Here is a 55,710-nt window from a genome sequence, read left to right as displayed (position 1 = left end):
AGCGCAGGGGCATGACCGTGGAGCAGAGTGTTGCAAAGGCCGGCATACTCCCGCCTCACGAAAATCATGATTCGCGGTGTGTGCCGCGTTTGCCCATTGAAATCATGACCATGTCTGTTGAAGCCAGCTTCCAGTTGCCTGTCGGGGACGGGCATTGCCTGTGGGTGCAGACCCTCGGCCAGCCCGGCGGTGAGCCGGTGCTGGTGGTGCACGGAGGCCCCGGCAGTGGGTGCAGCCCCCGTTTTGCCGAGCTCTACGACCCGGCCTTGCAGTACGTGGTGCTGCCCGATCAGCGCGGGGCAGGGCGGTCGACGCCGGTGGGTGGGCTCGGCGCCAACACCACGGTCCACCTTGTCGCCGATCTGGAAACCCTGCGCCGCCATCTGGGCATCGCCCGCTGGCGGGTGACTGGCGGCTCCTGGGGGGCGACTCTGGCCATCGCTTATGCGGCGGCCCACCCGGGGGCGGTCATCGATGTGCTGCTGCGCAGCGTGTTCATCCCGTCACGGGCGCGGGTGGAGGCCTTCTTTGCCGGCGGGCCGTCCCTTGATGCGCTGGCGGCTGGCCTTGATCAGCCCGATCCGGCCGCTGCGCGGGCGACTGCCCTGGCCTGGTGGCAGCACGAGGCGGCGATGAGCGGTGCATCGATCCCCCCTTCGCCCGACACGCCGGCGCTGGATCGGCTGGTGCTCAAGTACCGTCTCCAGGCCCACTACCTGCGGGCCGGCTGTTTTCTGGGCGATGGTGGTTTTGACGCGGCCTGTGCCCGCCTGGCCGAGGCGCGACTTCCCGTCACCCTGATCCACGGCCGCGACGACCGGGTGTGCCCGCCCGACAACGCCCTGACGGTGCATGCCCGCCTGCCCGGTAGCCGGCTGGTATGGGCCGAGGGCTGTGGCCATGACCCCTTTCACCCCGCCATGCAGGCCGCCTGGCGGGCGGCCTTGCGGCCCTGCGATTGAAGCCATGCCCCGACACCTGCTCTACCTGATCGTCTTCATCGAAGGCTTCTGCTCCCTGGGGGCCGAGGTCATCGCCCTGCGCCGGCTGGTGCCCCATGTGGGCAGCTCCATCGTCATCACCGCGCCTACCATCGGCCTGTTTCTGCTGGCCCTCGCCCTGGGTTATGCCTCGGGGGCGAAGGTGAGCGAACGTTTCACCGCCGTTGTGGCGCGCAACTTTCTGCTGTCGGCCTTGCTGGTGGGTCTGGGCCTGGCCCGGGTGATGGTGGACGGCCTGTTTGCCCACCTGCAGCCGGCGGGGGTGGCTTATGTGCTGTTCATCGGCGGTGTGCTGTGCCCGGTGGCCTGGCTGCTGGGGCAGACCGTGCCGGTGCTCACCAACCTCATGAAGCACATGCGCACCGGTGAGGCCAGCGGCTACGCCCTGTACTGGTCCACCCTCGGCTCCTTCCTGGGGTCGGTGAGCCTGTCGCTGCTGGTGATGCAGTGGCTGGGTGTGTCGGTGGCGGTGCTGGCGTGTGCGCTGCTGCTGGCGGTGGGCAGCCTGCTGCTGGCCGAGGCCGGCTGGCGGCGCTGGGGCACGGCCGTGGCCGTCGGGCTGGTGGCCACGGCGATCAACCTGTTTGCCCCGAGCGCGGTGGTGGACACCGCCTACGCCGATTACGCGGTGGAGGGGGTAAGCCTGCCGGAGCACGCCGACCCCCGCGCCTTCTTCGTCAATAACTCGCTTGCGTCGTTGGTGGACGACAGCACGCCACCGCGCTACGCCCGCTACGTGCAGCATCTGCGCAAGCTGCTGCTGGAGGACCTGGCCTTCAAGGGGCGCTCGGTGCTGGTGCTGGGCGCGGGGGGCTTCACCCTCTCCCACCAGGAGCCCGTCAACCGCTACACCTACGTGGACATCGACCCGAAGATCCGCGAGATCGCCGAGACGCGCTTTCTCAGGGCGCCGATCCGCGGTGAGTTCGTGGTGGATGACGCCCGCCGCTACGTGCGTGCCACGGCCGAACGCTACGATGCGGTGGTGGTGGATGTGTTCAGCAGCCACACCTCCATCCCCGGCCATCTGGTGACTCGGGAGTTCTGGCAGGACACCCGCCGGGCCCTGGCGCCCGATGGCGTGCTGCTGGCCAATCTAATCCTCGACGGCAAGCTGGAAACGCCCTACGCCCGCAACCTGCTGGCCACCATCGAGAGCGTGTTCGGGCGTTGCGGGGTGGATGTGCTTCACCGGGGCAAGCCCCTCTCCAACGTGGTCGTGAGCTGCTACGCCAGCAGCCAGCCGGGTGCGATCACACCCTATTCGGACGAGCGCAACGGGGCCGATCTGGACTTGGCGCGCTCGCGCTGAATGGTGATGCGGGGCAATTGATTCGGGTCAATGAGGCGGCGGGGCCAGGCGGCATACGATCCGTTCCACAACCCGCCTGGCGGGTTTCCCCATACCCAACATCCAATCAAAGAGAGCCCCATGCTGACCTCCCGACTCCTCCCCCTGATCCTCGTTGGCCTGCTGGCCGCCTGCGGCAAGTCCGAAGCGCCGCCCGCTGCGGCCCCCGCCGCTGCGCCTGCGCCGGTGGCTGCCGCCCCGGCTCCTGCCCCCGCTGCGGCCGATGGCGGCAAGGGTGCCGACATCTTCAAGAAGACCTGCGCCATGTGCCACCAGACCGGTGTGGCCGGCGCACCCAAGCTCGGCGACAAGGCCGACTGGGGCCCGCGCATCGCCCAGGGCAATGACACCCTCTACAAGCACGCCATCGAGGGCTTCAACGGCAGCAAGGGCGCCATGCCGCCGAAGGGTGGCAGCCCGTCCCTGAGCGACGACGAAATCAAGGAAGTGGTGAACTTCATGGTCGCCAAAGCCCAGTAAGAGGCTTTGCACCCCACGATTAGATCTTTGTCTCCTTCTCACCTCAGCGCGTAACCCCCCACGCGCCAAGGCCCGGTCGTCACCATGCGGCCGGGTTTTTTTTGCCTGTTGTCACCGGGCAACGATGACAGCCGTTTTCCGGCGACTATCCTGAGAGTCAGAGCCCGCAACATTCTCAGACGACAGGGGAGGGAGAGATGGAGATCCGTGCGGCCGTAGGCGCCTGGGAACAGGGCGCGCGCAACGAGCGCCAGGACGTTGAAACCGTACAGTCGGCCCTGACCCGGCTGGCGCGCCAGCCCGGCTGGGAGGGCGCGGATCCGGAGGGGGTGGATGGGAGCATTGCCCGCCCACCGCGCAAGTCGGCCACGGTAAAGGCCATCCGGGCCTTTCAGGTGGTAGCGGGGCTGGAGCCCGGCGGCGTGCTCACGCCGGCTGGCGACGGCTGGCGGCGGCTGGTGCAATTGCTGGCGGACACCCCCCGGCCACCGGGCGGGGATGCGGTCTTCCCCTTTGCCCGGCCGGCGGTGGCTGACTGGACCCATCCACCCCGTTCCTTTGGCTCCCGGCGCAGTGGTGGGCGGCGTGCCCATGCGGGCTGCGATCTGTATGCCCCGGTGGGGCGCGCCATCCACGCCGTGCGCGATGGGGTGGTGATCCGCGACCCCTATGCCTTCTATGCCCAGACCGACGCCCTGGAGATCGACCATGGGGATTTCGTGATCCGCTATGGTGAGATCAAGCCCGACTGCACCCTGCGCAAGGGCGAGCACGTCAAGGCCGGGCAGGTGATCGCCCGGGTGGGGCTGCTGGTGGGCATCCAGGTACCCAGTGCCATGCTGCACCTGGAGATGTACGACGGCAGTGGCACGGGCAGCCTGACGGTGCCCGAGAACCTGTCAGCGCGGACGGCCGACGGGGTGCCCTTTCTGCGTCGTGCCGATCTGCTCGACCCGACCCCGTTTCTCAATGAATGGCGCAAATGGCTGGCGGGTGCATGAGGCGGGTACTGGCGCTGGTTGGCTGGCTGCTGGCCGGCCCGCTGCTGGCCGCGTCGCCCTGTGAGTCGGGGCCGCCGGCCGGGGCCGGGCAGGGGGTGGTCCTGCAACTGGATTTTGATGGTGACGGGCGGCAGGACCGGGCGTGGTTTCTGCCGGCGGGCGCCCTGCCGGACGTTCGCGGGCGGGCCACCGACCCGTGGCGGCGTGTGCAGCGCCCCCTCGATGCACAGCTGGCCGCGCTGGTGGTGGACCGGGGGCGGGGCGCTTCCGCCTGCGTGCTGATCCAGAACCGGCGCTTTTTTGCCACCCCGATCTGGGAGGACGGGCCGCCGCCTGTCGGGGTTCTCCAGCGCAGTTCGGCCCAGGCCCGCGCCTGGCGCGGGATGACCCGGGGCTGGCGGGGAGAAGGCGTGCTGCTGGGTACCGAGGCGGGGGTCGATCTGCTGCTTTACTGGGACGGTCGCCAGCCCCGTATCGCCCAGGGGCGCGACCTGCCCTGAGGCCCCATTTGAGGGAGGAAAGAGCCATGCCTGCGCGATTCAAGTATGCCCGGGACTTCATCATCGGCGGGCCGGGAGCGGCCCAGCTGACACCCAGCTTCCAGCTGCGCGAGTACGCCCGCCACGACGGCACCATCTACATCCACCGGGAGCTGGCGGGTTCCATCCAGGTGTTGCGGGACGCCGTGGGCATGCCCCTGCAGATTGACTCGGTGCTGCCGGCCGAGGGGCTGGGGGTGGGGCTGGAAGGGCGCTTCGTGTGGGTGACGGCGGCGCGTCTGGCGGAGGTGCACAAGTCGGCCAGCCGGCTGGCCCAGGAAGGGCATTTCCGGCAGGTGGAGCTGCGGGGCGAGCGGCTCTACCTGGAGATGCCCGACCCGGCAGCGTTGCCAGCCCTGCGCCCGGAGCTGGCGATTGCCAACGCCCTGCGGGTTACGGCAGCCTTCGAGACCAGCGGCGACCCGTTTCAGCAGGTGACGGGCAACTTCGATGGGGCGGGGCTGTCCTTCGGGCCCCTGCAGGTCAATCTCAAGACCGGCACCCTGCAGGAGCTGTTCCGGCGCTTCGAGGCCCGCAACGGCCCAGCGCTGCAGGCCTGCTTTGGCGCCCTGTGGCCCGATTGGCAGGCCGTGCTGCGCTTGCCCAGCCGGGCCCGGCAGATCGCCTGGGCCGACGCCCTGAGCCGGGGCGGGCGCAAGACCGACTTCGACCCGGCCTGGAAGGCGGCCCTGCAGGCGGTGGGGCGCACCCCGGATTTCTATGCCGAGACTCTGGCTTACGCCTATGACGTGTATGGGCGCAAGCTGATCGCCGCCCTGTCGTGGCTGCACGGGCTCAAACCGATCCGCATCGACAACCTGCGCTGTCTGGCGTCGCTCTATGACCTGTGCGTGCAGCAGGGCAGCCTGGACAAGGCCCGGGACGCCATCAGGGCGCGGGTGGAGCGGGAGGGCCCCGCCGACCAGTTTGCCCTGACCCGGATCGCGGTGGAGGAGCGCGGCAAGACGGCACTGCCCGAGTGGCGCGCCGACTGCGTCAGCCGGCGCCTGTGCGTCCTGGAGCGGGAGCCGGTGCCCGTGAGCCTGAATGGCAAGTCGGCCGAACGGGACAATCCCCAGCTCTACCTGCTGCGCAATGCCCCCGTGAGCCGCATCGAGCAGTACCTTCTTTAAAGAGGGGACGCGCGCCGGGCGGCGCAGGTCAGTGGTGCTGGTGCCCGCCGCTCAGGCTCTTGATCAGGTCCCGGGTGATGTCCGGGTACTGCAGCAGCTTGCCGCCCTGGGCCTTGATGTGGGCGTCGGCGGCTTCGCGGGTGGCGAAGGCCGGGAGGTTGGGATCGTTCATGGGGCCGAGGGCCTTCGAGCCGGTGACGTAGAAGGCCTTTTTCGCATCCACCCAGGCTTTGGTGCCGTAGTCGGCCACCCAGATGGCGCCCACGTCGGCCGGCTTGTGCTGCTTGTCGAAGACGATCATGTTGTTGAGAAAACGGAACATGTCCACCGGCGAGTCGAAGGTGCTGGCGGTCTGGTCGTTGAAGACGATCTGGCCCATCCACTGGGGCGTGCGGTAGGGATACATGCCGCACACCGGGCAGCGGGTGGAGCGCTGCACGTACTGGGGTGACAGGTCGGCCGCCGCCGCGGGGGCGGCTGGTGCCAGGCCCAGGAAGGTGGTGGCGAGCAGGGTGCAGAGGAGGCGGGGCATCATGTTTGGCGGGCTCCGGTGGAAGACGTGACGCTGCCGAGCAGCGGGTCGGCCAGGATGGCGGTGATGAGGCGCTGGAGGTTGTCCCAGGGGGCGGCGCCCGCCACGGTGAGCGGGTCGTGGTGCAGCACGCCGTCGGCGGCGTGGAGGTGATTGGGGTAGGTGGCCAGATCGGCGTGGAGGGGCGCGGTGTCGATGCGCAACTCGGCCTCGCCCCATACCCAGGTGAAGGCGTAGGCGTGGGGGTCGGCGACCCGGGCTTCCAGGCTGACGCCATTGGCGAGGTGGACGATGAGGGCGTCGAGCTTGAGCTCCACGGCCCGCTCCAGGTGCTCGCCAAAGTGCTCTTCAAGGCGCGCGGCCAGATCGATATGCATGCTCATCGCCCCTGGCTCTCCTCGATGCGGGCGGCCAGATCGGCGCGCACCTGGGTGCCCAGGTCGGTAAGGATGCGGGCTGACAGGTAGTGCTCGTAGGACGGATGCTCGGGCAGTTCGCCCCGGCGGATGCAGTCGAGGGCCTGGGGGGCGTCGGCGGCACCGAGGCGGGCGAGCATCTCGTCGCGGGCGGCGCGGACCTCGTACATGAGCCGGGCGATCTGCTCGATCTCCATGGCGTCTTCGGGGGGGATGGTGCTGTAGATCGGGTCCATCGGCTTACATTCTCTGGTCGTGGAGGGCACCGCCGTCGAGGCGGGCCATGTCGGGGGTGATCTCGGCGAAGGGGTGCACCTTGCCGCCCTCGGCGTCGGCAAACTTCTGGGCGCCTTCGCGTGTGCCGAAAGATGGGATGGTGGGCCCCATGGCGCCGCGCTTCTTCGAGCCGACCACGTAAAAGGCGACCTTGACGTCGATCCAGGCGCCCTTGGGAGCGGCCCAGTCGGCCTTGTCCATGTCCTGCACGTAGGCGGCGGCCACCTTGCGGGCCTGCTCGGGCTTGAGCAGCAGGGAGAACATTTCGGTGGTGTCGCAGAAGAACTCGGGTTCGGGCTGGCCGGCGTAGTGGATCTGGGCCTTGGGCCCGGGGTAGTCGGCGAGGAGCATGCCGTCCAGGGCGCAGTAGGTGTCCTGGGCGATCTCCCTGGGGGTGACGGTGCTGGTGCTGTTCTGGCCGCAGGCGGCGAGCAGGCTGGCGGCCACCAGCAGCACGGCAGTGTGGGCGAGGAGGGGCGGAATCTTCATCGTTCGAATCTCCAGATGGCGACGGCCAGGGGGCCGACGATCCAGGCGAGCATGACGCCGCCAAGGGTGGCGGGGTTGCTCAGGGCTTCGGGAAAGACGGTGGCAAGGCCGTAGAGGGTGCGTACCTCGTCCAGGCTGAAGACGTTGAGGATGCGGAAAACGTCGGCCGGGTTGAGGAGCAGCAGGTAGGGAAACACCGCGCCGCCGTATTCGCCGGCGGTGACGACGAGGGCGCCGAGGATCAGCAGGTCGAACACCAGCACGAAGAAGAACCAAGTGCCGATGGCCAGGCCCGAAGCCCGGGTGCGGTCGGTGGCGAAGACCGACAGCATCACCGCGAGGCTCAGGAAGGCGAAGCCCAGCAGGATGGCCGACAGCATGAAGCCGGCGTAGTGGAAGAGGGCGCTCAGGCTGAGGCTGGGGGACAGGATGACGCCCACCGCGCCAAAGCCGGCCACGGTGGAGAAGGCCAGGGCCCCGGCCAGGCCGGTGTACTTGCCGAGGATCAGCTCCTTGCGGGTGATGGGCAGGGTCAGCAGCAGGTCGAGGGAGCCCCGTTCGCGCTCGCCGACGATGGCATCGAAGCCGAGGATCAGGGCGATCAGGGGGATGAGGTAGATCACCAGGCTGACCAGGGAGGCGATGGTCACGTCGATGGAGCGAAAGCCCACCGCGCCCTGCTGGGCGGCGCCGAAGTAGGCGATGACCAGGGCGAACACGGTGAACACGATGGACACGGCCAGCACCCAGCGGTTGCGGATGCGGTCCCAGAATTCCTTGCCGGCGACGATGCCGATCTGTCTGAAGTCGATGGAAAGCATGGGCTCAGTTCCGGTAGCCGAAGAACACGTCCTCGAGGGACGGTTCGCGGACGTGGAGGTCGCGCAGGGTGTCGCCCAGGGTGGCCAGGCGGGTCAGGGCGGGCATCTTGGCGTCCCGGGCGAGGCGGATGTGGAGCACGCTGCCGGCTTCGTCTATGCCCTCGATGGCGAGGCCTTCCAGGGCCCGGGCGACCTGCTCGCGCAGGCCGGCGCCGCCGGCGATCTCCAGGGTCAGGGGCAGGTTCATGGCCTCGCGCAGGGCCTGGACGCTGCCGGTGGCGCGGATCTGGCCGCCTTCCATGATGGCCAGGCGATCCACCCGCTCCTGGATCTCGGCCAGGATGTGGGAGGTGAGGACCATGGTCACGCCTTCGCCCTTGAGCTCGCGCAGGATGCGGTAGAAGTCGCGGATGGCACCGGGGTCGAGGCCGGTGGTGGGCTCGTCGAGAAACAGCAGGCGCGGCTTGCCGAGCAGGGCCTGGGCAAAGCCGAGGCGCTGGCGCATGCCCTTGGAGTATTCCCGCACCCGCCGGCCGGCAGCCTGGGCCAGGCCGACCTTGTCGAGGAGGCCGGCACACTCGCGTCGGGGCACGGCCTTGAGGTCGGCGAAGAAATACAGGGTCTCCAGGCCGGTGAGGTTGTCGTAGAGCACGACGTTCTCGGGCAGGTAGCCGATCTTGCGCCGGGTCTCGCGAAAGCGCGGGCCGGTGATGGGCTCGCCATCGAGATGGATCGTGCCCGAGGTGAGGGGGATCAGGCCGAGCATCATCTTGAAGAGGGTGCTCTTGCCGGCGCCGTTGTGGCCGATCAGGCCGAAGAGTTCGCCCGGGGCGATGGACAGGTCGACACCTTTGACGGCCTGGATGCTGCCGAAATCCTTGGTCACCCCGCGGGCTTCAACGATAGTGCTTGCCAAGCCAGTTTCTCCAGTCGGAATGTTCGGGGCGCATGCGCGGCTTGGGGTCCACGATGCTGGGGGCGCGCAGCAGCGGAAACTGCTGCGCGATGAGGCGCAGGGTCTGGATGGCCGGGCTGGCGAGCAGCAGCTTGACCATGGGGTGGCGCCAGGACAGGCGGTCGACCATGTCGTTGGCCTCGTAGGGCACGTCGCCGTGGCCGTCGCCGTTGCGGTCCCAGCCCACGTAGTTGCTCCAGTGGTTGCCGCTTTCGACACCCCATTTTTCATCCTTGGAGGCGACGTACTTCACCTGTTCGCGGTTGGAGATGAAGTCGTTCTTCTCGACCACGTTGCGCACCGAGCCGGCCCACACGTGCATGCCCACCTGGTTGTCCACCACCAGGTTGCCGCGCAGGGTGTTGTATTCGGCGTCGTAGATGAAGAAGCCCCGGGCGTTGCCGGCGACGATGTTGTTCTCCACCACCGCGTCCTGGATGGTGCGCAGCATGATGCCGTGGTCGGAATTGCCCCAGGCCCGGTTGTTGCGCACCACCTGGTCGCGCACCTCCATCAGGGCCAGACCGCCCCGGTTGAAGTAGGTGTCGTTGTCCTCCCACAGATTGCGGTAGGAGTTCATGTAGTGGGTGCCGTAGCGGCTGTGGTGCATCCGGTTGCCGCGGAAGATCGCGTCGTGGGACACATCCACGTAGATGGCGTCGCGCACGAAGCTGATGTTGTTGCGCAGGATGCGGGCGCCGGTGGTGTTGTAGAGCTGGATGCCGTTGCCGCGCTGGGACGAGTCGAGGTCGCGCTTGCCGGTGATCAGGTTGTCCTCGATCACCACGTCCTTCGCCTTCTCGATCCACAGGCCGAAGAGGGTGTAGCTGAAGTCGCAGCGGGCCACCCGGGCCCGGTGGCTGCCCGGCTGGATGTAGATGCCCGCGTGCTGTTCGCCCAGGTCGGCGCCGGAGTCGGCAACGATGAAGCCTTCGATGCTCACGTCCTCGGCGGCCACCCGGATGGTGTCGCCCTTGCCGAGGCCGTCGATGGTGGGGCGGCCCTCGCCGATCAGGCGCAGAGGCTTGTCGATGTGCAGCTTGCCGGGGTAGTGGCCGCGGGCCACACGGAGGGTGTCGCCTGCAGTGGCGCGGTTGAGGGCAGCCTGGATGGACTCACCCGGCTTTACCTGCCATTCGGCGCCGGCGGCAACGCCTGCGTGCCCCACCAGCATGGCGGCCAGCGCCAGGGCGGCGAGGCGGTAGCGGGTCTGGCACGAGGAGGCGGGGGTTGGATGCATGGCGGAATGTGAGACTGACTGGGCGGCAGTGTGCGACGGAATGCCGCAGCGGGCCTTGATGCAGGTGAAGTCGCTGCGGTGATTGCAACATGATGCATCAAGGGGGGTGTCCTGGGGGCTGCAAGGGAGGAGAATGGCTCCATGGATGCAGTGGGACTGCAAAGGAGAAGACCATGAGCAACAAGCATCGGCATCTCCTGGAGTCAATCTTCAGGGAGCCCATCAGCAGCAACATCCAGTGGCGGGAGGTGGAGTCCCTGCTGCATCACCTGGATGCCCTCGTCGAGCCCGGCCATGGGGCGCGTTTCCGGGTGGTGCTGAACGGTCGGGAGTTCTTCCTCCATCACCCCCACCACGGCAACGAATTTGGCAAGCAGGACATCAAGCACCTGCGGGAATGCCTGGCCGCGGCAGGGGTGACGCCCTCGGCCTACACCGAGGCCGGGCGCTGAGGGCTGCCGAGGGGCGTTGCGCCCGGGGGGGCTCAGAGCTGCAGGATGCCGGCGCTCTTGAGGCCGATGAAGAGCGCTGCGCCGATGAGCAGGTTCTTGAAGCTCACGTAGCACAGCATGTCCATCACGCTGGCCCGGCGGTACAGGTGGCCCCACCAGGGGCCTTCCTTCACGTAGGGCTTGGCGTCCAGCCGGACCAGTACCTCGAACAGACTCCAGCCAAACCACCAGCCGATGATGGCGCCGGCTGACAGGTGGCCAAGCGCGGCCATCACCCACGCAACCGTGGCCGCCAGGGCCAGCGCAAATCCCGCTCCCTGGATGGCCTTGCGGGCAGGCTGGCCCTTGCCGGCCCAGGGCCACAGGTGGTCGCGGAGTTCGGCCAGGAACCAGCCGAGGCCGCTGGCCTGATCGTAGGGCGGATGGCGCAGTTCGTTCTTGTCGGCGATGGTCATGCGGCTGCTCCTTCTTTCTTCGTGTTCGCCGGTGCCGGGTGGATGGGAATGAAGTAGCCCTTGCCGTTGATCGGGGTGAGGGGCTGGCCGGCCTTGTCGCGGCGCTTGCGCTCCTGGGCCAGGGGCGGGCAGGCGTGGTCGTCGTAGTAGAGCACCATGCAGTCGAGGCACAGCATGCATTCGCGCTGGTCGATGTTGCCCTTGGTGTCGATGGCCAGCGATCCGCAGCCCTTGGCGCAGGCCTTGCAGCTGGTGCATTCGTCCTTCCGCTTGAGGCCGAACCAGCGGAAGGTGGTGGGCATGGCCAGGGCGGCGCCCAGGGGGCACAGGTATTTGCAGAAGGGCCGCTCGGTGAAGATGGACAGGCCCAGCAGGCCGCCGGCAAACAGGGTGTAGGGCCAGCTGCGGTTGAGCAGTCCGACCAGGAAGGTGGTCTTGAAGGGCTCGACCTCGGCCAGCTGTTCGGCCAGCCCCATGCTGAAGAAGGACACCGCCAGCAGGCCGAAGAACACCGCGTACTTCACCCACTTGAGCTTGTCGTGCAGCGCCTGGGGCAGGTGAAACTGGAAGCGCTTCAGGCCCAGCGCCTGGCCGATCTTGTAGAGCAGCTCGGAGAGGGAGCCAAAGGGGCACAGCCAGCCGCAGAACAGGCCACGACCCCACACGAACACGGTGACGATGATGAAGATCCAGAAGATGAAGATCAGCGGATCGGACAGGAAGAGCTCCCACTTCCACTGGAACAGCAGGCTGTGGAACCAGGTGAGCACCTGGGTGATGGACGGCTGGGCCATGGCGTAGAAGCCGACGAAGCCGATGCTGACCACCCAGCCGGTGTATTTGAAGGCATTCACCGGCCACTTGTTCTTGCGGTCGGCGCGACGCACCAGCTTGTCACGGCTGGCGTAGGCGGCGGCGATGACCAGGAGCAGGGCGGTGAAGGCGATGATCTCCACCACCTTGTCCTTCCAGACCTTCAGCCAGGTGGGGTCGGGCTTGACCACCACCGGGCGGCCGCCTTCCAGGTATTTGTCGGCGAGCCAGTATTCCTTGTCGAAGTTGGCGAAGGTCTTGGCGGCGGTTTCCTTGTCGATCTTGTTGCCGAGGAAGACCAGCTTCCACGGGTAGGCGGCCGAGAAGCTCTTGCCACGGATGATGAAGATCGCTGATTCGTTGAAGGCCGGGGCGCCAGCGGCGGCGATACCCCACAGGTTGACGTAGTCGAGGTCGCGGAAGGTGAAGCCGTCCTTGTCCTGGCGCACCTGGACCCGGTCGTAGAGGCCGCCGCGCACGAAGCCGGAGCCCTTGAAGGAGTCCATGCTGTTGTTGGCGATGATGAAGATGGCGTGCTCGCCTTCCTTGAGGCGGCCCATCAGCCCCTCGTAGCCGTCCTTGCCGAGTATTGCGCGGCCGATGGTGGGTTGGTTGAGGTAACCGAACCACAGATCCATGTAGGGGCGGCCGTCGTTCTTCAGGCCCACTTCTTCGGGTTTCACCGTGAGCCGCTGAACGCTGCCGTCTGCCACCAGGTCGGCCCAGGAGGGCGTGACGGTGGAGGTGGGGAACCTGGCCTGGGGACGGATGACGGGCTTGAGGATGCCGACCTGCTTGGCCACCTCGCTGCCGCTGGTCATCATCACCTGGTTCTGGGCGATGACGGTGACGGTGGCGCCGGTGATGGCGTCGAGGCCGATGAGGTTTTCCTCGGGCCGGGACTTGCCGATCTCGATGTTGTCGCCGACGAACTTGCCCAGGTACTGATCGTTGAACTTGATCAGGGCCGATTCGGGGATGCCCAGCAGCAGGATGGGTTCGGAGTGCTTGAGGATCTTCACCCCGGTGAACTTGCCGGCCGTGTCCATGCCGATCAGGGTGACCACCGGCTTGCCCGAGTAGGCCGGGATGTCGGTGATGTCGGTGGACAGCATGACGTAGCCGAGGAGCTTCTTCTGCCCGGCTTCATCCTTGTAGGCTTCCACGTACCAGGGCTGGCCCTTGCGCTCCGAGAAATCGGTGGCGCCCGGTATCACGTCCTTGCAGGGGGCGTAGTCGCACATCTTCGGCGACGTGGCCAGTTCGGGGGGCAGCTTGACTTCGTAGGTGTCGGCGAGGGCGCTGCCGAGGGGCAGCAGCCCGGCCATCAGCGTGACGAGCACGGTGCTGGCGCGACGGTGCAGGCTTTGAAGCAGGGGGGAAAACATCTTGGGCTCCGATGAATCAGCGTTTCAGCAAATTCTGATGGTGTGCGCCGGGCCTGTCCTTAAGCTGAGTCAAGCCGCAAAAAATGCAGGATGGCAGCCGACATCATTCACTGGGCGAGCAGGCTGGCAACCAGCTTTTCGGTGGTGACGAGGATCTGTTCGCTCATCTCCATGACCGCGGGGGCGGTCTTGAGCATGGCGGGGGCTGCGTCGAGTTTTCCGGCGGAGGCGTGGTAGGCCGGATAGGTCCGGGACAGCTCGGCGAGGGCCTGCTGGGCGTCGGCGGGGAGGTTTCCGGTTTTTTCGGCACGGCTCAGATTGGCGGGGAACTCGCCACGGGCGTAGATCAGCTCCACTTCGGGAGCATGGGGTGTCATCAGGCTGCTGGCCCGGTACAGATAGAAGAGGGCGATGCGCTGGGAGAGGGCGCGCAGGCGGTTGGGCAGGACCAGCCGGCGGGATGCTTCCGGGGCGTTGGCATTGAGGGCGATGGTCAGATGATGGGCGGCGCGCTCCAGGGCGTCGCTGCCGTCATAGAGGCTGCGCGCGCCCTCCGCGCTGGGCGGGGCGCTGAGCTGGGTGCGGACGCTGCCCCACACCCGGTCGAGCTCGGCGAGCTTGCCCCGTGCCGGCTCGTCCAGCTTGCGGGCGTGCAGGGTGGTGATGTTCTGGTCCATGCGCGCGATCGAATCCGCCAGGATGCGCCGGGAGGCGTCCGGTGTGATGCCCTGCTGCGCCATCAGATAGGCCTTGGTGGCTCGCAGGCTCAGGGTACGGCCCTGTTCGGCCAGCTCGGCGGTGGCTTCCTGGGGTGTTCCGGCCAGGGCAGGGCGGGGGGTGATCGCGCCCAGCGTGAGCAGGCTTGCGGCGAGGGCGGTGGCAAGGAGGGAGGAGGGGCGCATCCGGTGTCTCCAGGCGAGAGTGGGGTGATGTCTGGCCGCCAGAAAAAAATGGGGAGACGCAAGCGCCTCCCCCAAGTTCTTCATTTATCGCGGTTGTTGCAGGGTGCCGATTACTTCTCGACGATCATGCGGGTGCGCATTTCCAGGTGCAGCGCGTGGCAGAAGTGCGTGCAGTAGGCCCAGTACACACCCGGCTTGTCGGCCTTGAAGGTGACCGACTTGGTTTCCAGGGGATTCACGATGAAGTTGATGTTGTACTTCGGGATCGCGAAGCCGTGGGTCAAGTCCTCGACCTTGTCCAGGTTGGTGAGGATGAGGGTGACTTCGTCGCCCTTCTTGACGGTGAACTCGCGCAGGCTGAAGGCCGGAGCCTGGGACACCAGCTTGACGGTGACCTTGTTGCCATTGCGGAAGACGCCGGATTCCTTCGGGTCCTTGATGGCATTGGGGAAATCGTCCAGGTTGTAAACCTGACGGGTCTTGATGTGCTCGCGCTTGACGATGATGAAGTCGTGGGGCTCGGGGCGGACCGGGTGGTCGGCGATGAGCTTCATCTTTTCACCGGAGATGTCGATCAGCTGTTCGTTCTCGGGGTGCAGGGGGCCGACGGGCAGGAAGCGGTCCTTGGAGAACTTGCAGCCCACGCACAGCCACTTGCCGTCGGCTTCCACCGTTTCGGACTGGGAGGCGTTGAGGTGGCCCGGCTGGTACTGCACATCCAGGCGATCGACGATGTACTTGGCGTTCTTGTCACCGGCGTGGAACTTGATGGCGGCTTCCACGTTCCATTTCACGACCTGGGAATCCAGGAACAGGGTGGTGAAGGCGTTGCCACGGCCGTCGAAGGCGGTGTGCAGGGGGCCGAGGCCGAGTTCCACTTCCGCCACCACGGTGGCCTTGATGTCCTCGAGCTTGCCGTCGAAGTAGTCGAGCACCTTGGAGAGCTCGATGACGGTGGCGGTGGGGGACAGCTTGCCGGCGCAGATGAAGTACTTCTTGTCCGGGCTGGCATTGACGCCGTGGGGGTTCTTGGGAACCGGCACGTAGGCGGCCAGGGCGGTCTTCGGGTCCTTGTTGGACTCGCGGGTGCAGTCCACCACCGGAACCTTGCTGTCGCCGTAGGTCTTGAACTTGCCATCCTTCACGGCCTGCTCGATGCGGGCGATGTGGAAGAAGGCGCAGGCATCCTTTTCGGCGGACATCATGTCCTCGTACTTGGCGCCCATTTCGGTGTTGTACTGGTTGGTGGCGGCCAGCTTGCCATCGTAGGAGCTGGCGACCAGGTCGCAGTTGCCGTCGATCAGGGCCTGCCAGCGCACCACCATGGTCTCGGCGTCGAGGCAGGTGAACAGCGAGCGGTACTTGCTGATGTCGTTCAGATTGCTGCCGTCGTTGGGCAACGGAATGCTGAACTCGGAGCCGGCGAAAACGCGGGTGGTGTAGTTGATGGCTGCATCAACCGGGTCGGCCTTGTCGGGGAAGATGCCGTGGAAGCCCTGGACGTTGGGGATCTCGGTGATCTTGTCGCACTCGAAGGTGTCCAGGCGGACGCGGGCGACGCGACCGTTGATCTTGTCGTTGATCCAGGCGTACTTGCCGTCGTAGGTGCCGTTCTTGTACGAGGCGTGGGTGTGGTGGGTGTCGGCGACGGTGTAGCGCAGGCTGCCATCGGCCTTGGTGCCCATGATGGCCTTGGACTCGTTGGTGATGCCCCAGCCGACCAGCGGATCGGGGTTGAACACGGGCACGCGGGTGATTTCGCGGCCGGAGGGGATGCCCAGGATGCGCATGTCACCGGTGTGACCACCGGACCAGATGCCGTAGTACTCGTCGAGCTGGCCCGGGGCCGGATGGACGGAGCTGGCGTGACCGGCGGCGGCCGGGGCGGCAGCAGGGGCTGCACCTGCGGGGGCGGCAGCCGGGGCAGCGGCTTCCTGCTTGCAGGCGGAAAGGCCTACGGACAGGCCGGCACCGGTGAGGCCGGCGAGGGCTGCGGTGTTCAGGAACTTGCGGCGTCCCGGAACCATGTCTTGGTCGTCGTGCTTGATGTCTTGTGTGCTCATTGCGGGTCTCCGTGTGTCCCTAAGCCGAGGGCGAACAGGCCGCGCCGTGGGGCGGGCGTTACTGGATGGACGACGCAGGAGCGAGGTAGCCGGGGTGCGGCATTCTTTCCCTGCGACAATCCGTCGCAGCGCACTCTAGGTGTGGAGGCCCTGAAAAAAATTGATGCCGGGCAAGAATTGCCAAAGACGCCGGGAAAACATCGATTTTCCCGGATCTGTATTAGAAGATGCTGAAATATAAGGACAAATTCTGACCCGAGGGCAGGCTCCGGTGGCCCTGCCGGGGGCGCCGGAAGGCTGTTGCGCGTTCAGCTGCGGGCGTTGCTTCCTGCCTGCAGCAGGACCAGCAGGGCGCCATCTCCGCCGTCGTGGGGGCGGGCCTGGCAGAAGGCGAGGATGTCTTCCCGCTGGGCCAGCCAGCCCCGGGAAAGATGTTTGAGCACGGGCATGCGGCCCGGCGAGCCATGACCTTTGCCATGGATCACGCGCAGGCAGCGCCGCCCCTGCTGGAGGGACAGGGCGATGAAGTGGGCCAGGCTGGCGCGGGCCTCGTCGCGGGTGAGGCCGTGCAGGTCCAGCTCGCCCTGGACCACCCAGCGGCCCCGGCGCAGGTCGGTGAGTACCCGGCGGGGCAGGCCGGTGCGCAGGTAGGCGGCCTCGTCACCGGTGTCGAGGCGGTCTTCGAAGCTCAGCGGCGCCTCGATGGCTTCGCGCAGCACTTCCCGCTCGTCCTCCTCGCGCTGGCGCGGCCGGGGGGCGGGCACGGGGCGTTCCACGTCGGCCAGATTCTTGTCCTTCAGGGGGGCGACGGCGCCGGCCACCTGGCGGAAGAGTTCGGCGGGGTCGTGGGTGAGTTGCTCGTCGAGCAGGCTTGGCGGCGGCACCCAGTTGTCGACGGCACGCACCTGGGGGTTGGCCTGCTGGCGTTGCTGGCTCAGGTCCACCCGGTTGAAGTCCTTGATCGGGGCGACCTCACCGAGGGCCGCGCGGAACACGGCCATCGGGTCGTTTTCGTCGATGCGTGGCGCGCGGCGGGGGGCTTCGGGTTCGGCCTCGACGACGCGGGGGCGCGGGACGGGGGCCGGCCTGGGGCGGGCCAGATCGGCCTGGCCGCCACCGCGGATGGGCTGCACGGCGCCCACCTCCTGACGAAAGATTCCGGCTTCGTCCGCTTCGTCGGGCTGACTGGTCACCTCCGGTGCGCGACGTGGCTTGCCGGCGAGGGCCTTGACGACCGCCTTGCTGGGCACCTGTTTCCTGATCGCCTTGAGGGCGTCGAGTCCGGCGTTGTGCTTGTCCTTGCCCATGGCGTGCAAAAAAAGTCCGGAAAATGACAACGGACCGGGAGGCCCGGTCCGTCATGGGGTGATGCCAGGGTCAGCCGGCGAGGCCGAGGCTGTCGAGGTAGCGTTCGGCATCCAGTGCGGCCATGCAGCCGGTGCCGGCACTGGTGACGGCCTGACGGTAGATGTGGTCCTGCACGTCGCCGGCGGCAAACACGCCGGCAACGCTGGTGGCCGTGGCGTTGCCCTTGCGGCCGCCCTGGGTGACGATGTAGCCGCCCTCCATCTCCAGCTGGCCTTCGAAGATGTCGGTGTTGGGCTTGTGGCCGATGGCGATGAACACGCCCTTCAGGTCGATGTCCTTGGTGGCACCGGTCTTGGTGCTCTTGATGCGCATGCCGGTCACGCCGGTCTTGTCGCCCAGCACTTCATCCAGGGTGGAGTCCAGCTCCAGCACGATCTTGCCGGCGGCAACCTTCTCCATGACCTTGTCGATCAGGATGCGCTCGGCCTTGAATTTGTCACGGCGATGCACCAGGGTCACCTTGCTGGCGATGTTGGCCAGGTACAGGGCCTCTTCGACGGCGGTGTTGCCGCCACCGATCACGGAGACTTCCTGATTGCGGTAGAAGAAGCCGTCACAGGTGGCGCAGGCGGACACGCCCTTGCCCGAGAAGGCCTCCTCGGAGGGCAGGCCCAGGTACTGGGCGCTGGCGCCGGTGGCGATGATCAGCGCGTCGCAGGTGTATTCGCCTGCATCGCCCACCAGGCGGATCGGCTTTTCGGCCAGGTGGGTGGTGTGGATGTGGTCGAAGATCATTTCGGTGTTGAAGCGCAGCGCGTGCTTTTCAAAGCGCGCCATCAGCTCCGGGCCTTGCACACCGTCCGCATCGGCGGGCCAGTTGTCCACTTCGGTGGTGGTCATCAGCTGGCCGCCCTGGGCGATGCCGGTGATGAGCACGGGGTTCAGGTTGGCGCGGGCGGCGTAGACGGCCGCGCTGTAGCCGGCGGGGCCGGAACCGAGGATGAGCAGCTTGATGTGACGAGTGGCCATCTTGTTGGGTCTTTCAAGTGTCTGGAGCAAGGGAGACAGATTATAAGGCGCTCCGTTCCCCGGGGGCAGCCCGGCCCGGGAAAGGGGGGATTCCAGGGTGGATTCCGTTACCCGCGGCCGGGGCGGGATGTGCCCATGTCCTTAGATGCGCCTCAAGTTTGATTTATACTTTGCCGTTGTGTGTGCATGACGGCCAGTTTGTGCCGCCTGCCGATTAATCTGCATCCTGCTTAGGAGAGGCCTTATGACCGTTACCAGCTCCGTGTCCACGATTGCCCTGCGGACCTTCCCGATCTTCCAGGGCCTGGGCGATGACCGGCTGGCGGCCGTTGCACGTTGCGCGATGATGAGACGGGTGCCGCGGGGCTCCGCCGTGGTTCACGAGGGCGATCGCACCGACTTTGTCTATTTCGTGTTGACGGGCAATCTGAAGGTCATGGTCAGTGATGAGGATGGTCGTGAAGTCATCCTGACCATTCTCGGTCAGGGCGAGATGTTTGGCGAGATGGGTGTTCTTGATGACAGCCCCCGCTCCGCGTCGGTGGTGGCCGTGTCCCCGTCCGACCTGGTGACCATCGCCAAGACCGACTTCAAGCGTCTCATGCAGGAGAACTTCGAGCTTTCCTGGCACGTCATGTGCAACCTCACCCGCCGCCTGCGCGACGCCGACCGCAAGATCGAAAGCCTGGCGCTGATGGACGTTTACGGTCGCGTCGCCCGCCTGCTGCTCGAAATGTCGGAAGAGGTGGACGGCCTGAAGGTAGTGAAGAAGAAGATATCCAAGCAGGATATCGCCAAGATGATCGGCGCCTCCCGCGAGATGGTCAGCCGGGTCATGAAGGATCTGGGCCTGCGTGGCCTGATCGAGGAAACCGATGGCGGCGTGATCCTGCGCGAAAAGATCTACGATTTGTGAATGGTCCGGAAATCCTTCCTTACCCATTTGGAACCCGGGGAGGAAGGGCCGACCAGAGACCCTGGTTTATAATCGAAGCGCGGCCCCTTGCCGCGCTTTTGCATTTCAGGCTCCACCCGTATCCGGCACCACCCATCCATGCTCAATCGTCCTTCCACCCGACCGCTTCCCCTCCCCGAGAAAATCGCCAGTCTGCTGCAGGAAGCACGCTGGATGTTGCTGGGCGTGCTGGCCCTGTACGTGGCCATGGTCCTGTTCGGCTATTCCAAGGCCGATCCGGGCTGGTCCCACGCCGTGCAGGTGGAGCATGTGAGCAACCCGGGGGGGCGTTTCGGGGCCTGGTTGTCGGACCTGCTCTTTTATCTCTTCGGGCTGTCCGCCTGGTGGTGGGTGATCTTTCTCGGCCTCGGCCTGGCCGTCGGTTTCCGTCGTCTGCAACTGGTCTTTGGCGCCGACCGGCGCTCCTTCCTGGTGGTGGTCATCGGTTTTCTGGTGGTGCTGCTGGCAAGCAGTGGCCTGGAGGCCATGCGTTTCTATTCCCTCAAGGCCAGCCTGCCCATGGAGCCGGGCGGGGTGATCGGCATCGAGCTCGGCAATCTGGTGCTGCAATACCTGGGTTTCACGGGCGGAACGCTGCTGCTGCTGGCGCTGATCGCTGGCGGGCTCAGCCTTTTTTCCGGTGTCAGCTGGCTGGAGGCCTCCGAAGCCCTGGGCGCGGGGCTGGAGAAAGTCTGGCTGTTTGCTACCCAGGGGGTTCAGACCTGGGAAGACCGCCGCGTCGGCCGCGAGGTGGCCCAGAAGCGTGAAGCGGTGGTCGAGACCAAGCGCAAGAAGGAGGAGGTCGCGCCGCCCCCGCCGGTACGCATCGAGCCGGCCATTGTCGAGGTCGAGAAGTCCGTCCGGGTCGAGAAGGAGCGCCAGACGCCCCTGTTCACCGAGCTGCCCGGTGGCGCCTTGCCGCCTCTGGCCCTGCTCGACGAACCTGCCCATGACGTGGAGCCGCCGTCTGCCGAGGTGCTCGAATTCACCTCCCGTCTCATCGAACGCAAGCTGGCCGACTTCGGCGTCGAGGTGAAGGTGCTGGCGGCCTATCCGGGGCCGGTGATCACCCGCTTCGAGATCGAGCCGGCGGTGGGCGTGAAGGGCAGCCAGGTGATGAACCTGGTCAAGGATCTGGCCCGGGCCCTGTCGGTGGTGAGCATCCGCGTGGTGGAAACCGTGCCGGGCAAGACCTGCATGGCTCTGGAACTGCCCAATCCCAAGCGCCAGACGGTGCGCCTGTCCGAGATCCTCGGCTCCAAGGCCTACCACGACATGCATTCGCCCCTCACCGTGGCCCTGGGCAAGGACATCGGCGGTCAGCCCGTGGTGGCCGACATCGCCAAGACGCCCCACCTGCTGGTGGCCGGTACCACCGGCTCGGGCAAGTCGGTGGGCATCAACGCGATGATCCTGTCGCTGCTCTACAAGTCCGAACCCGAGGACGTGCGCCTGATCCTGGTTGACCCGAAGATGCTGGAGCTGTCCATCTACGAGGGCATCCCGCACCTGCTGGCGCCGGTGGTGACCGACATGAAGCACGCCGCCAACGCGCTCAACTGGTGCGTGGCCGAGATGGAGAAGCGCTACAAGCTGATGTCGGCCCTGGGGGTGCGTAACCTCGCCGGCTACAACAAGGCGGTGGCGGAGGCGGCCAAGGTCGGGTCGCCCCTCAAGAACCCGTTCTCCATCACCCCCGACAATCCCGAGCCCCTCGACAAGCTGCCCTACATCGTCGTCATCATCGACGAGCTGGCCGACCTGATGATGGTGGTCGGCAAGAAGATCGAGGAGCTGATCGCACGCCTGGCCCAGAAGGCCCGGGCGGCCGGCATCCACCTCATCCTGGCCACCCAGCGCCCCAGCGTGGACGTGATCACCGGCCTGATCAAGGCCAACATCCCGACCCGCATGGCCTTCCAGGTGTCCAGCAAGATCGACTCCCGCACCATCCTCGACCAGATGGGTGCCGAGGCGCTGCTGGGCATGGGCGACATGCTTTACCTGGCACCCGGCACCGGCCTGCCCATCCGTGTCCATGGTGCCTTCGTGGCCGACAATGAGGTGCATCGGGTGGTCGAACATCTCAAGGCGCTGGGCGAGCCCGACTACATCGACGGCATCCTTGCGCCGTCGGACGAGGAGGGCGGTGATCTGCTGGGCGGTGGCGAAGGTGGTGGTGAGGGCAGCGAGGCCGATCCCCTTTACGATCAGGCTGTGGAGATCGTCCTGAAGACCCGCCGGCCGTCGATTTCGTTGGTGCAGCGGCACCTGCGCATCGGTTATAACCGGGCTGCACGCCTTATTGAACAGATGGAACGCTCGGGCCTGATCTCGGCCATGGGCAGCAATGGCAACCGGGAGGTGGTGACACCGCCCCGCGAAGGAGAATGATGGTCCGTACCCGTACGCTGCGTGTCCTGGTGGCCTCGCTGCTGTTTGCAGCCGGCACCGCCCACGCCGATTCCCTGGCCCAGCTCAAGCAGTTCATGGATGGCACCCGTTCGGCGCGGGGCAGCTTCACGCAGCAGGTGTTCTCCAAGTCGGGGCGCAAGCCCCAGCAGGCCAGCGGCACCTTTGCCTTCTCGCGCCCGGGCAAGTTCCGCTGGACTTACGAGAAGCCCTATGCCCAGTTGCTGGTGGGGGACGGTAGCAAGCTGTGGGCCTGGGATCAGGAGCTCAACCAGGTCACCACCAAGAAGCTCGGCCAGGCCCTGGGCAGCACACCGGCGGCGATCCTGGCCGGCGACAATTCCCTCGAGAAGAACTTCACCCTCCAGGATGATGGCGCCGCTGACGGCATGGAATGGGTCGAGGCCAGGCCCAAGGCCGACGACAGCAGCTTCGAGCGCATCCGCATGGGCTTTTCCGGCGGCCAGCTGAAGGCCATGGTCCTCTACGACAACTTTGGTCAGACGACATCCCTGAACTTCCTGCAGATGGAGCGCAATCCGTCCCTGGATGCGGGGCTGTTCCGCTTCGTGCCGCCCAAGGGCGCCGACGTGGTCGGCGACTAGCCGACCCCGCTGCCCATGGCCGACCTGTTCGACACCCTCGATCCGCCACGTCAGCCCCTGGCGGAGGCCATGCGTCCGCAGACCATCGCCGACGTGATCGGGCAGAAGCATCTGCTCGGCCCGGGCAAGCCCCTGGCCCTGGCCTTTCAGTCTGGCAAGCCCCACTCCATGATCCTGTGGGGGCCGCCGGGGGTGGGCAAGACCACCCTGGCGCGGCTCATGGCAAGGGCTTTCGACGCCGAGTTCGCCTCCCTTTCGGCCGTGTTTTCGGGCGTCAAGGATATCCGCGAAGCCATTGCCCGGGCCGAGGCCGAGCGTAGCCGGGGGCGTCACACCATCCTCTTCGTGGATGAAGTGCATCGCTTCAACAAGGCCCAGCAGGACGCTTTTCTGCCCTATGTGGAGCAGGGTCTGGTCACGCTGATCGGCGCGACGACGGAGAACCCTTCCTTCGAGGTGAATTCGGCGCTGCTGTCGCGGGCGGCGGTTTATGTGCTGGAGTCTCTCAGCCAGGTCGAGCTGGCCGAGTTGTTCGAGCGGGCGCGGCAGGTGGCGTGCCCCGAGCTCGCCTTCGAGGACGATGCCCGGGATCGCCTGACCGGCTTTGCCGACGGTGACGCCCGCCGCCTGCTCAACCTGGTCGAGCAGGTGTCCACCGCGGCCACCACGGCCGGGGTCAACCCGGTGACGCCGGCCTTCATCGACGAGGCCCTGTCGCGCAACCTGAGGCGTTTCGACAAGGGCGGCGAGGCCTTCTACGATCAGATCTCGGCACTCCACAAGTCGATCCGGGGTTCGGACCCGGATGCGGCGCTCTACTGGCTGTGCCGCATGCTCGACGGTGGTGCCGAACCGCTGTACATGGGGCGGCGGCTAGTGCGGATGGCGATCGAGGATATTGGCCTGGCGGACCCCCGGGCGCTGGAGATCTGCCTCAACGCCTGTGCGACGTTCGAGCGCCTGGGCTCACCGGAAGGCGAACTGGCCCTGGGTCAGGCGGCGGTCTTTCTGGCTTGCGCCGCCAAATCGAACGCGGTTTACAAGGCGTATAATGCAGCGCGTCAATTTGTGAAGCAGGACGTGTCCCGGCCGGTGCCGATACACCTGCGCAACGCGCCGACAAAGCTCATGAAGGAACTGGGCTACGGTAAGGCCTACCGCTACGCCCACGATGAGCCGGGTGCCTACGCCGCCGGCGAATCGTATCTGCCCGAGGGCATGGGCAGGCCCGGCTGGTATGAGCCTACGGGCCGTGGGCTGGAAGCAAAGATCGCCGAAAAGCTTGAGCGCCTGCGGGAACTCGACCGGGAGTACGAAGCCCGGCAAGCAAACCCGTCAGGCAGGAAGTGATCTCAATGCTGCTCGTGGGGGAGGGGGTGCGCCGCAATGAAGCGGGCGCAGGCATCCCGGAAGCGCTTGGCCTTGGCCCGATCACCGCGCTCCTCGGCGGCATCCACCAGATCAAGCATGAACTGGGTGAGCATCAGGGTGCCTTCACGGGTCTGGACGAGCCCGCAGGCGATCTGGGCTGCGGCGGCATCGGGGATGTCATGGTGCTCGGCAATGATGGCGACGTCTTCGTCGGTCAGGTCGCAGTAATCCAGGCAGTCACGAATGGACAACATCGGGGTCTCCTTCGGTGGTCGCATTGGAATGGCGCAGTCTGATGCACGCCTCTCTACAATTGTGACCTGTGAGTTTGTGAAATCAAGAAAAGTTTCCGCCTTTTACTGCTATTAACTTCTTGATTTCTATTGTTTCTGATGCGTCATGCGTGAAACGCATGCTGCGGTGCAATATAACCGAAAAGCAGTGGTCGCGCTTGAGCAATTTCCGGGCCGCTGCCGTTTCGATAGGCTAATTTTCTGATTTGAATAGGGATTGTCATGCTTGACGTACAACTGCTGCGTACCCGTCTGGATTTTGTTGCAGAGCGGCTGGCCACCCGGGGGATGAGCCTCGATGTGGCAGCCTTCCAGGCCCTGGAAGATGAGCGCAAGTCTCGTCAGACCCGTACCCAGGAGCTCCAGTCGCGGCGCAACACCCTGTCCAAACAGGTGGGCCAGCTCAAAGGTAAAGGGGAGGACGCCTCCGCCGTGCTGGCCGAGGTGGCGGGCATCGGCGACGAGTTGAAGGCCAACGAGGCCGCCCTGGCCGAGCTGCTGGAGCGCTTCAGCGCCTTCGTGGCCGGCCTGCCCAATCTGCCCCATGACAGCGTGCCCGTGGGCAAGTCGGAAGCCGACAACGTCGAGGTGAGCCGCTGGGGCACGGTGCCCAGCTTCGACTTCGAAGTGCGCGATCACGTGGATATCGGCACCCGCCTGGGCGGGCTCGACTTTGAAACCGCGGTCAAGATCTCCGGCGCCCGCTTCACACTGATGAAGGGCGGCCTGGCGCGCCTGCACCGGGCCCTGGCCCAGTTCATGGTGGACACCCACACCGCCGAGCACGGCTACACCGAGCTCTACGCCCCCTACCTGGTCAACGCCGACAGCATGTACGGTACCGGTCAGCTGCCCAAGTTCGAGGAAGACCTCTTCTCCGTGCCCAAGGCCGATGGCGGCAAGTTCTACCTGATCCCCACTGCCGAAGTGCCGGTCACCAACATCGTCCGCGACGAGATCGTCCCGGCCGAAGCCCTGCCGATGAAATTCGTCTGCCACACCCCGTGCTTTCGCTCCGAAGCCGGCAGCTATGGCCGTGACACCCGCGGCATGATCCGCCAGCACCAGTTCGACAAGGTCGAACTCGTCCGCATCGAGCGCCCCGAGAGCGCCTGGGATGCCCTGGAGGAGCTCACCGGCCACGCTGAGGCCATCCTGCAGAAGCTCGAGCTGCCCTACCGCAAGATCGTGCTGTGCTCCGGCGACATGGGCTTCGGCGCGGCCAAGACCTACGACCTGGAAGTGTGGCTGCCGGCCCAGAACACCTATCGGGAGATCTCCTCCTGCTCGTGCTTCGAGAGCTTCCAGGCCCGGCGCATGCAGGCCCGCTTCAAGAGCGCCCAGGGCAAGAACGAGGCCCTCGCCACCCTCAACGGCTCCGGCCTGGCGGTGGGGCGGACCCTCGTGGCGGTGCTGGAAAACTACCAGCAGGCCGATGGCTCGGTGCGCATCCCCACCGTGCTGCAGCCCTACATGGGTGGCATCACGGTGCTCGAAGCGCCCCTGTAATCGGGTACTGACGCCGGGGAGGAGACTCCCCGGTTTTCGGATCATCATCTTTTCTGTATATTAGAAAGTTCTAATTCGTTTTGGAGCTTTCATCATGAGCAGCAAGTCCTTCATCCAGATCACCGGTGACCTGAACAAGGGCCTCAAGGCCCTCCACGCCGAGATTCCCGACACCATGAAGGGCTTCTCCAGCATGGCCAAGGAGGCGATGAAGGAGGGCTCCCTGTCGGCCCTGCAGAAGGAACTCATCGCCCTCGCTATCGGCGTGTCGGCGCGCTGTGACGGCTGTATCGGCTTCCACGTGAAGGCCCTGATTCGCCTGGGCATGACCCGCGAGCAGCTGATGGAGACCCTGGGCATCTGCACTTACATGGGCGGTGGCCCCAGCCTGATGTATGCCGCCGAAGCCGTGCGCGCCTACGACGAGTTCACCGCAGCCGCAGCCAGGCTCGCCGAATGACTGGCATTTCCTGCGATTTGATATATAATCGCGGGCTTCGATCAGCCAGCAGCACAAGCTGAAGGCAGAGCACCAGGAGAGGTGGCAGAGTGGTCGAATGCGCCGGACTCGAAATCCGGTATACGGTTCTCCGTATCGAGGGTTCGAATCCCTCCTTCTCCGCCAGATAAAAAGCCCTTGAGAAATCAAGGGCTTTTTTGCATTTAGCTCACCTTTCCCAGTTCGGCGCCGTCTGTCAGCCAGCGTGTCGGCGCCACGTGCTCTCCAGTCAGCATCCCCGCCTCCGAAAAAAGCCGTTCCGTTTCACCCGGCTTGCCGATCTGACGCCTGTGCGCGCACAAACTTTCTTCGAAATTTCCATTCGGAATATCTGAATTGACTTCAGTGTTCATGTGAATACAATTGTGTTCAATGTGACATGGGCATGGGGTGGTGTATGGGTCAAGCAGGTGGCATGGAGCCGATCTCCGCGCGGATTCCGGGTGATCTGTATCTGTGGCTGGCCCAGTTGCGTGTTGATGGCGCGACGACCAACAGCGACAAGCTGCGTGTCCTGCTCGGCCAGCTCAAGCGCCAGCATGACGGTGCGCTCGGCTATGCCGCAGCCCATGCCTGGGCGCGGGATCTAACGGGGCAGTTGCGGGAATCCCTGGTGGTACTGGAGGGGCAGGGAGAGGCGCACTCGGAAGTCCTGGGTGCCATCCTGGATTTCACCACGGCCTCCCTGGCCTCGATCATCAGTCAAGCCCCGAAGGATGCCAGCCAGGCCGCCGGGCTCGAGGATGCGCTGGTCCGCAGGAGCTTCGCCCTGTGCGAGGCCTTGCTGCGACAGGCGATCACGGCTTCGGCTGCCGCGCATGATCCTGGTGTCATCCGGCGGCACGTGGCCGGTACGGTCGAGATTGCTACGAGTCTTCCCCTCAAGAAAGGAACCTGAAATGGCTGATTCCCTGAAAGCCCGTGTTGGTCGTGTCATTGCCGGTGGCGTGCATGCCGTGCTGGATCGCCTGGAGGACCGGGCCCCGGACGTTGTGATGGAGCAGACCCTGCGCGAGGCCGATGGCGTGATCGATGACGTGCGCCATGAGCTCGGGATCGTCGCAGCCAACCGCCACCTGTCCCAACAGCAGCATGCCAGCCTGAACGCCCAGCATGCCCGCCTGGCCGAGCAGATCGATCAGGCCATGGCACAGGGCCGCGATGAGCTGGTGCGTGCGGGGGTCGCGCGGCAGCTCGACATCGAGGCCCAGTTGCCCGTGCTCGAGAACACCTTGTCCGAATTTGTCCTGCAGGAGCGTGAGCTGCAGGGCTTTCTGTCGGCGCTGCTGGCCAAGAAGCGTGAAATGGCCGACGCGCTGTCGGATTTCCGCAAGAGCCGCGCGGCCACACTGCAAACAAGCGCCAAGGCGGGGAGTGCCGGCGCGGAGCAGCGCATTGGCGCGGTCAGCGACGCCTTTGACCGCCTCTACGAACGCCAGACCGGGCTGAGCGCCACCACCCGGAGCAGCACTCTGCAGCAGGCCGCGCAGCTTCACGAGCTCGACGAGCTCGTGCGTGACAACAAGATCGCCGAGCGTATCGCCCAGCTCAAGGCAGGCCGGGCGTGAGTCTCTTCGCTGCGGATCAAACCCTGCCCTTCGGCGTTGCCTTTGCCCTGATCATCGGCATCGGTCTGCTCGAGGGTATTGGCATGCTGATCTCCCTCAGCCCGAGCAATCTGCTGGACGATCTCATCCCGGAGATCGACGGAGACAGCGGGCTGGATCGGGTGCTCGGCTGGCTGCACCTGGGCAAGGTGCCTGCGCTGGTCCTGCTGCTCCTTTTCCTGATGGGCTACACGCTATTTGGTTACGGACTGCAGATGGTGGCCCGGGGGCTGTTCGGTGGCTACCTGCCGGCCTGGATTGCGGGCGTGCTGGCGGTGCCATCCGGCCTCGCAACCGTGCGCGGGCTGGGGGCGCTCGTGGCCCATATCATTCCCCGGGACGAAACGAGCAGTGTCAGCGAGCAGACCCTGATCGGGCGTGTCGGCGTGATTGTGGGCGGCACGGCCCGGCGCGGGTTTGCCGCCCAGGCCCGGGTCAGGGATGCCCACGGCCGTTCCCACTATCTGATGGTGGAGCCGGATCTGGACGACGACGTGCTCGACGAAGGGGCCCAGGTGCTCATCGTGAGCAAGGTGGGCGCCTTCCATCGCTGCATTGCCAATCCTCATCCCACCCTGATCTAGGCGGCGCCGCTGGCGCTGCACGCTTTAAAACCTCCGAGAAAGAGCTTCAAATGACCAACTTGATCGAAATGCTGGGTCTGGCAGGCATCGTGCTGATTGCGCTGCTGGCGGTCGGCATCGTCTTTGCGCGCCTCTACAAACGCTCGACCAAGGAGACCGCCTTTGTGCGGACCGGCCTGGGTGGGCAGAAAGTCATCATGGACGGGGGTGCCATCGTGCTGCCGGTGTTCCATGAGCGCGTGCTCGTGAACATGAACACCCTGAAGCTCGAAGTGCTGCGCCGGGAGCGCGAGAGCCTCATCACCAAGGACCGCATGCGGGTGGACGTGACGGCCGCCTTCTTCGTGCGGGTCAAGCAGACCGAGGAATCGATCAGCATTGCCGCGCAGACACTGGGCGCACGCACGATGAGTCCAGACGAGCTGAAAACCCTGGTGGAAGACAAGTTCGTGGATTCGCTGCGTGCCACGGCGGCCACCATGACGATCCAGGAGCTGCAGGACAAGCGCCGGGATTTTGTGCAGGCGGTCCAGAACGCGGTGGCGGAAGACCTGGAGAAGAACGGCCTTGAGCTGGAGTCCGTGTCCCTGACCAGCCTGGATCAGACCGACAAGCAGTTCTTCAACCCCAACAACGCCTTCGATGCCGAGGGCCTGACCCGCCTCACCGAGCAGACCGAGGCGCGGCGCAAGCAGCGCAACGATGTGGAGCAGGACACGGAAGTCCTGGTCCGTACCAAGAACCTGGAGGCCACGCGCCTGAAGCTCACCATCGAGAAGGATGAGGAGTTTGCGTCCCTGTCGCAGAAGCGCGAGATCGAGAACAGCCGCGCCGAACAGGCGGCCTTGATTGCCACCCAGCAGGCCGAGCGCAACCGGGAGGCCGAGGCGGCCAAGATCAACGCAGAGCTGCAGGTCGGCCAGAAGCGCATCGAGTCGGAGCGCGAGATCAAGGCTGCGGAGATCGACAAGAACCTGGCTATCCAGACGCGGGAGATCGACAAGAACCTCGCCGTCCAGACCCGGGAGATCGAGCTCGAACGCAAGACCGAGATGCAGCGGGCCGAGCAGCGCAAGCAGGTCGAGATTGCCCGGCAGGACACCCAGATCGCCATTGCCACCAAATCCCGCGAGCAGTCCGATGCGGACGCCGCCGCCAACCTGGCGCGGGCCGAGGCCGTGAAGGCGGAGGAACTGGTCAACACCGCCCGCCAGGTGGCCGTGGCCGAGCGGGAAAAGAGCATCCAGCTGATCGAGGCGTCGAAGGAAGCCGAACAGAGCGCCATCGCCATCAAGGTGTCGGCTTCCGCCGAAAAGGAAGCCGCCCTCGACCGGGCCGACGCCATCACCATCGAGGCCACGGCCCGCCAGGCTGCGGCCCTGGCGGAGGCCGCGGGCAAGCGTGCCATCAACGAGGCGCTCAATACCCTGTCGGCGGCGCAGGTGGATCTGCAGGTGCGTACCCTGCTGCTTCAGCAGTTGCCCAACATTCTTGAGCAGGCGGTGCGGCCAATGGAGAAGATCGACTCGATCCGTATCTTCCAGGTGAGCGGCGTGCCCGGTGCGCAGGGCGCTGCGTCTGGCGCCCCGGGGGCTGGCGGAGCCACGTTTCCGGAGCAGGTGATGAACTCGGCGCTGCAATACCAGCTCGCCAAGCCGATTGTGGATGCGGTGATGAAGGACGCCGGGCTGTCGAACGAAGGCATCACCGGCATCGCCCAGGCCCTGGGCGGAATGCTGGTGAAGCCGGAGGAGGGTGATGTTGGGACGCAGTCCGTGGCCGCCTGATGCCGCCTTGAGCCCCCGATAAATCAAAAGCCCGCGTTTGCGGGCTTTTGATTGTGTACTTACTTCTCCATCTTCCAGTCCGGCGCATAGGCCTGCAGCCATTGCTCCAGCATCATGATGATCCACACCATCTCGCCGTAGTAGCCCGGGCTTTCGGGCAGCCACTTTTCGTGCAGCTCGCGGATGAAGCCCGGGCGGATCACGCCGCGGGCGGCGAAGGCTTCGAGGTTTTCGGTGGCCAGCTTGCTGAGGCCCGGGTGCTTGACTGCCCAGATGCCGAAGGGCAGGCCGAAGCCGTGCTTCTTCTTGGTGATGATCTCGTCGGGCAGGAAGCCGCGCAGCGCTTCCTTGAACAGCCAGCGCAGCTTGAGGCCCTTGAGCTTCCACTCGGTGGGCAGGGTGAGCGAGAAGTCCAGCAGTTCGTCGGACAGGAAGGGGAAGCCCACATCCACACCGGCCAGGCGGGTGGTGCCGATGACCTTGGGCAGGTCGTTGTCGGCCAGGGTGTATTTCCAGTCGAAGGCGAGCATGCGATTGACCAGGCTGGCGTTCTTCACCTCGCCCCAGGTGGCGCGCTGCAGCTTGCCCGGGGAGTCCAGGTCGACCTGGCGGCAGAAGCCGGACTCGAAAACGGTGTCGATGCCCAGGCGATGCAGCAGGTTGTACATCTCCATGCGGTCGGGCATGGGCACGCGGGCCTGTTCGACATAGCTCACGCCTTTCTTGACCAGCGGGATGCTGCCCAGGCCGGGGAGGCCGGAGATGGGCTCGACCACGGTGCTGCGCAGCAGGGAGGGGATGGTGTCGTACCAGCCGAAGACCTTCTGCTTGGCGTAGCGGGAGTTGCCGCCGAAGAGTTCGTCGCCACCGTCACCGGCCAGCAGCTTGGTGATGCCGTCGGCGCGGGCGCGGCTGGCGCAGATCCAGGCCGGCACGGCGGACGAGTTGCCGAAGGGCTGGTCGTAGCTGTGGGCTACCAGGGGGATGCCTTCGAGCAGGTCTTCCGGGGTGACGTAGTACTCGTGGTGGTCGGTCTTGAAATGCTTGGCGGCGATCCGGGCGTACTCCATCTCGTCGTAGCCGGTGGCGTCAAAGCCCATGGAGTAGGTGCGGGCCGGGGCTCCGCCCACCTGGCAGAGCATGCCGGACACGGTGGAGCTGTCGGTGCCGCCGGAGAGGAAGGAGCCGGTGTCGGGGCCGGCGTATTCCTGGCGTACGGATTCGCGGACGATGTCGAGGAAGCGGCCTTTGGCCTCGGAGAGGCTGATGCCCGGGGTTTCGCCGAACTCGGGGATCCAGTGCTTGCTGATGTTGGCCTTGCCACCGTTCCACTGCAGCTGGCTGGCGGGGGGCAGGCGGTGCACCTCGTTGAAGATGGTCAGCGGCGACGGGATGACGTGGAAGTACAGGTAGTCGAAGATCGTCTGGGCGCTGATGCTGCGCTTTTCGAGGGGCACGCCGTCGGCCCGGTCAGCCAGGGCCAGCTCGCCGTTTTCAAGGCCGTAGCACCAGGGTTCGGTGTCAAAGCGGTCGTTGAAGAGGGAGACAGTGTTGCTACGGGTGTCGATGAAGGCCACTGCGTAGCGGCCCTTGACGCCGTCGACGGCCTTGGCGCCCCGTTGTTCGAAACGGCTCAGCCAGAGCTCGGCGGCGCTGCTGCTGCCGGCTTCGCTGAAGCGCGGCGCGCCCCGGCTGACGCACAGGACGCCGTTACGCTCGGCCAGGGTGGCAGGCTTGCGTACATTCATCCGCCCGCCGGCCCAGGTGCAGGTCCAGCCTTCGGAAGAGGGCTGGATGGCCAGATCGGGGGCAATGCCGCTGCGGGGTGCCGTCAGGCGGGCGTGGATCAAGGTTTTGCTTTCCAACTCTGACTCCGTTCATTCATTGAATTACTGCGCATCGCTGCGCTGGGCGGCCGGCAGAAAGCGGGACAGCTTCAGCTTGGCGAGGATGTAGGCTTCGGCGCCCTGGGGGCGGCCACTCAGGGCCCACAGCCCGAGCAGGGCGACCGAATAGGACAGGGCACCCAGGGCCACCTCCAACAGGAAGGCAAGCAGCAGGGGCAGGCTGTCGGGGAAACTGACGAGCATGTCGCTCAGGGCCATCAGGCCGGCGGCCGTGGCCGGGCGCCAGATGGCGCGCAGGAGGTCGGTGGCGCGCAGCTCCCGCACTTCGAGCAGGATCACGCCCAGAAAGAGGACCAGACCGAAGGCGGCCACGCCCAGGCGGAGGTGGGCGATGTCGAGGGCGCTGAGCGAAGAGAACATCACACCCGCAATCGACAGGAAGACGATGTTCTGGACCCACACGAAGAGGCTGAGGGTGCGGATCTTGCCGATGGTGATGAGCAGGTAGCCCGCCGCATGGGACAAGGCAGCCAGGGCGAAGACCAGGGCCAGGGTCTGGACGAAGGGAATGGCGCTTTCCCACTGGGCACCGAGCATGATCATCACGGCCCGGTCGGCCACGCAGGCCAGGCCGACCCCCGCCGGAATCGCCAGCAGGGCCTGGACGGCCAGGGCCACCAGGTAGGCTTCGCGCAGCCGCGCCGGGTCGTGCTTGGTGGCGACAAAGGCCGGAAAGAGCACCCGGCCCAGGGGCTGGAGCAGCTCGGTGGACGGCATCTGGGCGATCTCGGTGGCCAGGGTGTAGGCACCCATGGTGGAGGCACCGGAGATACGGCCAACCAGGAAGCGGTCGAACTGGGTGTCGAAATACACACCGATGCTGCGGATCAGGGCCCATTGGGAGAAGGACCACAGGTGCCGGACGCGGGACAGGGAGAAGCGCGGCCGGAAGGGGTGCATGGTGTAGCTCAGCACCACCCCGGTGAAGCGTCCGGCCAGGGCGCCAAGGGGCATGGCCCAGTAGGACTCGAGGGTGACGGCGAGGGCGATGGTGACCACAAAGCCCGCCAGGCGCCGGATGAAGAAGAAGCGGAAATCCTGCCCGAAGGCCATGCTCTTCTGGAAGCACACCACGCCGATGTTCTCGAAGCCGCCCAACACCATGCCCACGGCCATCAGGCGGGTCACATCGGCAACCCGGGGGTCGCGGTAGTAGTCGGCCGCCAGGGGGGCGAGGGCAAAGATGATGGCGCCTACCGCCGCCGACTGGATCAGGCGGATGGTCCAGGCGGTGTGGTAATCCTCGTCGTCGGCGTTGGCGTTCTGGATCAGCGCCATGTTGACGCCCAGGTCCAGCAGCACGTCCACCAGGCCGACCAGTACCGAAGCCATGGCGATGATGCCGAAATCCTCGGGGGTGAGGATGCGCGCCAGGATCAGGGTGCTGACCAGACCGATCAGGCGATCGGTCCAGCGCATGGCCACCACGATCAGGGCGTTGGCAAAGAGGCTTCTCTGGGGAGGGGACATGAACTCGGGTCGGTAAGAGGGCGGAATGGGCGTTGATGGGGCTGGGCTGGGGCATCCGGCCAGGGGCCTGGCGATGCCGCGGCGTCAGCCCCGGTCGCTCAGACCAGGACTTCGACCAGATCCGGGTGGCTCAGGAAGCCGCGGGGGCTGGCCGTTGCGCCGTAGGCGCCGGACTGGAACACCACCACCAGGTCGCCGGGTTGGGCATCGGGGAGGTTCATGCGGTCGCCCAGGATGTCGAGGGGCGTGCACAGGGGGCCGACCACCGACACGGCCTCGCCGGCCGGGGCGCCCATGCGGTTGCCGATGGCCACCGGGTAGTTCTTGCGGATCACCTGGCCAAAGTTGCCGGAGGCCGACAGGTGATGGTGCAGGCCGCCGTTGGTGACCAGATAGGTGTGGCCGCGGGAGACCTTGCGGTCCACCACCTGGCACACATAGATGCCGGCCTCGCCCACGAAGTAGCGGCCCAGCTCGATGACGATCTCGGCCTGGGGCATCTTCTGGCGGGCGTCCTCCTGGATGGCGGCCAGGTTGGCACTGATGGTGCTGAGATCGAGGCGCTGCTCACCCGGGAAGTAGGGGATACCGAAACCGCCGCCCAGGTTGAGGAACTTGACCGGGCCGGGGGCCGATTCGGCCAGGCGCAGGGCCAGCTCGAAGCACTTGCGCTGGGCCTCGACGATGGACTCGGGGCGCAGGTTCTGGGAGCCGGCAAAAAGGTGGAAGCCTTCGAAGCCCAGGCCGGCCTTGCCGATCTCGGCCAGCAGTTCCGGCACCTGCTCGGCATCCACGCCGAACTGCTTGGGGCCGCCGCCCATTTTCATGCCCGAGCTCTTGAGTTCGAAGTCGGGATTGACACGCACAGCCACGCGGGCCGTCCAGCCGGTTTCCTGCTGGATGGAGGCGAGCACGCCGACTTCGCGGAAGGATTCGATGTTGATGAGGATGCCGGCGGCAACCGCCTTCTTCAGCTCCTCGTCGCTCTTGCCGGGGCCGGCGAAACTGATCTCGCGGGGGTCGGCGCCGCTGTCCAGGGCCACATTGAGCTCAAGGCCGGAGGCCACGTCGATGCCATCCACCAGGCCGGCCATGTGGGTGACCACGGCGGGCATGGGGTTGGCCTTCATGGCGTAGTGCAGCTTGATGCCGGCCGGCAGGGCGGCGCGCAGCTCGGTGGCGCGGCGGGTCAGCAGGGCGCGGTCGTAGGCGTAGAACGGGGTCTGGCCAACCCGGGCGGCAAGGCGGGTCAGGGGGATGCCGCCCACCCGCATTTCGTTGCCCTGGACGGGAAACTGGTCGGTGGAGGCATGGACCGGCTTTTCGCGGGGGGTATCGCTCATTGCTGCACCTTGTGCGTGTTCTCGAATTCGGTGGAAAGGGTCTTGCGGTCGATCTTGCCGTTGGGGTTGCGGGGCAGGGGGCCGTCCCGCGCCTCGATCACCGAAGGCACCATGTAGGCGGGCATGCGCTGCTTGCATTCGGCCAGCAGGGCCGCACTGTCGAGGGCGGCGCCGTCCTTGCCGGTGGCGATCACGCAGATGGAGTGGCCGAGGGCCGGGTGGGGCACGCCGAAGGCGACGCATTCGCCCACCATCTGGGTGCTGTAGAGGATCTCCTCGACCTCGGTGGGGCTGACCCGGTAGCCGGAGGTCTTCATCATCTCGTCGCGGCGACCGATGAAGTACAGGTAGCCTTCCTCGTCACGGCGCACGGTGTCGCCGGAGAACACGGCGATTTCGGGGAGCACGAAGCCGCTCTGGCGGCCCGGCGCGGTGGCGGGCAGGGGCTTGAAGCGCTCGGCGGTCTTCTCGGGGTCGTTCCAGTAGCCCATGGCCACGTGGGCGCCACGTTGCACGAGTTCGCCCGGTTCGTTGGGTGCGCACTCGCTGCCGTCCTCGCGCAGCACCAGCACCTCGGCGTTGGGGATGGCCTTGCCGATGGAGTCGGGGCGGGTGTCCACCTGGTCGGGGGGCAGGTAGGTGGCGCGGAAGGCCTCGGTGAGGCCGTACATCAGGAAGGGCTGGGTGCGCGGCAGGTGGGCGCGCAGGGCCTTGAGGGTTTCCAGGGGCATGCGGCCGCCGGTGTTGGCGAAGTAGCGCAGATGATCAGTGACCGTTTCGGGCCACTTGAGCTGGGCCAGCTGGATGTAGAGCGGCGGCACGGCGGTGAGGCCGGTGACCTTCTCCTTGACCATGGCCTTGAGCACGTCCTGGGGCAGCAGGTAGTTGAGCAGCACGACCCGGGCGCCCGCATGGAAGGCGGTGGTGAGCTGGGAGAAGCCCGCATCGAAGGACAGGGGCAGGGCCGCCAGCAGGGTATCGTCGGAGGTGTTGCCCAGGTAGCTGGCGACGCTCTTGGCGCCGGCCACCATGTTGCGGTGGGACAGCACCACGCCCTTGGGGCGCCCGGTGCTGCCGGAGGTGTACAGGATGGACAGGATGTCGCTGTCGACGACCCTGTGGCCGGCACAGGGAGGGCTTGCCAGCACGTCGGACCACTGGTGCAGGCTCGCCGACTGCAGCTCGACGGGCTTGGTCAGGGGGCCGGTGAGGATCACCTGGCGCAGGTCGTGGCAGTGATTGAGGGTGTCGGCCAGCAGGGGCAGGCGCTCGGGGGAGGTCACCAGCACGCGGGCGTTGCAGTCACGCAGGATGTGGCCGATCTGTTCGCCCTTGAGGATGGGGTTGACCGGAACGAAGGCGCCACCGGCCCGGGCGGTGCCGAAGCTCGCGACCACCATCTCGATGCGTTTGTCCAGGAAGATGCCGACCCGCTCGCCCCGGTCGAGGCCCAGGGCCATCAGCCCGGCGGAAAAGCCGGCCACCTGGGTGTCGAGTTCCTGGTAGCTGAGGGTGATGGCGCCGGCCGTCAGGGCGGCAGAGGCGGGGGCACGCTCCGCCGAGGCGGAGATCAGTTCGTGGAGGAGAGTCGTCGTGTGCATGGGTGTGGAGTGAATTCTTCGAACCGGTTGAGCGGGCAAAGCCACCGTTTGACTGCGGCCGCCAGTCTATCTGAGCTTCATGACCGAATACGCGTGATGGATCACAGCCGGGGTGATTCAGTGCCTCAGGCGGGCAGGCTGTCGAGCAGTCTGGCCAGTTCGGCGGTGCGCGAGCGGCGCGAGCAGGTGTCGGCAAGCTGGCGTTCGACCCCTTGCAGGGTGCCATCCCGCCAGCGGGCGATGATCGTGCCGAGCATCTCGCGGATCTTGCCGGCGTCGGTGATGTCGGCGATCCACGGGGCCTGCAGGGTGTTGAGGGTGCCGGCGGTGTTGCCGGCAAAGTCGGTCAGGGCAATGATGGGCTTGCCGGCGCGGGCGTATTCGTAGAGCTTGGCCGGGATCTGCTTGTTGCAGGCGGCGGCCTGGAACAGCAGCAGGCCGTCGGCACGCATCATCTCCTGGAGGGCGGTGCGATAGGCCACCACGGGCTCGATCACCACGATGTCGTCGATGCCGTATTCGGTCAGCAGCTTGCTGTAGTAATCGTCGGTGCCGGTGGCCCGCAGGATGATGCGCAGGCTTGCCGCGGAGATCTCGCCGGCCGTCTTCATGGCCTGGAGCGCGGCAAAGAAGGCCCGCGGGTCGCGCTCGGCGGGGTAGAGCACGCCGCTGTGCACCAGCACCATCTGGCCTTCCGGGCCCAGGCGACGGGTGTCGAGGCCTTGCTCGGCGTCGCGGAAGTTGTCCTCGTCGAAGCCGTTCTCGATCACCGCCCAGCAGCTGGCCGGTTTGTCGGGGTAGCGCTCGGCGTACATGTCCCGGGTGGCCCGGGTGGTGAAGATGGCACGGCTGCAGGCGGCGATGAGCCGGGATTCGAGGCGTCGGTGGATCTTCCAGGTGCTCGGATTCACCGGGTAGCCGGGTTCGGTCATGCCGTCCCGGAAGTCGAGGACCAGGGGCAGGCCCGACAGCTTGTGCAGGGTCAGGCCGATCATCGGCGCGGTGGCGATGGGGAAGGTGGCAAAGATGGCCTTGGGCCGGTAGCGGCGGATCAGCTGCATGCCGCGGATCACGCCCATCGGCCACCAGCTGACCCAGCGGTCGGGCTGGGCCATCCAGCGCAGATAGCGGCCCTTGAGGGACAGGTGCCGCGCGGTGTCCAGGCCGAAAGCCCGCTCGACCACCATGCCGGTGGGAATCTCGCCCATCTGATCGTTGCTGACCGCCTCGTAGGCCCGCGGGGAGACGGTGAGGATCATCGGTTCCCAGGCGTGATCCCGCAGGTATTCCGAGAACTTCAGGGTTCGCTGGATACCACTGCTCGTCCGCACGGGCGGGTAGTGGTAGGCAATCATCAGCACACGCTTGTCGGTCATGAACACTCTGCATCCGGGTCGCCGGCCCGGCCAGGCCTGGGTTCGACGGATGCCGGAAAATTTACTTTGAATTGAGGCGCGGAGTGTAACCGACACCCTTCATAAATTTTGCCAAATAGTGCTTCCGTCGGTCATTGTCCGTGGCGTGGCGGCGCGAGCCTGACGGTGGGGCGGGAGGCCGCCGAAAAGCTGATGTGGATCCAGGGAGATGTGCCGATGAAGCTGATCTGCAGCGGGCCGATGCACAGGAAGGTGGCGCTGCACAGCTTGTGGATGCCGAGCCTGCCGTGGGCGGCGAGGGATGTCGGGTTGTAGGCCGAAATGCGCGACATGCTCCAGCGGATGCCGCGTGCGTCCAGGTGGCTGTTGGCGGCATCCCAGAGCCGTGCAAACGTGCGCCCGATGCGGTGTTTCGGCTCCACGTGCACGTCATAGTCCCAGACGCTGGAGGTGGTGTCCGCCAGTTCATAGCGGCAGCGCACCTCGTCTTCGTCATAGGCGCCGTAGGCGAGCCACAGAAAACCGGTGAATTCGTCGCCGGAGCGCGCCACGAAGCACTGGGAGCGCTCCGCCATGCGCCGGGCGATGACCTCGGGAGGGCGGGGAAAGGAGGGGATCAGCGGATCGTCGGGCATCAGCTCGACGACGGGGTTCTTGGCCGACGGGCGGCAGGCCGCTTCTCCGCTGACCGGCTGGGCCACCAGGTAGTAGCGCATCAGCCGGGCATGCCGGCGGCTTCCCCGTTCCAGCAACTGGTGCAGGTAATACAGGCTGCCATCGAGGGCGCCCAGTTGTTTGAAGGTGTTGCGGAGGCGTTCAAAGGGCATTGTCGGACAGGGCCAGGGGCGCGAGGGTGCCGGGAGCCGGCAGGCGCGAAAGGTAACCGCTAAGCCTGTCCGGGTACTGTGGAAAAATGCAAAACAAGGATAATTTGACCTGATTGTTCCCGGTGCCGCGGCTCTGCAACGTACTTCACGGTCCGCCGGAGGAGCGTGTCGCATATAATGTGATGATATCAAGCCTGCCGTTTCCGGCGTTGCCCGGGGCGGTCTTGTGTCTGCATACTTGGATTTTCCCGACTGGAGTCTGCTTTTGGATACGAAGAACGAAGTGTTGTCGATTCTCGACGAAGTCCTGAGTCTGGGTGGCGCTGCTGCCCGGTTCGAGCTGGATACCCCGCTGCTGGGGGCCCTGCCTGATCTCGACTCCATGGCGGTCGTCGGTCTGATCAACATGATGGAAGAGCGCTTCGGCTTCGTCGTGGAAGACGACGAGATTGACGGATCCACCTTCGCAACGGTCGGTTCGCTCGTCGATTTCGTGAACGGAAAGCTTGCCTGAGTGGCGGGCGTCCTGCCCCGGCGGGAGGCGTTCTTCCTCCCGGGCGGGGTGACGGCAGGAGGTCGCTTCTGCCTGCTGACCCGCGCTGAAGCCCCCATAGGTACCCTCATCTTCGTTCATGCCTTCGCCGAGGAGATGAACAAGTCCCGGCGTATGGTGGCCCTGGCTGCTGCGGCTTTTGCCGGCTGTGGCTGGAACACCCTGCAGGTGGACCTCACCGGTTGCGGTGACAGCGACGGTGATTTCGGTGACGCCAGTTGGGCGGCCTGGAGCGGGGATGTGCACGATGCCTGGGCCTGGGCTGCGGAGCATCTCTCCGGCCCCGTAGCCTTTTGGAGCTTGCGCAGCGGTGCCCTCGTGCTGTCCGACTGGCTGCGCACAAGCGGCGTGGTTGCGCCCTTTCTGCTGTGGCAGCCTGTGGCCAATGGTCGTCAGCACCTTACCCAGTTCCTCCGCCTCAAGGCCGCCGGCGAGATGCTCGCCGATGCGGACGCCAAGGCTTCCATGGAGGCCATCCGCGGCAGTCTGCAGGCTGGCGACACGGTGGAGATCGCCGGATACAGCCTGTCTGCCGCCCTGGCGAGTGGCATGGAGGCGGCGACGCTGAGCCTGCCGGCCGCCTATGGGGCGCCGGTGGCTGCTTTCGAAGTCGGTCCCCCCGATCGAAGCGAAGTCTCGCCCGCCCTGAGGGTGCTGGTGGAGCGCTGGTCGAAGGCCGGTGTGCAGGTTCGCGCCGAGGCGGTGGCCGGCCCGGCGTTCTGGCAAACCCAGGAGATCGAGCTGTGCCCGGGGCTGATTGAAGCATCCGTGAAGGTGCTGGAGGATTTTTCATGACCGCCGCGCCGCGCAACTGGCAGGATCGTGCCGTGCTGTTCGATTGCGCCGGGGAATCCCTGGTGGGGGTCGTCTCGGCGCCCGAGGCGGTGGCCGAAACCGGCGTGCTGGTCATTGTCGGCGGGCCCCAGTACCGGGCCGGCTCCCACCGCCAGTTCGTGCTGCTGGCGCGCCATCTGGCTGCGCAGGGGGTGCCCTGCATGCGCTTCGACTACCGTGGCATGGGCGATGCCACCGGCCCGGCCCGGGACTTTGAATCCGTCAGTGAGGACGTGGAGGCGGCCATCGGCGCTTTCCTGAAGGCCTGTCCGGGGCTGCGTCAGGTGGTGCTGTGGGGCTTGTGCGACGGTGCCAGCGCCGTGTGCCTGTACCCCGCGCAGCGGGATCTGCGGGTGGTGGCGTCCGTGTTGCTGAACCCTTGGGTGCACACCCAGGCCGGCGAGGCCAAGGTCTTCCTCAAGCACTATTACCTGCAGCGCATCACCGACCCCTCGTTCTGGAAGAAGCTTGGCAGTGGCCAGGTGAGCTTTCTCAAATCCTTCGGCAGCCTGTTTTCCTTTGTGCGTGCGGCCCGCAAGGCACCGGCCGATGCCGGCGCAGCCATTGCCAGCGACGCCGCCGGCCCTTTCCCCGAGCGCATGGCCCGGGGGCTGGTGGGGCGCAAGGGCCCGCTGGCCATCTTCCTGAGCGGGCACGACTACGTGGCGCGGGAGTTCGACGATACCTGCAAGTCGAGTGCCGAATGGCGCAAGGCGTTGGCTGGTGCCGATCTGGACATCACCCGCTTTGCCGAGGCCGACCATACCTTCTCCGGCCCCGGAGAGGCCCAGGCCGTTGCCGAGGCGACCCATGCCTGGCTGCAGGCCAGAGGTCTGGCCCGCTGAGTCCTTCCACCGGGGGCAAGATGGCACTTTCCCCCGGTATCCTTCCTTCTCAGTGTTTGACGCTTTGCCCGAGCCGCTTCAGCTCGGGCAGGCACGAGCCACAGTTGGTGCCGCACTTGGTGCGCGTCTGCAGGGCTTCGAGGGATTCTCCGCTGCGGAAGGCCGCCAGGATGTCGTCCTCGGCCACATCGAAGCAGTTGCAGATCACCTTGCCCCGCGCTGCCTGACCCGCCGGAGGCTGGGTCAGGGGGGCGAGCAGCCAGGGGCGCACCGCGGCAGCCGAGTGCCCTTGCACCATCATGTCGGCCAGCCATTCGGCGGCCTTGGTTTCTCCGGCCAGGCGGACGGCGCTCAAGGAGTCGCCAGTCACCCGGGCCCGTTTTGCCACGTCCTTGCGGCTGTCCTGGTAGGACAGCACCTGGGTGGGGTCGTCCAGGGCCAGGTCCCGGTCCAGGGCTTCGAGCAGGGCCGGGGCGAGTTCCTCGCCGCGGGCCTTCAGCACCACGACGGGTGAGGTGCGTCCCGACAGGGTCAGGCTGGCATAGGGAAAGTGCGGCAGCCAGCGGCGCAGCTTGTCCATTACGTCCAGGGGATTGGGCTGCAGGCGGCCTTCGGCATCGGGTTCCGAGCGGCGCATGGCCACCAGGGCCTTGCCGGCGGTGTATTTGGCCACCTGTACCGCCGCGTGCTTGAGCTCGGGCTGCTTGGAGAAGGGGTCGAAGTTGCGCGGAAGCAGCACGTTGACCCCCTGGCCGCCCATGGTGTTGCCACCCCAGTGCATCGGCAGGAAGGTCTGGCCCGGGCGCAGGGTGGCCGATTCGATCACCTTCAGTACCACGGCACCACGCTTGCTCTTCACCTGCACCAGGTCGCCGCCAACCAGGCCGCGCCGCTCCATGTCGTCCTTGTGCATGTGCAGCAGGGGCTCGGCTTCGTGGCTGTAGAGGCGGGCGACCAGGCCGGTGCGGCTCATGCCGTGCCACTGGTCACGCAGGCGGCCGGTGTTGAGGTGCAGCGGGTAGCGGGCGCTCGGCGATTCGGCGGTGATACGGTGTTCGGTGACCACAAAACGGGCGCGGCCCGAGGCTGTCGGGAAGACGCCGTCCTCATAGAGCCGGACCTTGCCCTGGCTGGCGCCTTCGGGGAAGGGCCACTGCTGGGGGCCGGTGTTTTCGAGCAGGGCGTAGCTGAGACCGGTGATGTCCAGGTCGCGTCCGCGGGTGGACTCCCGGTGCTCGTTCCAGATCTGCTCGGGCGTGGTGTACGGGAACATCCGCGCGGCAAGGTCTCCCTTGCCCAGGCGGATGCCCAGACGCCGGGCGAAATCCACCACGATCGCCCAATCGTGGCGGGCTTCACCCGGCGTGGACACGGCGGCTCGGACGCGGCTGATGGTGCGCTCCGAGTTGGTGACGGTGCCTTCCTTCTCGCCCCAGGTGCTGGCGGGGAGCAGGAGATCGGCGTGGGCACAGGTTTCGGTGTGGCCGAAGGCTTCCTGTACGACGACGAATTCGGCTTTCTGCAGGGCCTCGTGGATCAGGGCCTGGTCGGGCATCGACTGGGCCGGGTTGGTGCAGGCGATCCACACCGCCTTGACCTCGCCGGACTTCAGCCCTTCGAACAGCTCCACGGCGCTCTTGCCCGGCTTCTCGGGGACGTTTTCCACTCCCCACAGGGCGGCGACTTCGGCCCGGTGCTGGGGGTTGGCCATGTCCCGGTGGGCGGAGAGCAGGTTGGCCAGGCCACCTACCTCGCGCCCGCCCATGGCATTGGGCTGGCCGGTGAGGGAGAAGGGGCCGGCGCCGGGGCGGCCGATCTGGCCGGTGGCCAGGTGCAGGTTGATCAGGGCCGAGTTGTTGTGGGTGCCGAAGCTGTACTGGTTGAGCCCCTGGCAGTACATGGACAGGGTTGCCGGCGAGGTGGCGAAGATCTGCGCCGCCTGCTCGATGGCCTTGCGCTCCAGACCGCAGATCGTCGCCGCCATGCTCGGCGTGTATTCGCGGACGATCTTCTTCAGCGCATCGAAGCCTTCGGTGTGGGCCTCCACGTAATCCCGGTCCACCCAGCCTTCCCACAGCATGACGTGGAGCATGGCGTTGTAGAGGGCGATGTCGGTGCCGGGCAAGAGGGGCAGGTGCAGGTCGGCGGCCTCGGCCGTGTCGGTGCGGCGGGGGTCGATGACCACCAGCTGCATGTCCGGATTGGCCTTGCGGGCGTCCTCGATGCGGCGGAAGGCGATGGGGTGGGCGAAGGCGGTGTTGCTGCCGGTGATGAACAGGGCGCGGGTGTGGGCGATGTCCTCGTAGCTGCAGGGCGGGGCATCGGCGCCCAGGCTCAGCTTGTAGCCGGCCACGGCGCTGGACATGCAGAGGCGGGAGTTGGTGTCGAGGTTGTTGGTGCCGATCAGGCCCTTCACCAGTTTGTTGAAGACGTAGTAGTCCTCGGTCAGCAGCTGGCCGGCGCCATAAACGGCAACGGCGTCGGGGCCGTGCTCGGCGACGATGGCGGCGAAGCGCTCGGCGGCGGCATCCAGAGCCGTGTCCCAGCTCACCCGCTCACGGGGCTGGGTACGGTCACTGCGCAGTTCGGGGTAAAGCGCCCGGGCGATCAGGGTTTCCGGGGCGCTGGAGAGGTGCAGGGTCGAGCCCTTGGTGCACAGGCGGCCGAAGTTGGCCGGATGATCCGGGTCGCCCTTTACGCCGACAATGCGCCCGGCTTCATGTTCGATCACAACACCGCAGCCGACGCCACAGTAACAACAGGTAGATTTGGTTTCTGCCATCACGACTCCTCTGATGGCAGGAATTAGCAAGCCTTGTGCCATGCAGCAGAAGGGCTGTTCCGGCGTCCTTTGGGGCTTTGTCCGCACCAAAGCGGGGTGTGTCGGTGCGGGGATGGTGCATGCCTGGCGGGCGCGCACCATCTTCGGGCGCGGGCCGGGGTGGGCCCGGCCCGGCTTTCAGGCGTTTGTCCTGGGGCTTGCCGAGCGCCGCCGCGGTTTTCTGGTGGCGGCGGTGCTGTCTTCGCCTGCGCCGGGCCGGCCGCTCAGGCCTTGCGCCACCGCCTGCAACACTGCGGCCCGGTCCGTGTCGCCGGCCTGCTTCCGGCCTGCGAGGAACTCGCACAGCAGGTCCAGCTGGCGTACCACCGAATCGATGGCCCGGGGCGAGGGGGCCAGGGACTGGATGGCGTCCCGGTAGGTGGCCAGCAGATAGTCGGCCGGGGAGCCTGTGCCGGCGGGGGTTTGATCTGTCCTCAGCCACTGGGCGAGGGCGGCATCGGCCTGCATCACGGCGTCGAAGAAATCGAAGCTCCGGCGGAAACGCGCCCGGGTGGCGGTGATACACACCTCCACGTCGGCGTCGGTGGCACCGGGCTGGCCGAGCAGGGCGTCGAGCTGCACGCGGTTGATGCGCCCGTAGGGGTTCCAGCCGGGGGTGGCCGGGTCGCCCTCGCCGGTGGCGTAGGCATCCCGGGCCTGGGTCAGCAGCCCGGCGACCTCCGCCCACCCCCGCTGGCTGCGGACCGCCAGCAGGGCCTTGCGCTTGAGGGCGCTGCCCAGGAGGAACTGGCGCTCGGGGTTGGGGGTGGCGGGGCCGAGCCGGGTGAGCAGGGCTTCGAGCCGCCCGATGGCGGTGTCGAGCAGGGCGCTGGCCTCGGCCAGGCGCTGCAGATCGGGGGGCGAGCCTGCCTCGCTTCGGCGGGCGGCTTCCCGGGCCTCGATGTTGGCGAGCAGCTCGATACTGGCGATGGGTACCCCGTACAGGGACGAATCCGCGGCGACGGCCTGGAGCAGGGCGCTCCTGGCGGCCTCGAAACCAGCGCCCTGATATTCGGCGTAGAGGCGCCCCAGGGCGGCCTGGAGGTCGGGCCGGGCCTGCCAGGCGGCCGGAACGGCGTTGAGGCGGGTGGTGATCCGGCGGGTCAGGGTCTTGAAGTCACCGCCGCCGCCGGGCAGCCGGCAGTCCAGCCGGCGCTGCTCCAGCCAGTCGATCAGCTCGTCGGGCGCCTGCATCGGCGCGTCGTCCCGCTCCACCCGGGGAGCCTGCCGCAGCTGGAAGGCCGGGTCGCCGTAGGCCTGGTAGGCGCCCCAGGTGTTGCAGTCCGGGTGCGTGTCGAAGGTGGCATTGCGGGCCTTGAAGATGGCATCGCCGAAGCGGGCGCCCTGAATCGTCATCTGCCCGAAGAAGGCCTCGGCGAAGGTCCGGGCGGCGTCGTCGCGCACTTCCCAGCCGGCCGCCACCACGCAGCGCACCCCCATGTCGATGAGCTCCCGGGCCAGGCTGGCGGCGAGGCGGTTGCCTCCGCCTTCATTGATGCCGGCCTTGCCCAGGTTGCAGCAGCTCAGATAGACCAGGTCGGGCACGTTCTCCATCAGGGCGATCTCGGTGGCCGACAGGAGCAGCCCGTCGGACAGCACCACGCCGCTGCGCCAGCTGCCGTCCCGGGCCTGGCGGGCATAGATGCCATGGGCACAGATCACCACGATCCGCCAGGGGCGGGCGAAGAGGCCGGCGAACACCTGGGTGGCGGTGGCGTCGGGGGGGATGTGATTGACGTCGTAGCCGGAGGCTTCCAGTACAGCCACCGCGGCTTCGCCTTCGCGGGCCGCTTCAGCAAGACTGGGGAGCTCATCCCAGCCCGGGCTGCCGTCGGGTCTGGGCGTAGCCTTCCAGCCCGGCGGGCCGAACTGGGCATGGAAGCCCTCGCTGCTCGGGTTGGCGATCACGCAGGCGCTCAGGGCGTCGGTGCGGATCACCTCGCGGCGGAAGGCGGTCGTGGCGAACTGGCGCACCATCCGGGTACTGCGGATGAGGGGCTGACCGTCGGCCTCCAGCATCTCCCAGGGCAGGTTGGCGGTGCCCTCGTCCACCACCAGGATCAGGTTGCTGGTCTTGCGGGCCACGGCCTTGAACTCGAGGGGGACGAGCAGCTGGAAGAGGGTGTTGCCGAAGCGGGTGTCTGGCGAGTAGGAGGTGCTGCCCGGACCGTTGAGGGTCCGGTCCACCAGGGTTTCCACCAGGCCTGGCTGGCGCTGCTGGATGATGGATTCGGCGCGGGCCTTCTCACCCATGTAAACAAAGCGCAGGCGCCGGGCGTGACGCACCACGGGGGCGCCGTCGTCGCGGTCAGTGTCGTCCCCGTCGGCGTCGCTGACTGCCAGGCGCGGCCAGTAGTCGCCGAAGGGGGTCAGGCTGAGGCGCTGACGCACGCCTTCGCCGGTCTGCAGCTCTTCGGCGATGTCCAGGCGTGCTTCGAGGCGCAGCAGATCGCTGGCCAGCACCTCGTCGAGCTGACGCAGGGCGTGGGCTGCGGAGAGGGCGGCGTCCCGGTAGACCTCGATCAGTTCGAGGCGGGTGATCACGGCCCGACGGGCCCCGTCGCGGCCCACGGCCCCTTCGGCGAACTCCCGGTTGGCCCGCAGCACCCCCAGCACGATGGCCTTGAGCGCATCGGCGCCGTCCAGCTGGGCGGCGGAGTTGGTGCCGATCAGCAGGCTGGCCAGGCTCAGCTCGATTTCTCCGTCGGCCTGGGTGGTACCGCCGGCTACGGCCTCCTCGGTGTAGCGATCGGCGGCGTGGAGCAGGTAGCGCAGCGCGCCGGCGCGGACGGCTTCGGTGACGCCCTCGGCCGACAGCTTGCCCATTTCCCCAAGCCCCACCACCACGGCGCCGCGGCCGGTCCCGCGCAGGCGCTCTTCGCGGCTGCGGGGGGCCAGGGCCACGGTGGCGTTGCCCAGATCCCCGGTGTGGATGCCCAGACGCTGGCGGTGGCTGAGGGCGCCGTCTACCAGCCAGCGGTCGATGACCGCCTCGGCGCCGGAGATCGGGTCGCCCCGGTAGTGCCCGCACATCAGCGGGACCTGCACGAAGCGCAGATCCATCGCCCGCACCGATACGGCCAGGGCCCGGCGGCTGCCGCGAATCTGCACCCGGGGCCGACCGCCCAGGGCCCGGCTGGTCAGCTCCAGGGGCGTGGGGTAGGCGGGCGGTGGGCCGCCCCGGTAGCAGGTGAGGCGATCGGCCTCGGCCGCGCCACGGCTGACGGGCAGGCGCCCCAGGCGGCTGGCACTGCCCTGGGCGAGCAGGGACTGGATCTCGCCGAAGTACTTCTCGGTGCTGGTCAGGCCCATGTGGTCGGCGGGCATGTACCAGTAGCGGTCCTCGGGCAGGCCGGCAAGGTACCCGGATTTCCAGGTGACGGAGCCGTCGCCGTTGGGGGTGCCGCGCAGGGCCACACCCACCGGTGTGTCGCCGTCACGCTGGATGAGGAGGCCGCAGGGGGTGTTGTCGGCCTGACCGAAGACGTAGGCGATGCGCTCCGGCGCCTCCTGCACCCAGCGGGTGTCGGCGACAGCCTTCCAGAAGTCGCTTGCGGCCTGAAGTGTGGCCTGCGCCGGGCGGCCCGCCAGATGCCGGCCGAACCAGAAGTCGTTGTTGAGGGCGGCCAGATCCACCCAGGTCTGCTCGGCGTAGAAGTCGTGCTCCGCGACCCCGGCGGTATCCACGAAGCCCGGCGCCGGCAGCAGATGCACCGCGCCGGGAAACCCCGCCACGATGTCGAGGATGGCCTGCATGCCGTGCTGCAGGTCGGCCCGGGCCAGGGTGCGGATGGTGTCCGACTGGCCGAGCAGGGTCTCGACGAAGAGGTGGGAACCGTTGTTGGGGGTGCCCAGCATCAGCAGGCGGCCGCCGGGGCGGGCCACGATGTCCCGCCACAGGGTGGAGTCGGCGGCAAAGGCGGCGCGCGTCACCAGCCCGCCCATGCTGTGGGCGAGGATGCGCACCGGCTGGTTGGGGTGGCTGACCAGGGCCTCGCGCAGGGTGGTGGCCAGGCGCTGGCCCAGGGCCAGGATGGGCTGACGCCAGTCGTAGTCGAAACGGACGACCCGGTGGCTGCCGTCGAGCCAATCGGCGAGTTCGCCGTAGGCCAGGTCCACCAGCCCGTCGGTGCTGACGCCGCGGCCGCTGTCCATGGCGATGCGGGTGAGCTTGCCGCTGGCCAGGGCCAGGGGGGCGAGCCATACGCGCTGGTTGTCGGCCTTGAGGTGGGAGCCCATGATGCCCGGCACATACACCACCACCGGCATGCTGTCGGCGGGGCGCTCGTCGCCACCACGGCTCACCCGGCGCGGGCGAACGGCGTCGGGCTCGGGCAGGCCGAGGGGCTGCCAGGGTTCGAGCCTGTCCGGATCGGGGGCCACCAGCCACTGGTGGAGGGCCGTGGGCAGGGGCACGTTGCGGCTCTTCACGTCGTCCCGGAAGTAGCGGAAGTGATTGACCTGCGGGCCGTGCACGTAGATGGCCCGGACACCCCGGGCCCGGTTGGCCAGCCCGCCGTACATGGAGTCGGTGTCCACCACCAGGTCGTTGCGGGCCCGGTCGAAGAGGGCCCAGTCCACGAACATCACGCCAACCCGGTGGAAGAAGCTGTTGGGGTCGCCTTCCACGTCTCCGGCAATCAGGGCGACCCGCACGGAGGGGGCCATCGCGGCGCGGCCCAGCAGCGTGCCGATGGGGGCTTCCGGCAGCATGGCCTCGATGCCCGGCACCACACCGGGCTGGATGCGCTTGTCGGCGATTTCGAGGACGACGCGGGTGAGAAAGCGCAGGGCTTCGTTAGTGATGCGTTTGGCCGTCTCCCCGGCGACGGGCGATGCGGCGCTCCCCACCAGGGCGCCCACGCCCCAGGCACCGAAGCGGCGCACGCCGTTGAGAAGGCCACTGAGGAAGAGGTCGAGGTTGTCGGAGAGCAGGGCGGTGCCCCGTGCCGGGCAGCCCACCCGTACGTAGCGTTCGATACGCAGGCGCTTCTGCTTCATCAGCCCGACGAGTTCGCGCAGGGCGGCTTGTTCAAGGGCTTCGCCCTTCAGGCGTTCTGCCTTCAGCGCGGGGTCCTGGCGTTCGGCGTCGGCCTCGTCGGGGCGAGGCGGACGGGTGTATTGCTCAATCAGCTCGTCGAGTTGGGGGTCGTGGGGGTCGAGGGCCAGCAGGTCGCCCACGAGCCCCCCGCGGGAGTGGGTGACCAGGTGCAGGCGAGCGTCGTCGGGGAGGGTGCGCAGCAGGCGCAGGGCGTTGTCGATGGGGCTTTCGGAGAAGGTCCGGTGCTCGAAGCCGAAGATGCGGCCGCTGAAGGCGTTGTCGATCTCTCGCCAGGCCTTGCTGGCCGGCAGGGCGCCAAAGCCGCTCAGGGTGTGGGAGCCGGTGCCGTGGATGAACAGCAGGGCTGGACCGGCCGCCAGGGCCGCGGCCAGCTGCGGGCTGCCTTCGGTGCAGCGGTCTGCCGGGGTCAGCTCGCCGCCGCGCCAGGCGTAAATGCCCGGGGGGCCGGCGAGACGGCTCTCGATGGCTTCCATCAGGGCTTTCGCGCCTTTGCGCGAGGCCCAGTCCACGGCCTTGTCTTCGAGCTTCTCGCGGAGCTGCTCCAGGGCGGCGTCGATGATCTCGTCCCGGCCGATCTCCAGCTCGCTGATCTTGCGCCAGATCCAGTCTGCCGCACCGCGGGTGGTGGCCCGGTTGTCGCGGAAGCGGGCGAAGTCGATGGCGCCGTCTGCGTCCAGCAGTTCGGGCCGGGTGCGCCGGAGCTGGGCGGCGAGCACGTCGGCGTGCATGAAGACGGTGCTGCCGTCCACGGTTTCGAGGGCCAGCAGGCCGATGTCGTCGCCGAGGGCCTCGCTGCTGGGGGCGTCACTGCTGCGGCTGGCCGGGGCGAGGGTCCAGCTGCGCTTGACGCTGACGTTGGGCAGAAGTGTTTCCGTTCTGCCGTCTGCGGCACGGCTGCCCGGTATGGAAAGGGTGCCTGGCAGAGAGGGCGTATCGCCCTGTGCCTGGTGGCCGAGGGGCAGGCGGAACAGGGGGCGGGGGGCGGGGCTGCTCATGGCGGGGTCCTCGGCGCGGCGGATCGTTCCGGGCGCGTGACGATCAGGGGCGGGAAGGGCCGGTCAGGGATGCCGGCCCGGGGGGGCTCAGGCGAAGACCTTCCAGGCGCGGGCGGTACGCGTGCCGAAGATCTGCGGGTTCTGGGGCAACTGGTTGGTGGGCAGGTAGGCCGGGGTGATCTTCTTGAACCAGTCCTGGTAGGTGGCGCTGGCGGGCAGGGCGGCCAGGGCCTTCAGGGCGTAGTAGGTGAAGGCCCCGTTGGGGCGACCCTTGAAGCTGGTGTCCCAGCTGAACTGGGTGTCGGTGCAGCCGGCCAGCAGGAGGTCTCCACCGCTGCGGGTCAGCCCTCCTATCGTGGGGAGGCGGGCGGCGCGGGCGTCCGGCAGCTCGTCGGCCTTCATCCACACCTCCGGCGGCAGGAAGCGTGCCCGGGGCATGCCGGGGTCCAGGTCGCTGTTGTCGCCCCGGGTGACGCTGCCCGAGTGACAGCTGTCGGAGATCAGCAGCACGCGCACGCCGGCCGCCCGGCTGGCGAGGAGCGGGGCCAGCTCGTCGTCCAGCAGCACCTTGCCGGAGCCGATGTCCCAGGGGCACAGGCCTTCGTCGCGGCCGTCGGGTTCGTCGCCATTGCGGTCGGGCACCCAGGTGCCGTGGCCGGAGTAGGTGATCACCAGGGTATCGCCCTTGGCTGCGCCGCCTACCAGGCTGCTGATGCCGGCCACCATGGCCGCCTTGGTGGCCTGGGCGTCGATGAGCTTGGTGACGGTGAAGCCCCGGGCGGTGAGGGTGGCGGCCCAGTCGGTGGCGTCATTGACGCAGCCTGAGAGGTCGTTCTGGGTGCCGGGGTAGTCGTTGATGCCGATGCACAGCGCCTTTTTGCTCATGATCCGTCTCCCTTTCGTGTCCGCCACCGGGGGCTGCCGAGGCTGCCGGCGGGTGCGCTGGGGCCCGGCACGCGGCCGGGCTATGGAATATGGATTTAAGCACCCGTGCTTGAAAGGTCAACGGCTTCTGCGCCGCGCCGGTGGGGGCTGTCAGACGCGTGGTATCTGGCTGAGCTCGCGCAGGGCGGCAACCTGGTCGAGGATGGGCTGGGGCACGGGCAGGTTGCCGTCCAGCATGGCGCGGATCAGGGCGGCGTTGGCCTGCACCTCGGGGTTGTCGGGCTGGCCCTCGATGGGCGGTGCGCCGCCCTCTTCGGCGGGGAAGGCCACGCTGGCCTGGCCGTGGATGAAGGCCTCCAGGCGGGGCCGGCGGCGGGGGTTGGCAAAGGCCTCGCCCTCGGTGCCCCGCAGCAGCATGGCCACGCCGCCCTGGGCGACCAGGTGGGTGTGGATGCGCTCCAGGTACTCCGGGTGGGTCATGGATACGACGCGCACGCTGTGGCCGGGGGCGGGGTCGAGGAGCTTGGCCAGGGTGTGGGCGCTGTTGCGCACGCCCAGACGCGGGCGCAGGGCGAGCAGCGGCGCCAGGCCGGGGGCCAGGGTGTCGAGGGGCAGGCAGGCCAGGTGGCGGGTGGCCAGCTGCGCTTCGGCGTCGGCGATGCTGGCGGCCGGGCGGATGTCCAGGGCGTCGAGCAGCTCAAAGGGGCTCACCCGGCTGTCGAAGTCGTGGCGGCCCTGGATCAGCACCGGAACGCCTTCCCGGGCCAGCAGCAGGGCCAGCAGGGGCATCAGGTTGGCCTGGCGGCGGGCGCCGTTGTAGGTGGGCAGCACCACCAGGCGGGGGCCGGGGGGTACGGCGATGGGCGTGGTGCGGGCGTCCAGGGCACGCTGGAAGCCGAGCAGCTCGTCCAGGGATTCGGCCTTGATGCGCATGGACAGGATGATGGCGCCCAGCTCCAGGTCGGGCACCCGGCCGTCCATCATGTCGCCGAACAGGGCTTCGGCCTGATCGACGCTGAGGGGCTTAGAACCTTTCGGCCCGCGGCCGATCTCCTTGATGAATGGGGCGTAGGACATGGTGGGGCGCCGGTGTGAGTTGGACAGTGCGGCAAGTGTAGCGGATGCGGCGGCGCAGCAGACACGCTGCAGCGGGTGGCGTCCGGGCCCCGGTGGCGGCAGGCTGCGGGTTTTTGCACGGATCGGGAGTGGCGTGATGAAGCGAGGGTGGAAGGGGTGTCTGGGTCTAGGGCTGAGTCTGGGGCTGGGCCTGGCGGCGACGCTGGCGGGGGCGGCGGAGCTGCCCGTGGAGCGCCTGCGGGTGCCGCCGGGCTTTCGCATCGAGGTGCTCACCGACCAGGTGCCCAACGCCCGGGGCATGGCCCTGGGCGACTTTGTGGATGGCCGAGGCGTGGTGTACGTGGGTAGCCGCGAGGCGGGCCAGGTTTACGGGGTCGAGATCGACAGGGGGCGGGCCGGCAAGGTGCATGTGCTGGCCCGGGGGCTGACCCAGCCGGTAGGCGTGGCCTGGCGGGCGGGCAGCCTGTATGTGTCGGGGGTGTCGCGCATCGTGGCCCTGGATGGGGTTGGCACTCGGCTGGCCAAGCCGCCCGCCCCCCGGGTGGTGACCGACCGCTTCCCCCAGGAGCGCCACCACGGCTGGAAGTTCATCGCCTTCGGCCCGGACGGCTGGCTCTACGTGCCGGTGGGCGCGCCCTGCAATGTGTGCGACCGGGATGCCGAGGGTTTCGCGACGATTCAGCGCATCCGCCCGGATGGCAGTGGAGCCGAGGTCGTGGCCCGCGGGGTGCGCAACACCGTGGGCTTCGACTGGCACCCCCAGGATGGTGCCCTGTGGTTCACCGACAACGGCCGCGACATGCTGGGTGACGAGCTGCCCTCGGATGAGTTCAACCGGCTGGGACGCCCGGGGGAACACTTCGGCTTTCCGTTCTGCCATCAGGGCGACGTGCCCGACCCGGAGTTTGGCAAGGCCCGCGCCTGCAGCGCCTTCACGCCGCCTGTCGCCAGGCTGGGCGCCCACGTGGCGGCCCTGGGCATGCGGTTTTACCGGGGCAGCCAGTTTCCGGAGGCCTACCGGCACAACGCCTTCATTGCGGAACATGGGTCGTGGAACCGCAGCCGCAAGTCGGGCTACCGGGTGGTCCGGGTGATTGCCGACGCCCAGGGCAGCAATGCCCGCCAGGAGGTGTTTGTGGATGGCTGGCTGCAGGTGGATGCCAGCGGGCGCGAGGACGTGTGGGGGCGGCCTGCCGACGTGCTGGAGCTGCCCGATGGGTCACTGTTGATCAGCGACGACCGGGCCGGGGCGATCTACCGGGTGAGCTACGGAGGCTGAGGGGGTGCGCCCTGATTGCGCTGGGGGCCGGCGGCGGCTAGGCTCGCTCCTTTTTTCCGGCAACAGGGATACGTCATGAAGGTTGGTTTCATTGGTCTTGGCATCATGGGGCGGCCCATGGCCCTCAATATCCTCAAGGGCGGCTTCGAACTCACCGTGTGGGCGCGCCGCGCCGAATCCATGGCGCCGCTGCTCGAGGCCGGTGCCAAAGGCGCAGCCAGCGCCGCCGAGGTGGCGGCGGGCTGTGACGTGGTGTTCTCCATGGTGGCTGATGCGGCCGACGTGGAGCAGGTGGCCCTGGGTGCCGGCGGCGTGGCCGAAGGGGCCCGCGCCGGCCTGATCTACGTGGACATGAGCACCATCGCCCCGGCAGCGGCCGAGTCGATCTCGGCCCGCCTGAAGGACAAAGGCGTGACCATGCTCGACGCGCCGGTGTCGGGTGGCGAGGTGGGGGCCATCAATGGTGGCCTGACCATCATGGTGGGCGGCGATGCCGACGCCTTTGCCAAGGTCGAACCCCTGTTTGCCCGCATGGGCAAGGCGGCCACCCTGATCGGTGGCCCGGGGGCCGGGCAGGTGGCCAAGGCCTGCAACCAGATCCTCACCGGGGTGGGGGTGCTGGCGGTGGCCGAGGCCTTCAACTTCGCCCGCAAGAGCGGCGTGGACGCCGGCAAGGTGCGTGAGGCCCTGCTGGGCGGCTTTGCCTACAGCCGCATCCTGGAGAACCACGGCCAGCGCATGCTCGACCGCAACTTCAAGCCCGGCTTCAAGGCCTGGATGCATCAGAAGGACATGAACATCGTGATGCAGGAGGCCCACCGCCTGGGCCTGATGCTGCCCAGCAGTGCCGCTACCGCCCAGCTCTTCAACGCCATGGTGGGTAGCGGGATGGGCGAGGAGGACTCGGTGGCCGCCCTCAAGCTGCTGGAAAGCCTGTCGGGGGAATGAGGTGAAGGTCGGATTTGTCGGACTGGGGGTGATGGGGCGCCCCATGGCCGGGCACCTGCTGGCGGCTGGCCATGAGCTGGCGGTGTGGGCCCGGCGGCCGGAGTCGGCGGCTCCCCTCGCGGCAGCCGGCGCGCGGCTCTGCGCCACGCCGGCCGAGCTGGCCCGGAGCTGCGAGGTGGTGATCTCGGTGGTCACCGCCAGCGCCGACGTGGAGGCCCTGGCCCTGGGGCCGGATGGCCTCATCGAGGGCTTTGCTCCCGGCGGCATCCACGTGGACATGAGCACCATTGCCCCGGGCTCCGCCCGCAAGCTGGCGGCCCGCTATGCACAAAAGGGCATCGGCTGGCTGGACGCACCGGTGTCGGGGGGCGAGCTTGGGGCGCGGGACGCCACCCTGGCCATCATGGCCGGCGGCGAGGCCGACGTGCTGGCCCGCGTCCGGCCGCTGCTGGCCTGCCTGGGCAAGACCGTGGTGCACATCGGCCCGGCCGGTGCCGGACAGGTGGCCAAGGCCTGTAACCAGATGATCATGGTCAACGCCATCCAGGCCTGCGCCGAGGCCATGCGCCTGGCCGGTGCCCATGGGGTGGACCTGCACAAGGTGCGCGAGGCGCTGCTGGGCGGCTCGGCCGGCTCCCGGGTGCTGGACGTGATGGGGGATCGCATGGCCCACCGCGACTTTGCCGCCGGCATCCAGTCGCGTCTGCACCACAAGGACTTCGCGATCCTGATGGAGGAGGCCCGCCAGCTCGGCGCGCCCCTGCCGGTGGCTGCCCAGACCTGGCAGCAACTCAATGCCCTGATGGCGCTGGGGGGCGGGAGGGACGATACCGCCAGCCTGCTGCGCGTGCTGGAGCCCGGGCAGTCTCCCGGAAGTGTTTAAGGGAAATGACATGAAGCAAATCTCGCGTCGCCGCATGGCCGGCCTGCTGTGCGCCGGCCTTGGGCTCACCGTGCTGGGGGGCTGCGCCGGATTCCAGTTCGGCATGCAGAAACCGGAGGTGACCGTGGTGGACATCCGGCCCCTGGATGCCACCTTGCTGGAGCAGCGCTTCGTGCTCAGCCTGCGGGTCACCAACCCGAACAGCGTCGAGATTCCGATTGAAGGCCTCACCTTCCGCCTCGACCTCAGCGGCCAGCAGTTTGCCACCGGGGTCAGCAACCGCCCGGTGGTGATCCCCCGCCTCGGCGAGGGCATCGTGGAGGTGACCGCCACCACCAGCCTGCCCCGCCTGCTGCGCCAGTTCCGCGAGCTGGCCAAGATGCGCGACAAGGTCGAATACCGCCTCCGCGGCCGGCTGGTGACCGGCAACTTCGGTGGTTTCGATTTCGACCAGACGGGGGAAGTTGGCTTGCCGAAGGGCTTTGGCGAGGCAGGGCGCCGAGAGAGCGCACCGCCGACGGAGCGTTTCTAGGAGCTGTGGTCGGGTGGGTTGGGAGTGGGCTTGTCCGATGCACGGCCAGCGTGATGTCACGCTCCGGTGGGGGCGAGTTCATTCGCCCTCGGACTGTTGAGCGTTGCTGGTGGGTTTTCCGTCGTTTTTCGTGACGTTGGCCGGGTGTTCGCCCCGGCGGGCGACCTTCTTCTTTGCTTCGCCAAAGAAGAAGGCAAGAAAGGCGA

General features: G+C 67.2%; 49 protein-coding genes and 1 tRNA gene. 25 read left to right on the top strand and 25 right to left on the bottom strand.

Annotated features, from left to right (window positions below):
- The first annotated feature begins 104 nt into the window (after positions 1-104).
- The 6 genes from L6Q67_RS19880 (at position 105) to L6Q67_RS19855 (ending at position 5,505) form a co-directional block, all read left to right on the top strand.
- Positions 105-962, top strand: a complete 858-nt coding sequence (locus tag L6Q67_RS19880; RefSeq protein WP_296573730.1) for an alpha/beta fold hydrolase — start codon at positions 105-107, stop codon at positions 960-962.
- A gap of 4 nt (positions 963-966) precedes the next feature.
- Positions 967-2,313, top strand: coding sequence for a fused MFS/spermidine synthase (locus L6Q67_RS19875; protein WP_296573727.1), 1,347 nt, complete (start codon positions 967-969; stop codon positions 2,311-2,313).
- Positions 2,314-2,433: 120 nt separating this feature from the next.
- Positions 2,434-2,832: a c-type cytochrome gene (locus L6Q67_RS19870; RefSeq protein WP_296573724.1), complete on the top strand. Its 399-nt coding sequence runs from the start codon at positions 2,434-2,436 to the stop codon at positions 2,830-2,832.
- A 197-nt stretch (positions 2,833-3,029) separates the two neighbouring features.
- Entirely contained in the window at positions 3,030-3,833 is an 804-nt protein-coding gene (locus L6Q67_RS19865) for a peptidoglycan DD-metalloendopeptidase family protein (protein WP_296573721.1), read from the top strand.
- A complete protein-coding gene (locus tag L6Q67_RS19860; protein WP_296573718.1) occupies positions 3,830-4,333 on the top strand; it encodes a hypothetical protein in 504 nt (167 codons plus the stop codon). The genes L6Q67_RS19865 and L6Q67_RS19860 overlap by 4 nt, the downstream gene beginning before the upstream one ends.
- 26 nt (positions 4,334-4,359) lie before the next feature.
- Entirely contained in the window at positions 4,360-5,505 is a 1,146-nt protein-coding gene (locus L6Q67_RS19855; RefSeq protein ID WP_296573715.1) for a hypothetical protein, read from the top strand.
- Positions 5,506-5,533: 28 nt separating this feature from the next.
- On the opposite strand, the gene L6Q67_RS19850 is transcribed toward L6Q67_RS19855, so the two are convergent.
- Genes L6Q67_RS19850 through L6Q67_RS19820 form a run of 7 tightly spaced genes read right to left on the bottom strand, consistent with a single transcriptional unit; the run spans position 5,534 to position 10,168 of the window.
- Positions 5,534-6,040 carry a nitrous oxide reductase accessory protein NosL gene (locus tag L6Q67_RS19850; protein WP_296573712.1) on the bottom strand — a complete coding sequence of 169 codons (507 nt, stop codon included), beginning with the start codon at positions 6,038-6,040 and terminating at the stop codon, positions 5,534-5,536.
- Positions 6,037-6,420, bottom strand: coding sequence for a hypothetical protein (locus L6Q67_RS19845; protein WP_296573710.1), 384 nt, complete (start codon positions 6,418-6,420; stop codon positions 6,037-6,039). The genes L6Q67_RS19850 and L6Q67_RS19845 overlap by 4 nt, the downstream gene beginning before the upstream one ends.
- Positions 6,417-6,689, bottom strand: a complete 273-nt coding sequence (locus L6Q67_RS19840) for a hypothetical protein (protein ID WP_296573706.1) — start codon at positions 6,687-6,689, stop codon at positions 6,417-6,419. The genes L6Q67_RS19845 and L6Q67_RS19840 overlap by 4 nt, the downstream gene beginning before the upstream one ends.
- Before the next feature lie 4 nt (positions 6,690-6,693).
- Entirely contained in the window at positions 6,694-7,218 is a 525-nt protein-coding gene (locus L6Q67_RS19835; RefSeq protein ID WP_296573703.1) for a nitrous oxide reductase accessory protein NosL, read from the bottom strand.
- Positions 7,215-8,030, bottom strand: coding sequence for an ABC transporter permease subunit (locus L6Q67_RS19830; RefSeq protein WP_367171659.1), 816 nt, complete (start codon positions 8,028-8,030; stop codon positions 7,215-7,217). The genes L6Q67_RS19835 and L6Q67_RS19830 overlap by 4 nt, the downstream gene beginning before the upstream one ends.
- Positions 8,031-8,043: 13 nt before the next feature.
- Positions 8,044-8,955 (bottom strand): ABC transporter ATP-binding protein, encoded by a 912-nt coding sequence (locus L6Q67_RS19825; protein WP_296573698.1) that lies wholly within the window; start codon positions 8,953-8,955, stop codon positions 8,044-8,046.
- Complete coding sequence (locus tag L6Q67_RS19820; RefSeq protein WP_296573780.1) at positions 8,936-10,168, bottom strand: nitrous oxide reductase family maturation protein NosD; 1,233 nt, start codon at positions 10,166-10,168, stop codon at positions 8,936-8,938. The genes L6Q67_RS19825 and L6Q67_RS19820 overlap by 20 nt, the downstream gene beginning before the upstream one ends.
- A gap of 239 nt (positions 10,169-10,407) precedes the next feature.
- Between L6Q67_RS19820 and L6Q67_RS19815 the strand changes: the two genes are divergently transcribed.
- The gene (locus L6Q67_RS19815; protein WP_296573695.1) at positions 10,408-10,686 is read left to right on the top strand and encodes a type II toxin-antitoxin system HicA family toxin; all 279 of its coding nucleotides are present in this window, start codon (positions 10,408-10,410) and stop codon (positions 10,684-10,686) included.
- A 32-nt stretch (positions 10,687-10,718) separates the two neighbouring features.
- Here L6Q67_RS19815 and L6Q67_RS19810 read toward each other — a convergent pair whose 3' ends face one another.
- The 6 genes from L6Q67_RS19810 to trxB all read right to left on the bottom strand — a co-directional run bounded on the left by L6Q67_RS19810 (position 10,719) and on the right by trxB (position 18,644).
- On the bottom strand, positions 10,719-11,141 hold the full coding sequence (locus tag L6Q67_RS19810) for a transcription regulator (protein WP_296573693.1): 423 nt from the start codon (positions 11,139-11,141) through the stop codon (positions 10,719-10,721).
- Entirely contained in the window at positions 11,138-13,282 is a 2,145-nt protein-coding gene (locus L6Q67_RS19805; RefSeq protein ID WP_296573777.1) for a 4Fe-4S binding protein, read from the bottom strand. Before L6Q67_RS19805 ends, L6Q67_RS19810 begins: the two co-directional genes overlap by 4 nt.
- A gap of 167 nt (positions 13,283-13,449) precedes the next feature.
- Complete coding sequence (locus L6Q67_RS19800; RefSeq protein ID WP_296573690.1) at positions 13,450-14,244, bottom strand: hypothetical protein; 795 nt, start codon at positions 14,242-14,244, stop codon at positions 13,450-13,452.
- A 110-nt stretch (positions 14,245-14,354) separates the two neighbouring features.
- Positions 14,355-16,307: a TAT-dependent nitrous-oxide reductase gene (nosZ, locus tag L6Q67_RS19795; protein ID WP_296573687.1), complete on the bottom strand. Its 1,953-nt coding sequence runs from the start codon at positions 16,305-16,307 to the stop codon at positions 14,355-14,357.
- Positions 16,308-16,615: 308 nt separating this feature from the next.
- The gene (locus tag L6Q67_RS19790) at positions 16,616-17,614 is read right to left on the bottom strand and encodes a Smr/MutS family protein (RefSeq protein WP_296573683.1); all 999 of its coding nucleotides are present in this window, start codon (positions 17,612-17,614) and stop codon (positions 16,616-16,618) included.
- Positions 17,615-17,684: 70 nt separating this feature from the next.
- Positions 17,685-18,644, bottom strand: coding sequence for a thioredoxin-disulfide reductase (gene trxB / locus L6Q67_RS19785; RefSeq protein WP_296573680.1), 960 nt, complete (start codon positions 18,642-18,644; stop codon positions 17,685-17,687).
- A gap of 244 nt (positions 18,645-18,888) precedes the next feature.
- On the opposite strand from trxB, the gene L6Q67_RS19780 reads away from it, so the two are divergent.
- From L6Q67_RS19780 to L6Q67_RS19765, 4 genes are all read left to right on the top strand, one after another.
- On the top strand, positions 18,889-19,560 hold the full coding sequence (locus L6Q67_RS19780; RefSeq protein ID WP_296573677.1) for a cyclic nucleotide-binding domain-containing protein: 672 nt from the start codon (positions 18,889-18,891) through the stop codon (positions 19,558-19,560).
- A gap of 138 nt (positions 19,561-19,698) precedes the next feature.
- Positions 19,699-21,993 carry a DNA translocase FtsK gene (locus L6Q67_RS19775; protein ID WP_296573674.1) on the top strand — a complete coding sequence of 765 codons (2,295 nt, stop codon included), beginning with the start codon at positions 19,699-19,701 and terminating at the stop codon, positions 21,991-21,993.
- Positions 21,990-22,616 carry an outer membrane lipoprotein chaperone LolA gene (gene lolA / locus L6Q67_RS19770; RefSeq protein ID WP_296573670.1) on the top strand — a complete coding sequence of 209 codons (627 nt, stop codon included), beginning with the start codon at positions 21,990-21,992 and terminating at the stop codon, positions 22,614-22,616. The genes L6Q67_RS19775 and lolA overlap by 4 nt, the downstream gene beginning before the upstream one ends.
- A 15-nt stretch (positions 22,617-22,631) precedes the next feature.
- Positions 22,632-23,966: a replication-associated recombination protein A gene (locus L6Q67_RS19765; RefSeq protein ID WP_296573667.1), complete on the top strand. Its 1,335-nt coding sequence runs from the start codon at positions 22,632-22,634 to the stop codon at positions 23,964-23,966.
- 2 nt (positions 23,967-23,968) lie between these two features.
- On the opposite strand, the gene L6Q67_RS19760 is transcribed toward L6Q67_RS19765, so the two are convergent.
- Positions 23,969-24,241, bottom strand: a complete 273-nt coding sequence (locus L6Q67_RS19760; protein WP_296410586.1) for a hypothetical protein — start codon at positions 24,239-24,241, stop codon at positions 23,969-23,971.
- A gap of 261 nt (positions 24,242-24,502) precedes the next feature.
- Between L6Q67_RS19760 and serS the strand changes: the two genes are divergently transcribed.
- From serS to L6Q67_RS19745, 3 genes are all read left to right on the top strand, one after another.
- Positions 24,503-25,789: a serine--tRNA ligase gene (gene serS, locus L6Q67_RS19755; RefSeq protein WP_296573665.1), complete on the top strand. Its 1,287-nt coding sequence runs from the start codon at positions 24,503-24,505 to the stop codon at positions 25,787-25,789.
- Between the two features lie 94 nt (positions 25,790-25,883).
- Positions 25,884-26,249 carry a carboxymuconolactone decarboxylase family protein gene (locus L6Q67_RS19750; protein WP_296573662.1) on the top strand — a complete coding sequence of 122 codons (366 nt, stop codon included), beginning with the start codon at positions 25,884-25,886 and terminating at the stop codon, positions 26,247-26,249.
- 75 nt (positions 26,250-26,324) lie between these two features.
- Positions 26,325-26,414: transfer RNA gene (locus L6Q67_RS19745), tRNA-Ser, on the top strand.
- 38 nt (positions 26,415-26,452) lie between these two features.
- On the opposite strand, the gene L6Q67_RS19740 is transcribed toward L6Q67_RS19745, so the two are convergent.
- Positions 26,453-26,641, bottom strand: coding sequence for a hypothetical protein (locus L6Q67_RS19740; protein ID WP_296573659.1), 189 nt, complete (start codon positions 26,639-26,641; stop codon positions 26,453-26,455).
- 62 nt (positions 26,642-26,703) lie between these two features.
- On the opposite strand from L6Q67_RS19740, the gene L6Q67_RS19735 reads away from it, so the two are divergent.
- The 4 genes from L6Q67_RS19735 to L6Q67_RS19720 are packed head-to-tail and all read left to right on the top strand — an operon-like array spanning position 26,704 to position 30,266.
- Positions 26,704-27,186, top strand: a complete 483-nt coding sequence (locus tag L6Q67_RS19735; protein WP_296573656.1) for a hypothetical protein — start codon at positions 26,704-26,706, stop codon at positions 27,184-27,186.
- Between the two features lies 1 nt (position 27,187).
- Positions 27,188-27,856, top strand: a complete 669-nt coding sequence (locus L6Q67_RS19730) for a PspA/IM30 family protein (RefSeq protein ID WP_296573653.1) — start codon at positions 27,188-27,190, stop codon at positions 27,854-27,856.
- Entirely contained in the window at positions 27,853-28,479 is a 627-nt protein-coding gene (locus tag L6Q67_RS19725; protein ID WP_296573651.1) for a YqiJ family protein, read from the top strand. Before L6Q67_RS19730 ends, L6Q67_RS19725 begins: the two co-directional genes overlap by 4 nt.
- A gap of 50 nt (positions 28,480-28,529) precedes the next feature.
- Positions 28,530-30,266 carry a flotillin domain-containing protein gene (locus L6Q67_RS19720; RefSeq protein ID WP_296573649.1) on the top strand — a complete coding sequence of 579 codons (1,737 nt, stop codon included), beginning with the start codon at positions 28,530-28,532 and terminating at the stop codon, positions 30,264-30,266.
- Between the two features lie 59 nt (positions 30,267-30,325).
- On the opposite strand, the gene L6Q67_RS19715 is transcribed toward L6Q67_RS19720, so the two are convergent.
- The 6 genes from L6Q67_RS19715 to L6Q67_RS19690 form a co-directional block, all read right to left on the bottom strand.
- Entirely contained in the window at positions 30,326-32,131 is a 1,806-nt protein-coding gene (locus L6Q67_RS19715) for an asparagine synthase-related protein (protein WP_296573645.1), read from the bottom strand.
- A gap of 24 nt (positions 32,132-32,155) precedes the next feature.
- Positions 32,156-33,643, bottom strand: a complete 1,488-nt coding sequence (locus L6Q67_RS19710) for an oligosaccharide flippase family protein (RefSeq protein ID WP_296573642.1) — start codon at positions 33,641-33,643, stop codon at positions 32,156-32,158.
- A gap of 98 nt (positions 33,644-33,741) precedes the next feature.
- Complete coding sequence (locus L6Q67_RS19705; protein ID WP_296573641.1) at positions 33,742-34,986, bottom strand: pyridoxal-dependent decarboxylase, exosortase A system-associated; 1,245 nt, start codon at positions 34,984-34,986, stop codon at positions 33,742-33,744.
- Entirely contained in the window at positions 34,983-36,587 is a 1,605-nt protein-coding gene (locus L6Q67_RS19700; protein WP_296573637.1) for an acyl-CoA ligase (AMP-forming), exosortase A system-associated, read from the bottom strand. The genes L6Q67_RS19705 and L6Q67_RS19700 overlap by 4 nt, the downstream gene beginning before the upstream one ends.
- A 125-nt stretch (positions 36,588-36,712) precedes the next feature.
- Positions 36,713-37,963 (bottom strand): glycosyltransferase, encoded by a 1,251-nt coding sequence (locus L6Q67_RS19695; RefSeq protein ID WP_296573634.1) that lies wholly within the window; start codon positions 37,961-37,963, stop codon positions 36,713-36,715.
- A 131-nt stretch (positions 37,964-38,094) separates the two neighbouring features.
- Positions 38,095-38,790, bottom strand: a complete 696-nt coding sequence (locus L6Q67_RS19690; RefSeq protein ID WP_296573630.1) for a GNAT family N-acetyltransferase — start codon at positions 38,788-38,790, stop codon at positions 38,095-38,097.
- 265 nt (positions 38,791-39,055) lie between these two features.
- Here L6Q67_RS19690 and L6Q67_RS19685 point away from each other — a divergent pair, with 265 nt between their 5' ends.
- The 3 genes from L6Q67_RS19685 to L6Q67_RS19675 are packed head-to-tail and all read left to right on the top strand — an operon-like array spanning position 39,056 to position 41,022.
- Positions 39,056-39,304 carry an acyl carrier protein gene (locus L6Q67_RS19685; RefSeq protein ID WP_296573626.1) on the top strand — a complete coding sequence of 83 codons (249 nt, stop codon included), beginning with the start codon at positions 39,056-39,058 and terminating at the stop codon, positions 39,302-39,304.
- Positions 39,305-40,138: a hydrolase 2, exosortase A system-associated gene (locus L6Q67_RS19680; protein WP_296573623.1), complete on the top strand. Its 834-nt coding sequence runs from the start codon at positions 39,305-39,307 to the stop codon at positions 40,136-40,138.
- Positions 40,135-41,022, top strand: coding sequence for a hydrolase 1, exosortase A system-associated (locus tag L6Q67_RS19675; protein WP_296573621.1), 888 nt, complete (start codon positions 40,135-40,137; stop codon positions 41,020-41,022). Before L6Q67_RS19680 ends, L6Q67_RS19675 begins: the two co-directional genes overlap by 4 nt.
- Before the next feature lie 49 nt (positions 41,023-41,071).
- Here L6Q67_RS19675 and L6Q67_RS19670 read toward each other — a convergent pair whose 3' ends face one another.
- The 4 genes from L6Q67_RS19670 to ybiB all read right to left on the bottom strand — a co-directional run bounded on the left by L6Q67_RS19670 (position 41,072) and on the right by ybiB (position 51,862).
- Complete coding sequence (locus tag L6Q67_RS19670) at positions 41,072-43,804, bottom strand: nitrate reductase (RefSeq protein WP_296573619.1); 2,733 nt, start codon at positions 43,802-43,804, stop codon at positions 41,072-41,074.
- Positions 43,805-43,981: 177 nt separating this feature from the next.
- Positions 43,982-49,900 (bottom strand): CHAT domain-containing protein, encoded by a 5,919-nt coding sequence (locus tag L6Q67_RS19665; protein WP_296573616.1) that lies wholly within the window; start codon positions 49,898-49,900, stop codon positions 43,982-43,984.
- Between the two features lie 87 nt (positions 49,901-49,987).
- Positions 49,988-50,785, bottom strand: a complete 798-nt coding sequence (locus L6Q67_RS19660; protein WP_296573613.1) for a caspase family protein — start codon at positions 50,783-50,785, stop codon at positions 49,988-49,990.
- Positions 50,786-50,935: 150 nt separating this feature from the next.
- Positions 50,936-51,862 carry a DNA-binding protein YbiB gene (gene ybiB, locus L6Q67_RS19655; protein WP_296573609.1) on the bottom strand — a complete coding sequence of 309 codons (927 nt, stop codon included), beginning with the start codon at positions 51,860-51,862 and terminating at the stop codon, positions 50,936-50,938.
- Positions 51,863-51,998: 136 nt separating this feature from the next.
- Between ybiB and L6Q67_RS19650 the strand changes: the two genes are divergently transcribed.
- The 4 genes from L6Q67_RS19650 (at position 51,999) to L6Q67_RS19635 (ending at position 55,504) form a co-directional block, all read left to right on the top strand.
- Positions 51,999-53,141: a PQQ-dependent sugar dehydrogenase gene (locus tag L6Q67_RS19650; protein WP_296573602.1), complete on the top strand. Its 1,143-nt coding sequence runs from the start codon at positions 51,999-52,001 to the stop codon at positions 53,139-53,141.
- Positions 53,142-53,216: 75 nt separating this feature from the next.
- Positions 53,217-54,089, top strand: a complete 873-nt coding sequence (locus tag L6Q67_RS19645) for an NAD(P)-dependent oxidoreductase (RefSeq protein ID WP_296573601.1) — start codon at positions 53,217-53,219, stop codon at positions 54,087-54,089.
- 1 nt (position 54,090) lies between these two features.
- Positions 54,091-54,972, top strand: a complete 882-nt coding sequence (locus tag L6Q67_RS19640; RefSeq protein ID WP_296573598.1) for an NAD(P)-dependent oxidoreductase — start codon at positions 54,091-54,093, stop codon at positions 54,970-54,972.
- A 10-nt stretch (positions 54,973-54,982) separates the two neighbouring features.
- The gene (locus tag L6Q67_RS19635) at positions 54,983-55,504 is read left to right on the top strand and encodes an LEA type 2 family protein (RefSeq protein ID WP_296573596.1); all 522 of its coding nucleotides are present in this window, start codon (positions 54,983-54,985) and stop codon (positions 55,502-55,504) included.
- The last annotated feature ends 206 nt before the right edge of the window (positions 55,505-55,710 follow it).

It is taken from the genome of Zoogloea sp., from assembly GCF_023150065.1.
Taxonomy (GTDB): domain Bacteria; phylum Pseudomonadota; class Gammaproteobacteria; order Burkholderiales; family Rhodocyclaceae; genus Zoogloea.
This window is presented reverse-complemented; position numbering and strand designations above follow the sequence as displayed.

Bases quoted from the DNA above. Each gene is read 5' to 3' on its own strand.
- L6Q67_RS19880 (WP_296573730.1), top strand. From the start codon at position 105: ATGACCATGTCTGTTGAAGCCAGCTTCCAGTTGCCTGTCGGGGACGGG.
- L6Q67_RS19875 (WP_296573727.1), top strand. From the start codon at position 967: ATGCCCCGACACCTGCTCTACCTGATCGTCTTCATCGAAGGCTTCTGC.
- L6Q67_RS19870 (WP_296573724.1), top strand. From the start codon at position 2,434: ATGCTGACCTCCCGACTCCTCCCCCTGATCCTCGTTGGCCTGCTGGCC.
- L6Q67_RS19865 (WP_296573721.1), top strand. From the start codon at position 3,030: ATGGAGATCCGTGCGGCCGTAGGCGCCTGGGAACAGGGCGCGCGCAAC.
- L6Q67_RS19860 (WP_296573718.1), top strand. From the start codon at position 3,830: ATGAGGCGGGTACTGGCGCTGGTTGGCTGGCTGCTGGCCGGCCCGCTG.
- L6Q67_RS19855 (WP_296573715.1), top strand. From the start codon at position 4,360: ATGCCTGCGCGATTCAAGTATGCCCGGGACTTCATCATCGGCGGGCCG.
- L6Q67_RS19850 (WP_296573712.1), bottom strand. From the start codon at position 6,040: ATGATGCCCCGCCTCCTCTGCACCCTGCTCGCCACCACCTTCCTGGGC.
- L6Q67_RS19845 (WP_296573710.1), bottom strand. From the start codon at position 6,420: ATGAGCATGCATATCGATCTGGCCGCGCGCCTTGAAGAGCACTTTGGC.
- L6Q67_RS19840 (WP_296573706.1), bottom strand. From the start codon at position 6,689: ATGGACCCGATCTACAGCACCATCCCCCCCGAAGACGCCATGGAGATC.
- L6Q67_RS19835 (WP_296573703.1), bottom strand. From the start codon at position 7,218: ATGAAGATTCCGCCCCTCCTCGCCCACACTGCCGTGCTGCTGGTGGCC.
- L6Q67_RS19820 (WP_296573780.1), bottom strand. From the start codon at position 10,168: ATGCTGGTGGGGCACGCAGGCGTTGCCGCCGGCGCCGAATGGCAGGTA.
- L6Q67_RS19815 (WP_296573695.1), top strand. From the start codon at position 10,408: ATGAGCAACAAGCATCGGCATCTCCTGGAGTCAATCTTCAGGGAGCCC.
- L6Q67_RS19810 (WP_296573693.1), bottom strand. From the start codon at position 11,141: ATGACCATCGCCGACAAGAACGAACTGCGCCATCCGCCCTACGATCAG.
- L6Q67_RS19805 (WP_296573777.1), bottom strand. From the start codon at position 13,282: ATGGCCGGGCTGCTGCCCCTCGGCAGCGCCCTCGCCGACACCTACGAA.
- L6Q67_RS19800 (WP_296573690.1), bottom strand. From the start codon at position 14,244: ATGCGCCCCTCCTCCCTCCTTGCCACCGCCCTCGCCGCAAGCCTGCTC.
- nosZ (WP_296573687.1), bottom strand. From the start codon at position 16,307: ATGAGCACACAAGACATCAAGCACGACGACCAAGACATGGTTCCGGGA.
- L6Q67_RS19790 (WP_296573683.1), bottom strand. From the start codon at position 17,614: ATGGGCAAGGACAAGCACAACGCCGGACTCGACGCCCTCAAGGCGATC.
- trxB (WP_296573680.1), bottom strand. From the start codon at position 18,644: ATGGCCACTCGTCACATCAAGCTGCTCATCCTCGGTTCCGGCCCCGCC.
- L6Q67_RS19780 (WP_296573677.1), top strand. From the start codon at position 18,889: ATGACCGTTACCAGCTCCGTGTCCACGATTGCCCTGCGGACCTTCCCG.
- L6Q67_RS19775 (WP_296573674.1), top strand. From the start codon at position 19,699: ATGCTCAATCGTCCTTCCACCCGACCGCTTCCCCTCCCCGAGAAAATC.
- lolA (WP_296573670.1), top strand. From the start codon at position 21,990: ATGATGGTCCGTACCCGTACGCTGCGTGTCCTGGTGGCCTCGCTGCTG.
- L6Q67_RS19765 (WP_296573667.1), top strand. From the start codon at position 22,632: ATGGCCGACCTGTTCGACACCCTCGATCCGCCACGTCAGCCCCTGGCG.
- L6Q67_RS19760 (WP_296410586.1), bottom strand. From the start codon at position 24,241: ATGTTGTCCATTCGTGACTGCCTGGATTACTGCGACCTGACCGACGAA.
- serS (WP_296573665.1), top strand. From the start codon at position 24,503: ATGCTTGACGTACAACTGCTGCGTACCCGTCTGGATTTTGTTGCAGAG.
- L6Q67_RS19750 (WP_296573662.1), top strand. From the start codon at position 25,884: ATGAGCAGCAAGTCCTTCATCCAGATCACCGGTGACCTGAACAAGGGC.
- L6Q67_RS19740 (WP_296573659.1), bottom strand. From the start codon at position 26,641: ATGAACACTGAAGTCAATTCAGATATTCCGAATGGAAATTTCGAAGAA.
- L6Q67_RS19735 (WP_296573656.1), top strand. From the start codon at position 26,704: ATGGAGCCGATCTCCGCGCGGATTCCGGGTGATCTGTATCTGTGGCTG.
- L6Q67_RS19730 (WP_296573653.1), top strand. From the start codon at position 27,188: ATGGCTGATTCCCTGAAAGCCCGTGTTGGTCGTGTCATTGCCGGTGGC.
- L6Q67_RS19720 (WP_296573649.1), top strand. From the start codon at position 28,530: ATGACCAACTTGATCGAAATGCTGGGTCTGGCAGGCATCGTGCTGATT.
- L6Q67_RS19710 (WP_296573642.1), bottom strand. From the start codon at position 33,643: ATGTCCCCTCCCCAGAGAAGCCTCTTTGCCAACGCCCTGATCGTGGTG.
- L6Q67_RS19705 (WP_296573641.1), bottom strand. From the start codon at position 34,986: ATGAGCGATACCCCCCGCGAAAAGCCGGTCCATGCCTCCACCGACCAG.
- L6Q67_RS19700 (WP_296573637.1), bottom strand. From the start codon at position 36,587: ATGCACACGACGACTCTCCTCCACGAACTGATCTCCGCCTCGGCGGAG.
- L6Q67_RS19695 (WP_296573634.1), bottom strand. From the start codon at position 37,963: ATGACCGACAAGCGTGTGCTGATGATTGCCTACCACTACCCGCCCGTG.
- L6Q67_RS19690 (WP_296573630.1), bottom strand. From the start codon at position 38,790: ATGCCCTTTGAACGCCTCCGCAACACCTTCAAACAACTGGGCGCCCTC.
- L6Q67_RS19675 (WP_296573621.1), top strand. From the start codon at position 40,135: ATGACCGCCGCGCCGCGCAACTGGCAGGATCGTGCCGTGCTGTTCGAT.
- L6Q67_RS19670 (WP_296573619.1), bottom strand. From the start codon at position 43,804: ATGGCAGAAACCAAATCTACCTGTTGTTACTGTGGCGTCGGCTGCGGT.
- L6Q67_RS19665 (WP_296573616.1), bottom strand. From the start codon at position 49,900: ATGAGCAGCCCCGCCCCCCGCCCCCTGTTCCGCCTGCCCCTCGGCCAC.
- L6Q67_RS19660 (WP_296573613.1), bottom strand. From the start codon at position 50,785: ATGAGCAAAAAGGCGCTGTGCATCGGCATCAACGACTACCCCGGCACC.
- ybiB (WP_296573609.1), bottom strand. From the start codon at position 51,862: ATGTCCTACGCCCCATTCATCAAGGAGATCGGCCGCGGGCCGAAAGGT.
- L6Q67_RS19650 (WP_296573602.1), top strand. From the start codon at position 51,999: ATGAAGCGAGGGTGGAAGGGGTGTCTGGGTCTAGGGCTGAGTCTGGGG.
- L6Q67_RS19645 (WP_296573601.1), top strand. From the start codon at position 53,217: ATGAAGGTTGGTTTCATTGGTCTTGGCATCATGGGGCGGCCCATGGCC.
- L6Q67_RS19635 (WP_296573596.1), top strand. From the start codon at position 54,983: ATGAAGCAAATCTCGCGTCGCCGCATGGCCGGCCTGCTGTGCGCCGGC.